This is a genomic window from Microvirga sp. M2, assembly GCF_047497095.1.
GTDB lineage: Bacteria > Pseudomonadota > Alphaproteobacteria > Rhizobiales > Beijerinckiaceae > Microvirga.
The window spans coordinates 1,687,985-1,745,225 of sequence record NZ_CP134064.1 but is presented as its reverse complement, the minus strand read 5'-3'; the positions used below and the strand labels follow the sequence as shown (position 1 = coordinate 1,745,225).

Sequence of the window (57,241 nt, the reverse complement as noted above, 5' to 3'; positions counted from 1 at the left end):
TCCATCATCCGCCGCGAAGCCGTCGACGAGGATCGCATCGTCGACATCATCACCCTTGATCACGGCGACCGCCACCGGCGGCGTATCGTGCTCCATGCCGATGGCGGTACCGCGTTCCTGCTCGATCTCGGCAAGGCCGATGTCCTGGAAGACGGCGATGCGATCCGGCTCGACAGCGGCTGGCTCGTACGGGTCCGGGCCGCGCCTGAGAGACTGATCGCGGTCAGGACTGACGATCCCCTCGATCTGCCGACTCTCGCCTGGCACATCGGCAACCGCCACGTGCCCGCCGAGATCGCGCGCGACGCGATCTACATCGCCTATGACCACGTTCTGCTTGACATGCTGCAGGGACTGGGGGCGACGACCGAAATCGTAGAGCGTCCATTCCGTCCCGTGCGAGGGGCCTATCACCATCATGAGCATGGCAGGGACCCGCACCATCATTCCCATGGAGACGGCCATGGATGAGGCTCGCAGGGGGGCGATTTCGGCGGGAGAGGAGCAGGCTATCCTGCCCCTCTTCGCCTGGCTGTCACCGTCCTATCCGGTCGGCTGCTATGCCTATTCACACACGCTTGAATGGGCTGTCGAGGCCGGGGATGTGACGGATGAGAAGACCCTCGTCGCCTGGCTGACCGAGATGCTGACGCTCGGTTTCGGCCGCAACGACGTGATCCTGCTGAGCCATGCCCACAGGACGGCCGAACGGGGGGATGCCCAGGCTCTCGGGGCCGTCAACCAGCTGGCGCTGGCGCTCTCCCCGTCCGCCGAGCTGTATCTCGAGACGAGCCAGCAGGGACGAAGCTTTCTGGACGCGACTCTCGCCGCATGGCCCTCGCCGCGATTGATAACTCTCGAAGGCGCGGTGGCTTATCCGGTCGCCATCGGCATGACGGCGGCGGCACACGGCGTCCCTTCGGCGATGACGTCGGACGCCTATCTCTTCGGGCTTGTCCAGACGCTCGTCTCCGCCGCCATTCGGCTGGCTCCGATCGGTCAGACCGCAGGCATTCGCGTCTGTGCGGCCTTGGCGGCGACCGTACGGGCCGTTGTCCAGGAAGCCATCGGCCTGTCGCTCGACGATGTCGGCGGCTCGACCTTCCGGGCGGATCTGGGCTCCTTCCATCACGAAAACCAATACACGAGGCTTTTCCGCTCATGACATCCCATACTGGACCTCTTCGCGTCGGCATCGGCGGACCGGTCGGCTCCGGCAAGACGGCACTGATGGAAGCGCTCTGCAAGATCTTCCGCGAACGCTACGACATCTGCGCGATCACAAACGACATCTACACGAAGGAGGATGCGCGCCTCCTGACGGTGGCGGGCGCGCTTCCGGTGGAGCGCATCATGGGCGTCGAGACGGGCGGATGCCCGCACACGGCAATCCGTGAGGATGCGTCCATCAATCTGGCGGCAATCGCTACCATGCGCAGCCGGTTTCCCCACCTCGACATCGTGCTGGTGGAATCGGGCGGCGACAATCTGTCCGCGACGTTCTCACCGGAGCTTGCCGATCTGACGATCTATGTCATCGACGTGGCGGGCGGCGAGAAGATCCCACGCAAAGGCGGCCCCGGTATTACCCGATCGGATCTCCTGGTGATCAATAAAATCGACCTCGCGCCTCATGTGGGCGCGGATCTCGGCATCATGGAAGAGGACACGAAGCGCATGCGCGGCCGGCGTCCCTACGTCTTCAGCAACATTCGCGGCGGCATCGGCGTGGATGCGATCGCAACATTCATCGAACAGGCCGGCGGCTTGACCGCGGCCGCGTGACAGGAGCAGTCCCCATGACATTGAAACGCTCTCTTCCGGCCCTTCCTTTGATGCTGGCCGGCATGCCTGCCGCGGCACACACGGGGCTCAACGAGGCTCCAGGGTTCGGCGCCGGCTTCCTGCACCCTCTCGGCGGGCTCGATCACGTCTTGGCCATGCTGGCCGTCGGCCTCTTCGCCGCTCTGCTCGGTGGGCGCGCTCTCTGGGCTGTTCCGGCGAGTTTCATCTCCATGATGCTCGTTGGCGGAGCCATGGGCCTTATGGGGACGCAAATCCCTCCCGCCGAGGTTGGCGTGGCCGCTTCGGTCGTTGTGCTCGGTGCAATGCTGGCCGTGGGCAACCGCTGCCTCATCTCCGTCGCGATGATATTGACCGGAATGTTTGCCGTTTTCCACGGCTACGTCCATGGAGTGGAAATGCCGACGGGAGCCGCAGCAGCCTTGTACTGCCTTGGCTTTGCCTCTGCGTCGGCCCTCCTGCACGGAGCGGGCCTCGCAACAGGCCTCGTTCTCGGCCATCGCCAGATGATCCGCGTGGCGGGCGCGCTGATGAGCGTTGCAGGTTTTATTCTCGCGCTCAGCTAAGGATGCTGAGATCGCGGGCACGAGCCATTTCGTGCCCGGTCCTTACAATCGACGTGCTTGGTCCCGGAAGCCCCGATGCGGAGGATCTACCCTATGGAGGAGGGTCTGCTTTCGGCACGGGCTGCCGTTAGCCCAAATTCCGCGCTGGCGCCGTGAGCCGACCTTCATGGACCAGGACTCAATGGCTCAGGTTACCCCGTTCTGCTCCTTGCGCAGAACATTGATAATCTTCCGACGCATCTTGCATTCCGCATTCAGCTTCGTCGTTTCATGAGCACTGTTCAGGTTCTTCAAGTTATCATGTATCAGGCAGAGGCGATGCTGGGACCTTCGCCAGCTATATGACGAGCAGATGCCTGCTGCTTGGGTCTTTCGGCTTGCATGACCCTCAACGGCGAGGCGGAACATTTCATCATAGAGCCGACGAGGTATTGAAATCTGTCGTGGCTGTCCAAGCTCAAGCCGAAGATCAATGGGAAATGGGCAGGATGCCGATACGGATCAACGGAACCGAGGCTGATCTTCCGGCCGACGCGCGCGTGTCGCTGCTCGACCTGCTGCGCGAGACGCTCAATCTTCACGGCACCAAGAAAGGGTGCAACCAGGGGGCATGCGGCGCCTGCACCGTTCTCGTCGATGGCGAGCGTATCGTCTCCTGCTTGGCGCTCGCGATACAGTATGACGGACGGGACGTCACCACGATCGAAGGCCTCGCGGACGAACACGGCTTACACCCCTTACAGCAGGCTTTCATCGATCATGACGGGTTCCAGTGCGGTTACTGCACGCCAGGTCAGATCTGCTCCGCGATCGGCATGGCATCGGAGCTGAAACGTGGAGTGCCGAGCTACGTCACGGGCGACCTGACGACCGGGCAGATCGCGCTCACACGCGAGGAGTTGGCCGAGCGGATGAGCGGTAATCTGTGTCGCTGCGGCGCGCATAACGGCATCGTCGATGCGATCGCCGAAGTGTATGCAGAGGATCTTGCATGATTCCGGTCACCTATTTCCGAGCGGCCGACGCGGCCGATGCCTTGCGCCAAGGGGCAGCGACGGGCGCCAAATATCTGGGCGGCGGCACCAATCTCGTCGACCTGATGCGTGAGACGGTGGAGCAGCCGGCGGCGCTGGTGGATGTGACAGGCTTATCCAGCGCCATAGAAAGACGCGATGATGGCCGCCTGCTGATCGGCGCTGAGGCCCGTAACACGGCCGTTGCCGAACACCGCCTCGTTCGCGAGGGTTATCCCGTGCTCGCCCGTGCCATCCTTGCGGGAGCCTCGGCTCAGATCCGCAATATGGCGACCGTAGGCGGCAATATCCTTCAGCGCACCCGCTGCATCTATTTCTATGACAGTAATGGGTCGCGCTGCAACAAGCGTTCTCCCGGCCAGGGCTGTGACGCCATCGATGGCTTCAACCGGATGCACGCGATCCTGGGCGCCTCGCCCGCCTGTGTTGCCACGCATCCGTCGGACATGTGCGTGGCTCTGGCCGCGCTCGACGCCGTGGTGCACCTCAAGAGCCCGGAAGGCGAGCGGACACTGTCTCTGACCGATCTGCACCGCCTGCCCGAAGGAAGACCGGATATCGAGACGAACCTTAACCCGGGCGAGCTGATCACCGCCATTGAGCTACCAGCCCTGCAGCCGGCTATGCGCTCTACGTACCGAAAGGTTCGCGATCGAGCGTCATATGCCTTCGCTGTGATCTCGGTGGCGGCCGCACTCGGGGTGGAGGATAATACGATCAGGCACGTGCGCCTTGCGCTGGGTGGCGTCGCGCACAAGCCGTGGCGCGCACGGAAGGCGGAAGCCGTGCTCCAGGGCCAGCCGGCGAATGAGCAGAGCTTTCGCGCGGCCGCAGAGGCGGAGCTGGCCGATGCCGTCCCCCTTCGCGACAACGGGTTCAAGATCGAACTCGCAAGGCGCACCATGATCGCCGTTCTTGGCGAACTGGCGGGAGACGCTGCATGAACATCGTAGACAGCGCCAAGCAGGCCGCGCAGGCGGCCGTCCAAACAGTCATGAAGAAGGCCGTCGAACTGGCGCCGGGCGGTTGGATCCCAGGCGGCAGGCCCGACCCGCTGATCAATCACCGGCATGGCCATGTCGGCAAGCCCGTTTCGCGTATTGATGGCCCATTGAAGGTGCAGGGAAAGGCGACCTTCGCGGCCGAGTTCACCTTTGAGGGAATGGTCTACGCGGCGGTTGCCTTCAGTACGGTGCCGAAGGGCCGGATCGCGACACTCGATACCGCGGTCGCGGAAGCCGCGCCGGGCGTTGTCCTCGTGATGACGTACAGGAATGCGCCTCGCATTCAGCCGATGCCGCTTTTTCTAACAGGTGAAAAAGCCGCTGGCGGCGACAGCCTTCCGATCATGCAGGATGACCGGATCCACTGGAATGGCCAGCCGATCGCGGTGATTCTTGCTGAGACGCAGGAGCAGGCGGATTATGCCAACTCGCTGATCCACGTAACGTACGATGCAGAGCCTGCCATAATCTCCTTCGCCGAAGCCAAGGCACAGGGAACCGAGCCCGGCTTGTTCATGGGCCATCCGCTCAAGGTCGAGATCGGCGACGCAGAAGCGGCGCTGGCGAGGGCCGAGGTCAAAGTCGACGCCACCTATTGCACGCCGCGCCACAACCACAATGCCATCGAGCCGCATGCCGCGACCTTGGCTTGGGACGGCGACAGGCTGGTGGTCCACGATGCCTCGCAGGCGGTTGGCCATACTGCTTGGTCTCTCGCCAAAGTATTCGGCATTGACGAACGCCAAGTCCACGTGACCTCGCCCTATGTGGGTGGAGGCTTCGGCTCCAAGACCCTATGGCAGCATCAGGTGCTGGCTGCGGCGGCATCGAAGCTCGCCGGTCGACCAGTTCGTATCGCGCTCTCGCGCGAGGGCGTGTACCGGATGGTGGGCGGGCGCACGATTACCGAGCAGCGGGTCGCGATCGGCGCCAAGGCTGACGGCCGCTTCGACGCGATCGTCCACACCGGCACGGTGGCGATGACGCGTCACAACGCCCTGCCGGAACCCTTCATCCTGCCAGCCCGCAGCGCCTACGCGGCCGATAACTTCAAGCTCGATGTCGAAGTGGCGTATCTCGACATGCTGGCGAACACGTTCATGCGGGCACCGGGAGAGGCGGTCGGCACCTTCAGCCTCGAATGCGCGGTGGATGAGATGGCTGTGGCATTGGGCATGGATCCGGTCGAACTCAGGATCCTGAACGAGCCCGACAAGGATCCGACAGAGGGCACGCCCTTTTCGGCCCGCCATATCGTCGAGGCATGGCGTGCCGGTGCCGAACGGTTCGGCTGGGCAAACCGCAAAGCCACGCCGGGAACTGCGCGGGAGGGTGAGTGGTTGGTTGGCATGGGCTGCGCCACTGCGACCTATCCCTATTATCGGATGCCAGGGGGCGCGGCACGGATCGCACTTACTCAGGACGGCAGGGCACGCGTGGAGATTGCGGCCCACGAGATGGGCATGGGGACTGCCACGGCTCAGACACAGGTCACGGCGGAGCGGCTGGGACTGGAACTGGACCAAGTAACCTTCGCATATGGAGATTCATGGCAGCCCGGCGTCGTGCTCGCGGGCGGTTCGCAGCAGACCGCAGCGATCGGGGCCGCCGTGATCGCAGCCCAGCATGCGCTCGTAACGGAATTGCTCAAGCTTGCCGGCAATGACTCTCCGCTCGCGGGCCTGAAGGCAGACGAGGTCGGCGGCTTCGCGGGCGGCTTGGCCAAGCTCGACGACCTCTCCCGGCATGAAAGTTATGCTTCTATCCTGGCGCGTGCCCAGCGGCACGAGGTTGTCGTGGAAGCGAACGCACCGCCACCTCTGGAGACGTTGCACTGGTCGATGCACTCCTATGGCGCGATGTTCTGCGAGGTGCGGGTCAATACGGTCACCGGCGAGACGCGCGTCAGCCGCTTTCTCGGCTCGTTCGACTGCGGGCGTATTCTTAACGCCAAAACGGCCGCCAGCCAACTCCGCGGTGGCATCATCATGGGGCTCGGTCTGGCCCTGATGGAGGAAACTCGATTCGACGAGCGCAAGGGCCGGGTCATGAATCCCAGTCTCGCCGAATATCACGTGCCCGTGCATCTGGACGTGCCCGCCATCGAAGTGATCTGGACTGACATAGCCGATCCGCACACACCTATGGGCGCACGGGGAATCGGCGAGATCGGCATCACCGGAACGGGAGCGGCGGTTGCAAATGCAATCTACAATGCGACCGGTAAGCGCATCCGTGATCTGCCGATAACGCTCGACAAGCTGATGTGACCAGTTCCCTAGCGCGTCGGGTGAAAAAATGGCCCCGGCTTTTCGCGAGAACGATGCGCTGTTCCATCGTGGGGGCATCGGATTCGATCCCAAAAGTGCAGATCCACTTGTCACGTCCGATGCTCGAGGGCAGTCGTCTACGGCCAGCGCGGCAAGGAGCCTGCTCATGGCGCTGCGTCCGCCCGTGTGCGGCCGATGCTCGGCTTCAAGCCCGTTATCTCTGCCCGAGTGATCCGGGGTCGAGTGATCCTGGACGACATTGAATTGATCCATATGATGCGGAAGGAACAGGCGAAGTATTCCTACCATCCATAGCCTTGATCGGCAGAGCGGTTCGAGTTGCTCGCTGGCTGAAGTCGTAACGGAACCCCGGCAATCGTCGTATCCCGGCTCCAAATTTGCTCCGCATCCCCGTCAACGTGCTCCTCGGGCCGTAACGTCAGTATTGCGCCCCTTCACGCAGGATTTGACAGCGATCCATTGTGCGAGCAGTAACCAAACCGAGCCCGGCGAACCTTAGATATTGTCTCAGCCGCCTGGGTGCCGTGCATCCAGCGAACCTTGTATCGACCTGATAGCCGCGTATCGATGAGGGACTTGAATGCGAATTCTGCTCGTTGAGGACACCGAGGACGTCGGCGAGGGGATCGCCGCCCGGCTCGAACGGATCGGTCATAAGGTCGACTGGGAGAAGGATGGTGGCGTTGCCGATGAAGTCCTGAAGGTTGAGGACTATGATCTCCTGATCCTCGACGTGAACCTGCCGGCGCTCGACGGCTTCTCGATCCTGAAACGCCTCAGACAGCGCAAGTCGAAGATGCCGGTCCTCGTCCTCACGGCTCGCTCCCAGATCGACGATCGGGTCGATGCGCTGGACCTCGGGGCGGACGATTATCTGGTCAAGCCCTTCGATTACCGTGAGCTGGAGGCCCGCGCCCGTGCCTTGCTCCGGCGCAGTGCCGGCGAGACGACCAATCAACTCGTGTGCGGGCAGGTGACCATCGACCGAGGCTCGCGCGCCGTGTTGATCAATGGTACACCCGTCGACCTGACCCGCCGCGAATTGACCCTCCTCGAGATCCTGGCGGCAAGGCCGGGCCGGATATTCGGGAAGGACGAACTCATGGATCAGTTGTTCGGTTTTGATGACGAAGCCAGCCCGAACGCCGTGGAACAGTATGTCGCCCGCCTGCGGAAGAAACTGGCCGGATCCGGCGCGGAGATCCGGACCCTGCGAGGACTTGGCTATCAGATCACCTGCCGATGATAAGGCCCGGTCACTCCCTCTACTCACGCATCATCCTGGTCATTGCCATTACCTTCGGCGCCGGGTTCGTCGTGCTGGGGGCGGCCGCATGGTTCTATGCCCGCATTGCGGCTGACGATGCCTATGACCGCCTGCTCGTCGGAGCGGCGCTCCAGATCGCCGAGAGCGTCCACGCGGAGGATGAGACGATCTCCGTCGATCCGCCCGTCTCCGCATTTGAGACCCTCTCGCTGTCTGCCAACGACCGCATCTTCTACAAGGTCCTCGACCCGCGCGGGGGCGTTCTCACAGGGTACGATGACCTTTTCGTCGCAGCGTCCCCTTCCGGGACGAGCGTGCCCTCGGTGTCGGATGGTTACTATCGCAACTTTCCCGTACGGGTGGCCGTCGTCAACCGGCTGCTCTCAGACACGCCGGCGCCTGGATGGGTTCAGGTCGTGGTCGCCCAGACACGGGAGGCCCGTACCAGCCTTGCCCGCGACCTGACGCTCAAGGGACTGATGCTGATGGGCGCCATGATGGGCCTTGCCTTCATGAGTGTCCTGTTTGCCGTACGGCGTGCCCTGCAACCCCTGACCCGCGTGGAACAGGAACTGCGGTACCGGGATCCCAAGGACCTGACCCCGCTCAGCCTGGCGATCCCTCGCGAGATCGAGACACTCGTCGTCACCATCAATCGCTTCATGGACCGGCTCTCCGGCCGCATTGCGCTGATGCAGCGGTTCATCGCCGACGCGGCACATCAGATCCGCACGCCCTTGGCCGGGCTTGCCTCCCAGGTGGACCTCCTCACCGAGGAGACCCGACCGGAACGCCGCGAACAACAGCTTCTCCGTATCAAGGAGCGTGCGGCCGAGCTTGGCCGACTGACGAACCAGCTCCTGAATCATGCCATGATAATCCATCGCGCCGAGGTCGCTGAGTTCGACGCTGTCGATCTCGGTGCACTTGCGCGGCAGGTCCTGATCAATGCCGTGCCTCGCTCGTATGACCGCGAGGTGGACATCGCTTTCGACGAGCCCCGGGAGCCGGTCATGATGCTAGGCGACTCTGTCAGCCTGCGCGAGGCACTCTCGAACCTGATTGACAATGCGCTGAAGCACGGTGCCGAAACGCGCCTCGAGGTTCGTGTCTCCGCCAAGGGCGATGCGGCCGTCGTCGAGATTGTCGACGACGGCCCCGGGATTCCTGTCTCAGCCTGGCAGCGGGTTCAGGAGCCGTTCCACACGAAGAGCGCAACCGGCTCGGGTCTGGGCCTATCCATTGCAAGAGACGTTGTTCGGGCGCATGGCGGCGAGTTCCGTTTCCGCGAGCGCACAGAGGATGGCTTCGCGGTTATCCTGCGGTTCGAGAGACTGCACGAGAGGCCCGGCCAAAGCGAAGGCGGAGAAGCATCTTGAGGCGGATCATCAAGGCAACCTTGGCTGCGATCGGCTGCCTGGCAGGATTGATCGGCCCCGCGGTGGAGGCGGCCGAAAAGACGGTCTTCCGCGCGCCCGGCAGCCAGCAGGCGCTCCTGTCGATCCATGGCGCGACGGATCTGACGGCCATGGAACCGCTGATCCAGGACTTCCAGACGATCTGGCCGAACGTGACCATCGAATATAGCGAGTACCTGACCAACGAACTGTTCAGTCGTGTATCAGGGGATTGTCATTCGAACGAGGGGACGATGGATCTGGTTCTATCATCGTCCGTCGATCAACTCGTCAAGCTCGTCAACGATGGCTGCGCAATGAGCTATCGGTCGCCTATGACCGTGCGGCTGCCGTCCTGGACCCGATGGCGCGACGAGGTGTTCGGCTTCACGTTTGAGCCCGCCGTCATCGTTTTCAACCGCGATCTCGTTCCTCCGGAAGACGTTCCAAGGACTCGTGTGGAACTCATCGATCTCCTGCGGTCGAAGCCTGAGAAATACAATGGAAAGATCGGCTCCTATGACATCGGTCGATCCGGCGTCGGCTATCTCTTCTCATCCTACGATGCCCGAGGCATCACGATCTTCGGGCGTCTTCTCGAGGCGTTCGGCAGGGCGAACCTGGTCGCGAACTGCTGCACGACGGATCTCCTGACCGAGCTCTCATCCGGGCGCCTTGCCATCGGCTACAACCTCATCGGATCCTATGCCGTCGGTGCAAGACGGCGCGGAGCGCATCTCGGGATCGTCATCCCGCGCGACTATACCGTCGTGCTCAGTCGCGCGGCCTTTATCCCGCGCTCGTCGACGAACAAGGTCAGCGCCTTCCATTTCCTGGACTACCTGCTCTCCGAGCGAGGTCAGAAGAAGAGCCGCGATGAATCGTTCTTCTTCAGCTTCGATGGGGCCATTCCGGCGGATGTGGATGGGCCCATTTGGCTAGCCTCGTCCGGGCTCCTGCGACCCATCACCATCGGGCCGGAGCTGTTGGCGGTTCAGGATCGGGCCAAGCGCGAGCGCTTCCTGAGCGAGTGGCGCCGTTCGACGCAACTTGAAACGAACGCCCCGTAAGTACGCCCTACGGCATCGGCCGTGACATCGAACGCACATCCGATGCTCTCCTCTTGGAAAGAGCGCAATTGTGCGCCGGCGAAGCGGAGCCGCCTCGCCGGCGAAATGCTCTCAATCCTCGACGGCCTTGAAGCGGCCCATGCCCTTCATGACGAAGGGGAGGATGAGGGCGATCAGGGCGATGGTGAGAAGCGTGGCCGAGATCGGGCTCTGCAGCAGGACCAGCGGATCGCCGAGGCTGATCGACAGGGCGCGCCGCAGCTGGCTTTCGGCGACGGGTCCCAGGATGAGGCCCACGACGACCGGCGCGATCGGGAAGTCGAAGCGGCGCATCAGGAAGCCGACCACGCCGAACACGGCCAGCATGATGAGCTCGACGGGCGACGGGTTGGCGGCGATCGTGCCCATGGTGGCGAAGACCAGGATGCCGGCATAGAGCCAGGGCTGCGGGATCGCGAGCAGGCGCACCCACACGCCGACCAGCGGCAGGTTCAGCACCAGCAGCATGCCGTTGGCGATGAACAGGCTCGCGATCAGGCCCCACACCAGGTCGGGCTTTTCGGCAAAGAGCAGCGGGCCGGGGTTGAGGCCGTATTGCTGGAAGCCCGCCAGCATCATGGCGGCCGTGGCGGAGGTCGGAAGGCCCAGGGTCAGGAGCGGCACCAGGGTGCCGGCCGCCGAGGCGTTGTTGGCGGCCTCGGGGCCGGCGACGCCCTCGATGGCGCCCTTGCCGAACTCCTCCGGATGCTTGGTGAGCCGCTTCTCGGTCGCATAGGACAGGAAGGTCGGGATCTCGGCGCCGCCCGCCGGCAGGGCCCCGATCGGGAAGCCGAAGAGCGTCCCGCGCAGCCAGGGCTTCCAGGAGCGCTTCCAGTCGTCCTTGGTCATCCAGAGCGAGCCGCGCACGGCTTCGAGCTTCTCCTCGTGCACGTGGCGGCGCGAGGCGACGTAGAGGGCCTCGCCGACGGCGAAGAGGCCGACCGCGAGGGTCGTCACTTCGATGTTGTCGTAGAGCTCCGGCACGCCGAAGCTGAGGCGGGCCTGCCCGGACAGGATGTCGATGCCCACGAGGCCGAGGACCAGGCCGAGGAACAGGCTGGTGAGGCCGCGGACCGGGGAATCCCCGAAGGTGGCCGAGACGGTCACGAAGGCCACGCACATCAGGGCGAAGTAGTCTTCGGGGCCGAAGCGCACGGCGATGTCGACGAGATAGGGCGCGAGCAGCGCCAGCCCCAGGGTCGCGAAGGTGCCGGCCACGAACGAGCCGATGGCCGAGGTCGCGAGCGCGGGCCCGGCGCGTCCGGCTTTCGCCATCAGGTTGCCTTCGAGGGCGGTCGCCATCGAGGCGCTTTCGCCCGGGGTGTTGATCAGGATCGCGGTGGTCGAGCCGCCATACATGCCGCCGTAATAGATGCCCGCGAACATGATGATGGAGCCGGCCGGGTCGAGCCTGAAGGTGACCGGCAGCAGGAGCGCCACGGTGAGCGCCGGGCCGATGCCGGGCAGAACGCCGACGGCCGTGCCGAGCAGAACGCCGATGAGTGCGAACAGCAGGTTCATCGGCTCGATCGCCACGGTCAGGCCGTGGGCCAGGGAGACAAAGGCTTCCATGGGGGCCTCAGAGAAGGTGCTCGAGCGGCCCTGCCGGCAGGGACAGGGTCAGGAGCTTGGCAAAGAGCAGATAGACGACGAGCGCGATCACGATGCCGAGCAGGAGGTCCGTCACGAAGGCGCGGCGTCCGAAGGCCGCGGAGGTCGTGGCGAACAGGATGGCCGTGCCGATCATGAAGCCGCCGCCGATGGCGATGAGGGTGATCAGGACGGCGAGGCCGCCGACGATCAGGATGATCGGCTTCCAATCGAGGCTTTCGCGCTCGGGCAGGTCGCCGCGCAGGGCGCCGATCCCGTTGCCGACGGCAAGCAGGGCGAGGCCGATGGCCACGATGACGGGCATGGCCTTCGGGCCGACGTCGTAGGGGGAGAGAAGCTGCAGCTTGGTCATGTCCCACCCGACCAGGCCGGCCAGGGCGAGGAGGAGGAGAGCGATGACGAAGCCCGCTGTGTCGATGCGCCGATGCTGAGATGACATGAGAAAGATCCTGAAAGCAAAAGCGCCGCGCTCGGGGAACGCGGCGCCTGGTTCGTCAGCGGCGGCTTACGACTTCACCAGTCCCACCGCGGTCAGGACGTCCTTCGTGCGGAGCACTTCCTCGCCCAGGAGCTTGGTGAACGCGTCGCCGGACAGGTAGGCGTCATCCCAGCCCTTGGCCTTCAGGATCTCCTGCCATTCCTTGGCCTTCGCCAGCTTGTCCATGGTGTCGGTCAGGGCCTTCTTCTGGTCGGCGGAGATGCCGGGAGGCGCCACGACGGCGCGCCAGTTGGCGATCTCGAGGTCGACGCCCTCGGCCTTGATCGAGGGCTGCTCGGCCGTGGCCTTGTCGGCCGGGGAGCTCAGGCCGAGAAGGCGCAGCTTGCCGGCCTTGATCTGGCTTTCGAACTCGCCGTAGCCGGAGATGCCGGCCGTCACCTTGCCGCCGAGGATCGCCGCGAGGGCCTCGCCGCCGCCCGAGAACGGGATGTAGTTGATCTTGGTCGGGTCGGCGCCGGCCGCCTTGGCGAAGAGCGCCGCCGCGATGTGATCGACGCCGCCGGCCGAGCCGCCCGCCCACGTCACCTTCGCCGGATCCGCCTTGATGGCCGCGGCCAGGTCCTTCACGGACTTGATCGGGGACTCGGCCGGAACCACGATCGCCTCGTATTCCGCCGTCAGGCGGGCGATGGGGGTCGTCTGGTCGAGCGTGACCGGCGACTTGTTGGTCAGGAGCGCGCCCACCATCACGTAGCCCATGACCATGAGCTGGCTGCCGTCGCCCTTCGCGTTGTTCACGAGCTGGGCGATGCCGATGGAACCGCCCGCGCCGGGAACGTTGGTGACCTGCACGCCCTTGGCAAGCCCGGCCTGCATCAGAGCCTGCTGCATCGACCGCGCCGTCTGGTCCCAGCCGCCGCCAGGCGCCGCAGGAGCCATGATCTTCAATTCGGTCTGGGCAAAGGCCGAGGTAGCGAACAAGGCGGTCGCAGCCGCGATCAGTGTCCGTGACAGGCGCGAGCGTAATTGGATCATTGGCATCCTCCCAGGATGGCTGAAGTTACTTCCGCATGCTTGGTGCAGGCGGGAGAGCCGTCCTAGAGGATGAACCTGACAGCAAGCTGACTAACTTGCGGAATTAACCCGGGCGAGGAGCGCAAGGGTTAGCCCCGAAGTATCCGCCTCAGCCATCGGCCAAGCCTGGACGACGTTTGACGAAACCATTGCCCAGCATGGCTACCGAAAGGAAAGCCATGGATCTCTGTCAGGGTTTCCGAGGGGGTGGACGGCCCCCAACGGCCCCGGGGTGCCAAAGTGGAGGTATTGAGCACCGCTTCAGGGAGGCGTCCATGGACGGGATGAGACGGTCGCTTTCCTGGCGAGCCAGAAGGTCGATCCGGCTGAGTTCCCGTTTGCTCATCAGCGCCGCACCCATCAGAACTGCTGCTTCCGTGCCTTGATCCCGAAGGGCAGCGGACTGACGTTTTGACTTTGCTGGGTGCCGACAATTCAACTCTGCGCCTACAAATCAATTTCGCAGAGCAAACCTTATGGAACCAGTCTCGAGCGGCAAACGGGGCGGACCGTAAATTCGCTGGCCCTGAATCCATCACAGGAACAAAGGTCTTCCTGAAAACATTTGCTCAAGCAACAGCACGCATGGATGGTCCTCCCTGACCGCCAGCTCCCTCCATCATCCGGTGGAGGGAGCTTTTTCACGGGCAGACCTGCCCACACGTCCCTCGGCGCACCTCCGGCGCTTCGTGACGAACGCGCCAGTCTCGGGCCTGCTTGGTCCGCTCCGGGCGCAGCTGCCGCCTGACGGGCTGAACAGCTCTCGCGGGAGGGTAAGCCTCTCCTTTCACAAAGCGGCCGGTCCGTGGGGCGCCGGCGACAGTCTCAGCCGGATAGGGACGGGGTTCGATCAATTTCGACTAAGACCGCCCATGGAATTGGAGCACACGCAGCCGGGGATCGCCACAGGCACAATCCAGCCGACCCTCAGGTTTCGAACGTCAGGCCCTCTCGGGCGAGCTCCTCGTCGCGCTGAACGAGGAAAATCAATACAGCGAGAATGGTGATGAAGAATCGGAACGCATCCGGGACGCCATTCCACTGTTTCGACATCCACATGCCGAACCACTCGCCTCCGACAGACATGAAGCCAACCTGCCAGACAAGGAAACCAAGCGTCAGGCCAGCAATCGCGAAGCCCTTTCCCCGATTGAAGCCGACCGCATCACGGCGCAGTCGGCGCAGCAGCATAAAAGCGCCGATCCAGCATAGAACTGCAGTCAGCGTCTCGGCGGCGATGATCATGATATAGGCCGCATTATGGAGCGCCGGGTTGGTAATCGCCCGATACTTGATCGTGGCATCCGGGAAGATCGTATCCATGAGAAAGACGTGCTGCACAAAAGCGAAGTTCGTAGCGTAATCAGTGATGTTGCCGAACGCCACTAAGCTCGTGAAGAATGCAATCGCCGCAACCATGGCCGCTTTCGAGACACGAACGATAAGCATATTTAAGTTCTCCCCTATCATGGGGGCGGATACCGGAGCGGAGCATAAACTGAACGCCACCGCAGATAGGATCGGCGCGCGTGTCATAGGACTTCAGGATACGATAGCCTTGCCCTGGCTGAAAGACTTTCCAGCTCCCGCGAAATCTCCTTTTGCCGCCAATGACAACTGAGCAGAGTTAGTGCAGGATCTGAAGAAGTACAGGTCTCGTCATGCATGAAATTCGCCTGACGACTGAACAACGGGCTGAAATAAATCGGCGTGCAGACACTGTGATTTTCTTTTCCATGCATCTCCTGCATCGCTCGCACGAGAGGGATGATTTTCAGGAATATTGAGATGCGGTGTTCAGGCTGCTAAGAAAATGCTCTTGGTAATTCTGAGAGCCGCTGATGAAGATATTGCGATTTCTGGCAGGTGTCGTTGCCGTGGGGCTGATCGCCATCACGAGCTTCGTGGCGTTCGCGTGGAATTCCGAAATTGCCGCTGTCGACCGTCCTGCCGGGCCTTTCGACCAGGCTGCTGTGAAGCGCGGCGGTGAGCTGGCCGCGATAGGAAACTGCAATGTCTGCCACACGGCTCCCGGCGGCAAGATGTTTGCCGGTGGTCTGGCCATTCCGACGCCCTTCGGGACCATCTACTCCACCAACATCACGCCCGATCCCGAGACCGGCATCGGGCGTTGGTCCGAGGCCGCATTCATACGGTCCATGCGCGAAGGGGTGAACCGCAAAGGACAGCATCTCTATCCGGCCTTTCCGTACGATCACTTCACGAAGGTCTCGGATGCCGACAATCAGGCGCTTTACGCATTCCTCATGACCCGGGAAGCCGTGCGGGCCGAGGCGCCGGCCAACGAGCTTCCATTTCCTCTTAATATCCGGCTGATGCTTGCCGGCTGGAAGGCGATGTTCCTCCGGAAGGGGCCCTATCAACCGGATCCTGCCCACGACGCTGTATGGAATCGCGGCGCCTATCTGGCCGAAGGGCTCGGGCATTGCGGGGCGTGCCACACGCCCCGCAACCGCCTCGGCGCGGAGAAAACAGGCGAGCATTTCGCGGGCAGCGCGGTTGAAGGGTGGACTGCCTATGCCATCAACGGCAGTTCGCCGAGTCCGATTCCCTGGACGGCCGATGCTCTCGCCCACTACCTGAAACACGGTTGGCAGGAGCATCACGGTGTCTCCCGCGGTCCGATGGCTCCTGTCACGGCCAATATGGGATCGGTTCCCGATTCTGATGTGCGAGCCATCGCCGCCTATGTCGCGTCTGTAATGGGTGAGCCGTCGCCGGAGCGTCGCGCCCGTGGAGAGAAAATCCTGTCGCAGACGGTGGCGCACGGACCGGGCGCAATGGCCCAGACGGCCGGAACTCAGACGCTCCCGATCAGTGTCGATAAGAACGATCTCGGTGCCGTCATCTACGCGGGCGCGTGCTCCAGCTGTCACGATGCCGGTCGGCCGCTTCCCTTCGGGGGCATAAGACTCGCCTTTAGCACGGCTCTGTATGGACCGGACCCGACCAACCCGATCAACGTTATCCTTTATGGGCTTCCTGCTCCGGAAGGGGAGCGCGGACCGATCATGCCGGGCTTCGCGGGCGTTCTCAACAACCAGCAGATGACGGCCCTCCTCACCTACCTGCGGGCTAAGTTCAGCGATAAGCCCGCATGGTCCGGCGTGGAGAGCCTCGTCGCCAAGATCCGCGACGGCGGAGAGCGGACACACGCGCGGGCTGCGGATGGCGCGTCCTCGGCTCCCGATAATTCAACAAGGCGGAACACGTCATGGTGACTCTCAAGGTCAACGGTCAGTCGCACCAGATCGACGCCGATCCCGATACACCGCTGCTTTATGTCCTCCGAGACGACCTGAGGCTGAATGCCGCCAAATACGGCTGCGGCCTGGGCCAGTGCGGGGCCTGTACCGTCATGGTGGATGGCGAGGCGGTCTTCTCATGCGTCACGCCGGTGATGCTGCTGGAAGGCCGCGAGATCACCACCGTGGAGGGGCTCGGAACCGTCGACCGGCCCGGCCCCATGCAGCAGGCCTTCATCGAGGAACAGGCAGCGCAGTGCGGCTACTGCATTGCCGGCATGATGATGAGGGCTCAGGCACTGCTGCAGAAAAACCCGGCCGCCACCGACGAGGAGATCCAGGCCCATATGGAGCCGAATCTCTGCCGGTGCGGGACGCATATGCGGATCATGAAAGCGATTAGGCGCGCAGCTAACCTGATGCAGGCCGCAGCGCAGACGAGCGGGGCGGGGAGGACAGGCTGATGGAACAGCTCGATCGTAAAGGACTGTCACGGCGTGCCGTGCTGGCGGGTACGGGCTCCCTTGTGTTGTCCTTCTCCATAGGCCCGGCCCTGGCCCAGACCGTCTCGTCGCCGCAGGCCGAGCCGCAGAATGCGGGCCGCCAGCCCGAACCGGCCCGCGGGCTTCCCGGCAGTCTGAAGACGTCGCCGAAGCTCGACGCCTGGATCCGAGTCGATGCCGACGGCACCGTGACCGTATTCACCGGCAAGGCCGAACTCGGGCAGGGCATCAGAACGGCGCTACTGCAGATCGCCGCGGAGGAACTGGAGATTCCGTTCGAGAGCCTGAAGCTCGTCACGCCCGACACCGCCCGCACACCGAACGAAGGGTTCACGGCGGGCAGCCACTCGGTGCAGGACAGCGGCACTGCTATCCGCAACGCCGCCGCGCAGGTCCGCGATATTCTGATCGGTCAGGCCGCAAGCCGGCTGGGCGTGACGGCCGACCGGCTGCACGCCGAGAACGGAGCGGTTGTTGCGCCCAATGGACAGCGGATCGGCTATGGCGAACTCGTGTCATCGGAGATTCTCAACGTCGACGCCGAGCCCGTTTCCAGGCTGAAGCCGACGGACCAGTTCATGGAGATGGGCAAGCCGCGCCAGCGGGTCGACATTCCGGGCAAGGTGACGGGCGGGGCCGCCTATGTGCAGGACATGCGTCTCGACGGGATGCTTCATGGTCGCGTGGTGCGCCCGCCGAGCCCCGGAGCGAGCCTCAGGGACCTCGATGCCAGCGCCGTCGAAAAGATGCCCGGCGTGGTGAAGGTCGTCCGGGACGGCAGTTTCCTGGCTGTTCTGGCTGAGCGCGAGTATCAGGCCATCAAGGCCATGCGGGCGCTCTCGGCGCTGGCACAGTGGGACGAGCAGTCCCGATTGCCCGACGTGAACGACCTGCCGGCCGTGCTCACTGCGATGCCGTCGGAGAAAGGTGTCGTCAAGGACGCCCGCAAGGTGGTCTCTGGAGTGAGGACCCTCGAGGCGACATTCACCCGGCCGTACCAGATTCATGGCTCGATCGGACCATCCTGTGCGGTCGCTCACCTGCAGGACGGGGTCACAACCGTTTGGACGCACACCCAGGGGGTCTATCCGGACCAGAAAGCCATCGCGCAGATGCTCGGCATACCGCTCGAGAAGGTCCGTTGCATCCATATCGAAGGTTCGGGCTGCTATGGGCACAATGCAGCCGATGATGCGGCCGGTGATGCCGCCCTTCTGGCACAAGCCGTGCCGGGACGGCCCGTGCGGGTTCAATGGATGCGCGAGCAGGAACATGCCTGGGAGCCCTTCTCGCCCGGCATGGTCACGAAGGTGCGCGCTCAGCTGGATGCCCAGGGCAGCATCCTCGACTGGGATTACCAGGTGTGGAGCAACAGCCATAACTCACGGCCCGGATCGGCCGGGGCTCTGCTTTCAGCTCAGTATCTTGCCAAGTCCTTTCCACCCGACAAACAGGAACTGAAAATCACGCCGGAAGGCAATGGCGACCGCAATTCAATCCCGCTCTATTCCTTCCCGAGCACCCACGTGATCTGGAATTTCATCACTGAGGTGCCGCTTCGCGTCTCTGCGATGCGAGGTCTCGGGGCCTATATGAACGTTCTGTCGATCGAGAGCTTCATGGACGAGCTGGCTGGCGCCGCCGGTGTCGACCCCGTCGATTACCGGCTGCGGCACCTGCAGGATAAGCGAGCTCGCGATGTCGTCCAACTGGCGGCAGAGCGTTTCGGCTGGAAAGCCGGCCAGACGGCGCCTGCGAACCACGGATACGGGTTCAGCTTTGCGCGGTACAAGAACCTGGCGGCCTATTGCGCCGTCGCGATGGAGGTTCAGGTCGACCGCGAAACCGGACGCGTACGGATCGTCCGGGCGACGTCTGCCGTGGACGCAGGCGAGATCGTAAACCCTGACGGTATCCGCAACCAAGTGGAGGGCGGTATTCTCCAGGCGGCCAGCTGGGCGCTTTATGAAGGTGTCACCTTCGACCGGACGCGGGTTACCAGCGTCGACTGGTCAACCTATCCGATCCTCCGGTTTGATGCCGTACCCCAGCACCTCGATGTTCATCTGATCGAACGTCCCGGAGAGCCATTCCTCGGAGCAGGTGAATGCGGGCAAGGACCCGGCGGTGCTGCCGTCAGCAATGCGATCGCCAACGCAATCGGGCGCCGCCTCTACGACCTCCCGTTCTCGCGCGACCGGATCAAGCAGGCAATCGGGACCTGAGCCAAAGGACCTCGTCAACCGGCGTCGCACGCCTATCGGGGACTGTTGCGTTCACGGATCTCAGGACCCAGGAAGCTCCATGAGCGGCGAGGGGGCCACCGCAAGAGAACATCGGACGCGGGAAGTGGATTTGCACTTTTGGGACAGATCCGATGCTCCCAGGAAGGAACAGCGCATCGCCCTTGCGAAAGCCGGGTCCACTTTTTCGCGCGATGCGCTAGATCCTGCAGATGCCAGTCAGAAGGGCAGCCGTCATGTGCCGAGTACTGGCACATGAGACCACAGCAACCCGGTTCGGAACACGAATCGGGCCAAGGGACAGCGGCAATCGTTCTTGATGTGAGAGCAAGGCACCTCAGCGGCCAGCGGCGACGACCTTACCGATTGTCGAGGCCAGGATCTGGGCACGCTGGAGGAGTGTCGGCAACTCTATATACTCCTCAGTCGTATGCGCTTTGCCACCAACTGGTCCTACGCCACAGATCGTCGGCGCCCCGACGCTCGCGGCAAAGCCGGAGTCAGCGCATCCGCCTGTAAATTCACCCTTTACGGAGACGCCATGCTCTTCGGCGGTTCCAAGATACCGAGATGCCAGCATTTCACTTTCCGCGGTTGGCACGAGCGCGAGAAAGTTGCTTTTGCCAATCAAGGTTGATGTCGTGCCTGGGACGACCGACCGCGCTACCAGAGCCTCAACGGCCTTGCTGACGGTGTCGCGCTGCTCATTTGTTACGAACCGTACTTCAAACTCGGCACTCGCATGAGGGGCAGTCGTGTTCACCGACTGACCGCCCGACACGAGCCCGACATTGACCGTGATGCCATCCTCGACCCGAGTCAGATCATGTAGAGCAACGATCTTGTGTCCAAGTTCTGCAATGGCATTCACGCCCTCAGTGAAGTTCACCCCGGAATGAGCGGCCTTTCCAGTGATGTCCAGACGAGAGTAAAGCATGCCCTTGCGGCTGGTCACGATGTTGCCCGACGCGCGCCCCGGCTCCGCATTGAACACGGCAACCGCACTCCTTGCCTCCGCCATGATGGCGTCACGCGATGTATTGGAGCCGATCTCCTCATCGCCCGTCATCAGCATGACAAGCGGCGTTTCAGGAGAAAAGCGCTTGAACGCGGCCAGCACAAAGGCATTCATCACGAGCCCTGCCTTCATGTCCGCCACACCGGGGCCGTATGCCCTGCCATTCTCGATCTTGAACGGCCGGCGTGAGACCTCGCCCTTCGGGAAAACCGTGTCACGATGTCCCAACAAGAGGATGTTGTGGCGCTGCCCATTACGACGCACGCCCCCGAGGTCCGCCCGGAGGATGTCGCCGAAGTCAGCATTCGGCGTCACCGATGTCTCGATGCCGTGTTCGGAGAGGAATCCTGTAAGGCGGGCCCCGACATCGTCCACTCCGGCCTTGTCATAGGAACCGGAGTCGATGTTGACCAAGTCGGATAGAAGCCGGACCATGGCCTCCTGCTGCTCTTGAAGCCAGCGGGAAATCGGATCCGAATTATGCATATGCATGGCAGTCTGCGCCTTCCAGTCTTAGTTATCCGTCCGTTGTGATCGCTTCAGGAGAGTGCCGCCTATTCGGAGGCGTTCTCCTTCACGAAGGCGGCAATCTCGGCATGAGTGGCAAACCACACATCGCCTTTGGCCTTTGCGTGCCTGATGACCTCCTCGAGGATCCAGATACGCGAGCGGGGCGTGATGATGTGCGGGTGCATCGTCAACTGGAACAAGCCGCCAGCGTCATAGGCGGCGTCGAGTTCTCGCAAGAAGATGTCGAGCACATCCTTCGGCGGCGTATAGGGCCTCAATGACTGGAACCGGTGCATCATGAAGTAGACAGCATCGTCCCGGATCCATTCGACCGGCAGTTCGACGATGCCGGTGGGCTCTCCATCAAGGAGTAGTTCATAGCAGTCTTCGTCGGCCATCAACGACGAGTCATAGAGAAGCCCGAGTTCCGCCTCGATGCGCAACGTGTTGGGGCTGAAATCCCACGACGGCGTGCGAAGTCCAACCGGTCGGATGCCGGTAATTTTCTCCAGCGTGTCAGCCGAGCGGAACATCAAATCGCGCTCTACCTCGTAGGGAAGCACAGAATTCAACTCATGGATCCAGCCGTGGATGCCGATCTCGTGTCCTTCGGACACGACTTGCCGCTGCTCATCCTGGTGCAGCAGGGCGGCCACGGCTGGAACGTAAAAGCTCGCCTTGATGTCGTGACGGCGGAGAATATCCAGGATGCGGGGCATGCCGACCCGGTTTCCATATTGCCCCCAGGCCATGCGGCCGATCGATTTCCCGCCTTCGCGGAGTTCATTCGTTTCGTGATCCGAGTCAAACGACAGTGCCACCGCCCACCTGGCACCATTCTTCCACTTCGCCGGCGCAAGCCGCCGTCCGGCCCGCACCTGATTGACCAGCCCGCGCCAGTGCTTCTCTTCCCACTGCCACGGCTCTTGCGCTTGATTGGTCGTCATCGATGGTCTCCGCTTTTCCAGCTCAGTCAGGTTTACCGCCCGCCGTCGACAGACAAGATCTGACCATTGACGAAGCTCGCCAGGTCAGACGCAAGGAACATAGTTACGTTCGCGATTTCCTCGGGAGTGCCGAGGCGCTTGAGCGCAACACCGTCGACGATCTGGCGTTGCTTCTCAGGACTGTATGAAGCCCATTGCCGCGCGGTCGCCGGATTGGTACGGACAAAACCCGGGGCCACGCTGTTGACCCGGATTCCGTGCGGGCCAAGCTCGTGCGCCAACTGTCTGGTCAGGCCGAGCACAGCGTGTTTGGCCGAGCAATAGGCCTGCACACCCGTGAGAGACGCCTGCAGGGCCGCGCCCGAGGAGATCGTCACGATGGCACCCTTGGCGGCGCGCTTCATGGCAGGAGCCGCCGCTCTGCACAGGGCGAAGGTCGAACCGAGATTGATCTCGATCACCCGGTTCCAGTCTTCGTCTCCCACCTCCTCGAGCGGGCGATGCGCCTGGCCGGCGACTCCGCCCGCGTTGCAAACAAGAATGTCGATGGGGCCGCCGGTTTCGGCCTCGATCGATGCGATCCACTGCGCGCCAGCCTGCCGGTTCAGCAGATCGACCTTCGCCATGGTGATGGGAGCGCCATCGTCCGGGGCATCGAGGATGTCGCAACCGTATACGCGAGCGCCTGCAGCCGCAAAGCTCGCACCGATCGCCCGACCGAATCCGAGGGCGGCGCCACTGACGGCGACTGTCTTGCCCGTAAAATTCAAGGTCATTGCTTCAGAAGCTCCGTAAGATTGTTGTCGGAGAGGTCGCGCCGGTTCTGCTCAATCTCGTGGATCATCGCAATCAGGCGTTCCAATGTCGGGCATGAGAGCCCATGTTTGCGGCCGACCCCGACGATGGGAAGCAACTGCATGTCGACCTCGGTCCGACGCTTGCGGATCGCGAGGTCGCGCCAAACACCGGAATGGGTCTTTGCGTTGGGGCGGTTGAACGCCACCATTGCGGCGACGCTCGCCTTGGCTGCCTCCTCAGTGCCGCCCTTCCCAAAGGCATTGGGATCGAAGCCATTGAAGCCGCGAGGCTCGACTCCTTCAGCCCGGGCAACAGTGACGATCTCGCCCGCCAACTCGCGCCAGAGGGGCAGCAGTTCCGGCCGTTCCAGGCAGTCAGCAATCCCGAGGTTCCCGACCGCCTGCGCAAACAGCAGCGACCCATAGGCAAGCTTACCCCACAGATACGACCAGATGTCGTCGGTTTGAATGGCATCCGGCTCGAAGGTGCGCAGATCCTCAAGAACGTCATTCAGGCGCGGTGTCATCCGGCCATCGATCTCTCCCGTGACGACTGCGGCTCTGTTCCCAAAGTGGACCTCGCCTGGACCGATCCAATCCGCTCCGAAATTGATGAATGCGCCGATGGTACGGTCGGGCCCGACGATCTCGGCGATCGTCTTCTCGCATAGGCCGTTTTGCAATGAGACCACGAACCCGTCCTCTGCCAGATGCGGCAGCAGAGCACGGCAGGCCTGCTCCGTGTGCTGGGCTTTGACAGCGAGATAGATCCGCTTCCAAGTCCCCTTGAGCCCCTCCGGAAGGAATGCGGGAGCCTTTACCACCATCGGATCGACTGGTCCGGTGATCCGAAGCCCACGCTCCGGATCACGAATAGCCTCCACATGTTCCGGCACCACATCGACGAACGTAACGTCCCGGCCGGCACGGACGAGGGCCGCGCCGAAGGTGCCGCCGATCGCGCCGGCACCCCAGACCAGAATCGATTCTGACATGATCAAATCCTCAAAAATTCGCGATTAGCGCAGTTTCTCGTGTGCGGTTTCACGGAAATTCCAGATCACCAAGCCCGACACGATGCCGGCGATGATCAGGTAATAGGTCGGCGAGATCGGAGAGTTCGTCGCGCTGATCAGCCAGGTCGAGATGAACGGCGCAAATCCGCCGAAGATCGCAGTCGAAAGACTGTATCCGGTCGACATCAGAGTTGTTCTCGAATGGGTCGGGAACAGCTCAGAGAGGGCGGACGGACCCGCGCCCGAGAAGGCCGCAATGAAGAGGTTGAACAAGATCTGGATCGAAACGATTGTCGCAAGAGACGCGTTCGCCAGGATTACGGAGAAGAGCGGGTAGGGCAGGACAATGAATGCTGCGCAGCAAGCCAGCAGAAGAGGCTTACGGCCGATCCTATCCGACAGGTGTCCAAAGAAGGGAGTGGCAATGACGAGAATCGTCAGAGCGATCGCATTTCCCCACAATGCTTGCGTCTGCGTAATTCCAGCATGCTTGGTCAGGAAGGTCGGCATATAGCTCAGCATGATGTAATACGACACTGTCCAGATGATGGTGAAGCCGAACGCTTTTGCCATCATGCCGACGGCAGAGCCGTGTTCGGCAGACGTCTCCTTAGGCTTCTTTTGAGCAGCCTCGTACGCTGGCGTCTCCTCAAGGTTCCTCCGCATATAGAAGCCGATGGGAAGAAGAACGCCACCCAGCAGGAACGGCACACGCCATGCCCATTCGTTCATCTGCTCGGTTGTAAATGCCGCCGTCACGAGGGCGACGACGATGCTGCCCAAAAGGTTCGAAGCGGCAATGGAAGCCTGTCCAATTCCGCCGAACAGACCACGTCGTCCCTCAGGAGCGGATTCCACAATGAACGCGGTTGCGCCGCCCCATTCGCCACCTGCAGCAAGGCCCTGGATGAGGCGCATGCCGACAAGGAGAATGGGAGCCAAGACACCGATCGCTTCGAACGTCGGCAGAAGGCCAATGCCGACCGTTCCCAACGCCATCCCAAAGATCGTGATCAGGAGAGCGACCTTACGACCCTTCATGTCGCCGATGCGGCCGATAATGGCGCCACCCAGCGGGCGCGCAAGGAACCCGACGCCAAAGGCGGCAAACGATGCGAGAAGGGCTGCAACCTCACTCTCGTTAGGGAAAAATTTCGTTGCGATCGTCCCAGCAAGGAACGCGTAAACAACAAAGTCGTAGTATTCCAGGACGTTGCCGATTGAGGCCGCCATCAACTGACGACGGCGTGTCGCAGATGACATTTGCGGAACAGCGTCCGCTGCCCCGATAGTGGCTTGATTTAACACTCTTTCTCTCCCCACGGGAAATGCTAGGTTGTGGATTTGTGATTGATCGCATTCGTCATCTGTTCAGCAGACCGACACAGATGCCGAATGACCATGTCGCGTTTGTCATGGAACCGACTGGTGACGGCGCCGACATCGAGCATTGCCAGGATCTGCCGGTTCTGATCGAAGATGGGTGCGGCTATTCCGGTACCGCCGGAGGCAAATTCCTCTTCGACGATCGCATACCCCTGGTCACGGGTCCGCCTGATGATTTGCCGCAGCTCATCGATGTCCGTGACGGTCTTCGGAGTGCGCTTGACGAGCGGCCATGCGGACAGCATGGAATCGACCTGCTGCACCGGTGAGTAGGCCATCAGGACACGGCCCATGGCCGTGCAGTAGGGCGCTATTTCTACCGATATATCATGGTCGTAGTGAACGATCTGATCTGACACGACCTTGGCGATCGTCTTGATGCCCGTAGCCCCACTGACCCCAAGCAGGACAGTCTCTCCGACGGCTCGGCATAGATCGTCCATGATCGGTTCGGCGATTGCCATCAGCCTTGTCAGACGGTGGCCGCCCCATCCGAAGCCGTACTTGGCGAACGCATTGTTCAAACGATAGCGATCGTCGCTATCCTTGATCGCGTAGCCACGGCTCGCGACAGTGCGCAACAGCATGAGCGTGCTGCTCTTGGGCATACCGAGCGAACTGACACATTCGCTCAATGTGGCTCCGTCAGGCGCCCCCGCGAGATATTCGAGAATGTCGAGGACGCGAGACGCGGACCGGACAGTATCGGACATATATATGAACCTCGGTCATAATTCTGAACAACCTGCTCCGATATGCCGCCCTGGCCAATTCGACTTTAGTCGGTCCCTCGATCGATCGAATTGCACAGCGTGAGGTTCTACGGGGCAACAATGTCGCCTTTGCAGGCGATCTCACGGCGGGCGGTCTCACGCCGTTCAGCCAGGCTCAGAAGGATGGAGGGGAGGGTCGCCAGTTCAGGATCGGTGCAACTCCGCCATGATTTGAAGAGTGCCGACGCAGCGTACGCGCACCGGGTTAGGCGAGGCTATAATGGTCGAAGGCGATGGCCGCGAGACGGATGATCCTGTCTCAATGGGCCCAATCGCGCCGCCGAGATCCTAGAACACAAGACTAGGCCCAATGTCCGTTTTGAGATCGATAGTGTTGAAAACGTCCAGCTCTGCAGCCGATGTCGATGTGTCCATCGATCAGCGTTCAGGGCTATGACATTTGTTTTTTAGATAGGGCCGCTTAATTTATCAGAATTGACCCGAGCTATTCTATGGCGAAGATCGTCCTTGTAGCTGTGGGAGTTAGCCTTACGCCAACAACGTTATTGGCCCTGGGCTATGTCCTTCTGAAAAACAAATCTGGTCTATCCGCGGGATCGTCGGGGAGGAAAACATGAGTCGGGTGTTCGGAAATATTCAACAGGCGGGGTATGTCGTTCGCGATATCGACAGTCGCATGAAATTTCTGTCGGAAAAGGTCGGCATAGGTCCATGGTTCGTGGCGCGGAATGTCCGCCTTCCGGTCTGTATCTACCGTGGCGAACCCATCGAACTGGAAATGCATGCGGCGCTCGCCAATAGCGGAACGCTGCAGATCGAACTCATCCAGCAGATCAGCCCGGCGCCGAGCATCTACACGGAATGGTTCGACCGTTACGAAGATGGCAGTCCGCTCCAGCATGTCTCGTCCTGGGAAGAGGATTTCGATGGCGCGGTTGCGCGCGCACGTGAGCAGGGCTGGATCATGATTCAGGAAGGCCGCTCGGCTTACGGGCCCTTCGCCTATATGGAGCATCCCGAAGATCCGAAGCTGGTTTTCGAGATCACGAGGAAAGGCCCGGAGCGCCGTTCGGTGTTCGAGCAGATTGCCCGGGCGGCGGTCGGCTGGGACGGCTCGAATCCGATCCGGGAAGGTTGGCCTGCGATCCAAGCCTGATCGCCGGGGATCGGCGTGAGCCGCCGCCGAGGCATCTGAAAAACAGATAGCTCCTCTTAAATTATTAAAATTGACCATGCTCCCGTAGTGGCGAAGATTGGACGAATTCCAAGCTACGGGAGGAGCCATGGACGAACATCACCCGCTGCAGCGGGCGCGGAATGCCGTCTTCGATACGTCCGGCGCCGTCTCCCGCGATCGAAGTCTTCACCATATTGACCAGCACGATCTTGCGCGTCGCCGAAGGGCTGTTTCATGAACGAACGCGTCGTTACGGACTATCACGAAATCACCCGCGTCCTGGCGGATCGCTCAATGCGGCAGGCTCTCTATGATGAGGGCGGCGTCGTGATGGATAATGTTCTGCTCACGTTGCACGGGCCGGAGCATCATAAGCGCCGGGTGCTCGAATTCTCGATCCTGCGCAAAGACTACTTCGCCTATTACGAGGCCGACGTTTTTCCGCCAGCATTGGCGCAGGTCCTCAAAACATCCATCATGCAAGGCCGGATGGATCTCGTGGAGTTCGGCTACCGGGTGACGATGAACCTGACGGCCGATTTCGCCGGGATCGACCGGCCCGAGAAATCGGGTGAGGAAACCGAGCGTCTGCTGCGATTGGTCAAGACCTTCTCGGAAGGCGCGACCCTGGTGCATTCGACCCGCGACAAGGAAGAAGTGCGCAAGGAAGTCCGCGCCGGACTGGAAGAGCTGCGGACGAGTTTTCTCATTCCCTCGATCGAGCGGCGCCTGAAGGCATTGGCCGAGGGTGGCGATGCGCTGCCGCGGGATATCCTGACCCTGCTGCTGCGCGACCGGGAGAAGCTGGGGCTCTCGGACGAAGTGATCCTGCGCGAGATGGCCTTCTTCCTTCAGGCAGGTTCGCATTCGACGGCGAACTCCATGGTCCATGCCATGCACGAAATTTTCCAGCGCTGGCCTGATCTCTCTGACCGGCAGAGACTGCGCGAGGATCCGCTTTATCTTCAACGCTGCGTGCATGAAAGCTTCCGCCTGCATCCGGCCAGCCCCGTCGCCTGGCGTCGGCCCGAAGGCTCGTGCCCGGTCTCGGGCGAGGGCAGGGTCGTGCTGGACTTCGCCGCCGCCAACCGCCAGCGTGATCTCTTCGGTGAAACCGCAGACGAGTTCGATCCCGATCGGTCGCGAGCCCACGGGGTTCCGTCCTGGGGGCTAACCTTCGGTTACGGCATGCACATGTGTCTTGGCCGGGATCTCGATGGTGGTGTCCTGCCAGGGCCGGAGACCGATCCGGCAACTCACCAATATGGCATCGTCACACAACTGGTGCGGGCGCTTCTTGCTCGCGACGTGCGCCCCGATCCGGAACGCGAAGCGGTCCAGGATATGAACACATCCCGCAAGAATTTCTCCTCCTATCCGGTTCTGCTGAACCATGAGACAGGGACGAAGCTATGAGATCCGTCATCGTAACCGGCGGCGCCGTCGGCCTGGGGAAGGGCATCGCTCAAAAATTCGATGCCGAGGGTTTCCGAGTCGGCGTGCTGGATCTGGATCCGGTCAAGACCGAGGCTGCAGCGGCAGAACTGTCGAACGGCATCGCCCTGGTGGCCGATGTCACCGATCAGGCGGCGGTCGAGGCAGCTTTCGCCAAGTTCGGCGCCGCACCTGATGTGCTGGTGAATAATGCCGGAATCGTCTCGTTCGGCCCGCTGCTGGAGCAAAGTCCGGCCCAGTTCGGCAAAGTGCTGGATGTTCACGTTCTGGGCACGTTCACCTGCGCCTGGGTAGCGGCAAAGGCGATGGCGGATCGCGGCGGTGCGATCATCAATCTCACATCGATCAATGCCATCACGCCCGGTCCAGGCGCCGGCGCTTATCCTGCCGCCAAGGCGGCAGTAGCCAAGCTCACTGAACATATGGCCATCGAATGGGGACCGCTCGGCATCCGGGTCAATTGTGTGGCGCCCGGCTTCATCGATGGTGGCATGTCGGCTCCGATCTATGCCGATCCCAAGGTGCGTGCCGCCCGGGGAGGGGCAGTGCCGAATGGCGGCCTGGGCACCGTCGAGGATATTGCAGAAGCGGTCTGGTATCTCGCTTCCGAAAAGGCCCGCTATGTGAACGGGCATCAGCTGGTGGTGGACGGCGGCGTATGTCACAGCCTGCTGCGTGCGTTGCCCAGGAGTTGAGCCGGCATGCGGGCAATCATCTTTACCAGCGGGATCTACCACGATTTCGACAGGATGTCGGCAGCGACGGCCGGAATTCTGGCCGTCACGGGCATGGCTGTGGAGATCGTCAGCCAGCCGGACGAGCTGGTTGCTGCGCTGAGCCAGCCCGCTGACCTCCTGGTGATCCAGGCCTTGCGCTGGAGAATGCTCGGAAACGACAAGTATGAGCCCTTCCGCGCCGAATGGGCCTATGAAACCGGGGACGATCTGAAAGCTGCGTTGACCAATCATGTGGCAGGCGGCGGCGGCGTCATCTCGCTTCACACCGGATGCATCTGTTTCGACGATTGGTCGGGCTGGCACGACATTCTTGGCGGAGGATGGGTCTGGGGCGAGAGCTTCCATGCACCTGGACTGGAGCCGGTGCGCGTCACCCCGGTCGGTGATCATCCGGTAATCAGGGGCGTCACGCCGTTCACCGTTTCCGACGAACATTACCGCAATCTGTCGCTGCATCCCGGTTCGGTCATCCTGGCCGAAGGCGTTGCTGCGGCCGGCGCAATCCATCCCGTGGCATGGGCGCGGGCGGATGGAGAGTTTGCCGGCAGGGCTGTGACCCTGACGACCGGCCATGACCTCGCCTCCCTGACAGAGCCCGGTCAGGCACGGCTCATTCAACAGGCGGCACTTTGGGCCGCTCGGCAGAACGGAGAACGCTTGTCATGAAACCGATGAACGAGATGTCGGTATTGATCACCGGGGGCGGATCGGGCATCGGCGAGGGTACCGCTCGATACTTCGCCCGGCATGGGGCGAAGGTGACGATCTGCGGCCGCCGCGAGGAGAAGCTTCGCGCGGTTGCCGAGAGCATCGGGTCGAACTGCCGCTACGAAGTGGCCGACATCACGGATGACAACGACTGTGCCCGGGCCGTCGAAGCCGCAGTCCGGCATGGCGGCGGGCTGGATGCGTTGATCAACAACGCCGGCAACATGCTGCGTGGTCCGATCACCGAGATGAAGCGCAGCGATCTTCTCGATGTGTTCGACAGCAACGTGGTCTCCGGAATGATCCTCACCGCACTGTCGGTTCCGCATCTCGAGGCGCGGCGCGGTGCCGTGATTTTCATCGGTTCGGTCCATACCCGCAGGTCCTATCCGGGAGCCTCGCCCTATGCCGCGACAAAGGGTGCTGTCGAGGTTCTTGCGAAGGTGCTGGCTGCTGAACTCGGCCCGAAGGGCATCCGCGTGAACTGCGTGATCCCCGGCGCCGTCTCGACGGAACTGAACATCCGGGCCGGCATCGTCAGCCCTGAGGAGCAAACCGTCAGGATGCGGGCTCTTGAAGCCTCGCACGCTCTGGGTCGTATCGGCACGGAGGAAGAGCTCGCGGAGGCCATCGCTCATATGAGCTGCGCCGAATGGACGACTGGATCATCCCTGGTGGTGGATGGGGGCCTGGCGCTGGGGATATCGAACTTCTGAAGAAAACGAAAACACAAAAAATCAATGCCCGGGAGGGGCGCAAGGGAGGATAGCATCCATGCAGCATCACGTGAACGAGTTCGCGCAGGTAGAGCCCGTCCTGCGCATTCCTGACCTGAAGCAGGCGCTTTACGACGCTGATCCGATCTTCCTCACCACTGCGGTCGTGGCTCTTCACGGGGAAGAACACAAGGAGAAGCGCCGGGTCGTCCAGAGCCTCTTCACCCGTGAGTTCTTTCGCCAGTACCAGAACCGCGTGTTCCCCAAGGCCCTTGAGGAAACGCTCGCGCCGGTGGTCAAGGCGGGCGGCGGTGACATGACCGAATTCGCCTATCGGGTGCTGGTTAACCTCGTCGCCGATGTGGCCGGTCTCGATCGCGACAGGACCGAAGAGCAGACGGACCGCATCCAGATGATCATCGGCAAGCTCGGCAAGGCCCCCACCATAGGCCAGATGCTGAGCGGAAGCCGCGAGGACGCTCTCAATGAGATCCGCGAGGCGCTCGAGATCTTCAAGGTCGAGTTCTACGCCCATTCCGCGGCCCGCCGGCGCGAGTTGCTCGCCCGCAAGGCCGAGGATCCTTCCGTCGAGCTTCCCCGCGATATGCTGACCTCCATGCTGCGGGCTTACGATGGGCGCGTGGAAGAGGACCAGCTGGTCCGCGACACCGCCTTCTTCATTCTGGCCGGGGCTTTCACCACCGCCAATGCATTGCAGAACACCCTTTGGGAAATCCTGACCTGGTGCCGGAAGCATCCCGAGACCCGGAACGAGCTTCTGAACAGTCCCGAGCTGCTGCAGAAGTTCATCTGGGAATCGTTGCGCCTGCATCCGGCAAGTCCCGTGGCGCGCCGTAAGGCTCTTTGCCCGGTGCATCTGCCCGATCAAACCGAAGTCGCGGAAAGCGACCAGGTCGATATCAACATTGCAATCGCCAACCGCGACCCCTCCGTCTTCGGCCCCGACGCTGCCGAGTTCAATCCCCATCGTGAATTGCCGCGGCGCGTGCAGCTGCATGGAATGAGCTTCGGCGCAGGCATGCACGCTTGCGTCGGCAGAATCCTCGCCGCCGGCATGCCGATCACGGCCGAAGGGACGGGTGAGGAAGAAACCGAGTACGGCACTCTCTACATGGTGATCCACGCTCTGTTGCGGGAGGGAGTCGACTTCCACCCGGCTGAGGTGCCCACCATCGACGAGAGCACCACGCGCAAGCATTTCCACACCTTCCCATTCGTCGTTAACGGGGGCCGGGCGGCATGAGTTCGTCAAGTCGCATGGCCTTCGATCGAAGCGCCGATATTGTCGTCGTCGGTTTCGGCTGTGCCGGGCTTTCGGCAGCCATCACGGCCTGGCGTGCCGGCGCTGAAACGCTGGTGCTGGAGAAGCAGTCGCCTGACGCTCATACTCCCAGCACCCGCATGTCGGGCGGCATGATGATGGCCACGACCGATGTGGAGAAGGCAACCCGCTATCTCGATCACTGCGCTGGCGGCATGGTGCCCCGGGATGTCAGCGAGGCCTGGGCGAAGCGCGCTTTGGGCCTCATCGATTGGCTCCATGAGATCGCTCCGGAGCTGGACCTGCGCCGGGTCGGTGGCGCCGAACATCCCGACTTCGAAGGCTCGGATGCCTTCGGCGTCTTTCAGCCTGGTGGTGCGAAGACGCGCCTGGACCTGAATGGAAAGGCCGGCCCCTTCCTGTGGGAAAAGCTTGCCGCCAATTTCCATGCCAAGACGGATGTGCCGGTGCTGTGGAATTCGCCCGCTGACCGTCTCTTGCGCGATGAAGAGGGGCGCATCGTTGGAGTCGAAACCACGGACGGCCGTCGCATCGAGGCACGCAAGGGCGTCATCCTCACCTGCGGCGGCTATCTGCACAACGCTCGGATGAAGCGCGATTACCTGAGGGCCTGGCCGGTCTATTTCTATGGTAATCCAGGCAATACCGGCGACGGTGTGCGTATGGCCCAGGAGGTGGGTGCTGATCTCTGGCACATGAACCAGATGATCGGCCGCGCCATCGGCAACTTCGAGTTGGAGGACGGCAAGGACCTTTCGGTCATGCTGTTCCTCAATCCGCCGGGCTACGTGATCACCGATCGCTATGGCCGCCGGTTCGCCGACGAGAGCGCGCAGGCAAATCTGCTGCACGGCTTTTACTATCACCTCTTGGCGTACAATCCGGAGACAGGCGAGACCCCGCGCAACCCCTGCTACTGGTTCTTCGACGAGAAGCGCCGGAAGGCCGGAATGCTGACGTTGCCGTCGGTGGGGGTGCATGCCGTGGGCATCTACCGCTGGAGTGAAGACAACAAAGCCGAGATTGCCAGAGGCTGGATCGCTTCGGGCGCCACCATTGCGGACGCCGCGGCGGCAGCCGGCGTGGCGGATCCCAAAGCCGCGGAGGCCTCAGTCGAAGCGTATAACGATGCCTGCCGGACAGGCGCACCGGATCCCTTCGGACGACCGGCAGAGACAATGGTGCCGGTGGACGAAGGCCCGTTCTACTGCGTGCGGCTCTATCCAGGCGGGTCGAATACCACCGGTGGCCCGCGCCGTAACGCTCGTGCTCAAATCCTCGACACTCGCGGCCAGCCGATTCCGGGCCTCTACGCAGCGGGAGAGCTGGGGCAGGGCACGGGCATGCTCTATCCCTCGGATGGCTCGAATCTGTCGGAGGGCTTCTGCTTCGGGCAGATCGCTGCGGAATCCGCGCTGGCCGATGCTGGAGCGCGTGCATGAGCGGCGGACTTGGCAAAACATCGGTTGACCTGACGGGAAGAGTGGCGCTGGTGACCGGTGCCGCCTCGGGCATGGGCAGGCGCGAAGCCGAGTTGCTGGCCCAGTCTGGCGCACATGTGATCCTGGCCGACATTCTGGATGAGGAAGGGCAAGGCGTGGCCGCGGCCCTGAAGGCCGACGGCCTCTCGGCCCGCTACCGTCACCTCGATGTGTCGAGCGCGGAGGAATGGGCTGATCTGGGCGCAGATCTCTCGGCGACTGAGGGTAAAATCGACATTTTGGTCTGCAACGCCGGTGCCAATGGCTCGGCCGCGCCGGACGTGCTGTCCTCCGATCTGATGGAGCGCCTGATCGCGATCAACCTTCGCGGCACTTTCCTGGGAGTGCAAACCATCGTGCCGCTGATGGGACCGGGCGGCTCCATCGTCACCATCGGCTCGATCTGCGCCCGGGTCGGCACCCCGGGTGTGCATCTGGCCTATCACGCCACGAAAGGGGCGGTGCTCGCCTTCACGCGCGGCGCAGCCGCCGAACTGGGGCCGAAAGGCATTCGGGTGAACTGCGTGCATCCCGGTGTCATGCCGCCGATGCGTGATCGCCGGGGCGCCAGCCATGCCACGCGCGACAAGCTGATCGAGCGTATCCCGCTTCGCCGCACAGGCGAGTGGGACGATGTGGCGAAAGTCGTCGTCTTTCTCGCCTCGGATGCGGCGGCCTATGTCAGCGGCGCTGACATTCCCGTCGATGGGGGCTTTCTGGCAACGTGAGACGGAACCGCTCTGATATGCACATGAACCATGCCCTGTTTGGAAGCGTTGCTGCCTTGGCTCAGCCCTTGACGTTGGCTGGTCTGGCGCTGCGCAACCGGATCGCCATGGCGCCGATGACCCGCGAGCGGGCGCCGGAGGGCGTGCCGACGAACGAGATGGCCGACTATTATGCCCGCCGCGCCGAGGGTGGCGTGGCGTTGATCGTAACGGAAGGTGCGGCGCCCAATGAAGAGGGCCGGTTCGGCCGTAACGTGCCACGTCTCTACGGCGCCGATGCGCTCGCCGGCTGGGGGCGGGTGGTGCGCCGGGTTCATGAAGGCGGCGCGAAGATCTTCGCACAGATCTGGCATGTGGGTGCCTTCACGCCCTCGATGGTCGGCATGGAGGACACCCTTGCCTTTGAGCGGCTGAGCCCTTCCGGGCTGGCAGCCCCCGGGCGAGCCTATGGCCGCGGAATGACCGCATCGGAGATTGCGCGCACCATCGACGATTATGCGCGGGCAGCACGGGCCGCCCGTGATGTCGGCTTCGACGGAATCGAAATCCATGCCGCGCACGGCTATCTGCCCGACCAGTTCTTCTGGGCCGAGACCAACCATCGTCAGGACGGTTACGGCGGCGACCTCCCTCAGCGCAGCCGCTTCGCGGTCGAGATCGCGACTGCATGCAAGGCGATGGCAGGAGATGATTTCCCTGTGATGTTTCGGCTTTCACAGTGGAAGCAGCACGACTATTCTGCGCGGGTTGCCGATAGCCCTGAGCAGTTGGCGGACTGGCTGACACCGCTGGTTCGAGCCGGTGTCGATGGCTTCCATGTCTCGACCCGCCGCTTCTGGGAGCCGGCTTTTCCAGGATATGAACTATCGCCAGCCGCTTGGGTGCGGCGATTGACCGGAAAGCCCGTAATTGCAGTCGGTTCGGTCATGCTGAATACCGACTTCAAGGCCCATGACGGCAAGCTGCACGGCACGCTGATCCCTGAAAGTCTTCAGCGTGTCAGCGACGGAATAGAGCAGGGCGAGTTCGACATGATCGCGCTCGGCCGAGCATTGTTGGCCAATCCCAACCTCGCGCATTGTGTGCTGTCCGGAGATGTGGCGGGTTTGAGGGATTATGATCGAAGTTTTTTGGACAGCCTGATTTGAGGGACGTGCACGACAATGATCGTCGAGGAACGCATTTACACATTCCATCCGGGCAAGGTCCCCTTGTTCATGGCAGCTTATGATTCACGCGGCCGCGAGCTTCAGTGCAGAATTCTTGGGCGGTTGCTCGGGTATTTCACGTCGGAGTTCGGCGAGCAGAACCAGACTGTTCACCTATGGGCCTATGACAGCCTGGCCGATCGAACCGAGCGCCGTGCCCGCCTGGTGGCGGAGCCGGAATGGCGAAACTTCCTGGCGGAGGTTCTTCCGATGATTATTCGTCAGGAAAGCCGCATCCTCACACCAACCCATTTCTCGCCAATTGGACTTAGAGCCTACGACGGAGAATCCGTCTAAGAGATCATCCGGACGGGAAAGATCCGGAGAGGGAGGAAATTGAATGCTGATCCAGCAATTGCTGAACGGCTTAGTTGTCGGGGGGGTCTACGCCTTGTTTGCCGTAGGCTTCAACCTTGTCTTCGGCGTCCAGCGTCTCCTGAATCTGGCGCATGGCGCGGTGTTCATGACCGGCGCGTTTCTCGCATATTACACGGTTAAAGCTGGCGGATCGCTGATACTGGGTTTCCTTGCAGCCGTCATCGGCTCGGGAATCCTCTCAGTGATCATCGAGATCATCTGCTTTCGGCGTCTGCGGAAGACAGGCGAGGCCGAATTCGGCGCCATTATTTCGTCGATGGGCGCCAGCCTGATCATCATGACCGTCTGGCAATGGATCTCGCAGACGCAGGTGCTTCGCTTCCCGTTCGATACCGTGCCTGTCGTCATCTTCCGTTTCTGGGGACTGCGGGTGTCGGCTCTGCAGCTGATCATGATGGCTACTGCGATCATCATCGTGATGTTGATGGCATGGTTCGTCTACCGCACTTCCTTCGGACGGCGCGTCCGGGCGGTCACAGGCAATGAAAGGGCCGCCATGCTGGTCGGCGTCAACCCGAACCGCATCTATAACCTGACCTATTTCATCTCCGGCGCGCTGGCAGGTGCCGCTGGCGTGTTGGTGGGTCTCGCCTTCAACAACATCAACTTCACGATGGGCGAGCCTTACCTGCTGTTCGGCTTCGTCATCATCATTCTGGGTGGGTTGGGAAGCATTCCCGGCGCTCTGCTGGCCAGCCTGATCTTCGGCATGGTCCAGACGCTGGCTATCGCATACCTGCCGTCGGGGCTGACCAATGCCTTCATCTTTTTCACAATGTTCCTCATCCTTCTCGTCATGCCGAACGGCCTGATGGGGCGCGAGGAGGCCGGTAGCCTGCGTGGTCGGAGGTAATCTGATGGCTAATTACATTCTAGGCTATCAGCCGCTTCTCGATGTGTTCCTGCTGCATTTAGGGTTGGCCTTCAGCCAGTGGTTGGTGCTAAGGGCAGGTGTCTTCTCGCTGGCCACGGTCGGTCTGGCTGCGATCGGTGCGTACACGGGTGGAATTCTCGCCGTCACCTATGGCTGGCCGGCGCCTCTCGCGATCCTGGCTGCCGCGACCAGCGGCGGGCTGACGGCGCTGCTGTTGTCGATCCCGCTGGCCCGATTGCGCAGTGTCTATCAAGCCATCGCCACGGTCGCCTTCATCCAGATCGTTCTGGCGCTGAACGTCTATGCCGACAGGGTCACCGGCGGCGCTCAAGGCTTCAACGGCATTCCCAAGGAGGTCGGCACGTTCACTCTGCTGATCGCCGTGGGCATCACCGTGTATGTCATGATCACGATCATGCGCAGCCGACTGGGGCGGGCCTTCGACGCAATCCGCCAGAACGAGGCCGTGGCGGCCTCACTGGGTGTCTCGATCATGCGCCATCAGGCGCTGGCCTTCGTCATCTCCGGTGCTCTGGCAGGGACCTATGGCGCATTGGAAGCTTTCCATTCCTATGCATTGGCGCCTTCGCAGTTCGGATTCCCGTTCCTGATCGCGATCCTGTCGTACGTCGTCTTCGGCGGTCGCAACACGATCATCGGTCCGATTGTCGGGACTGCGCTGCTGGTGCTGCTGCCGGAGTTCGTCCGTCCGCTGGCCGACGCGCGAATGCTGGTCTATGGGCTCCTCCTGATCCTGACCATCAACTTCCTTCCACGGGGAATCGCGGATACGCTGATCGAGCGGGCCCGCGCTCGCCGCCTCGGCAGCAAGTCCGGTCAGACGGTCGCCGTCGCTGCGACGAGGAGCTGAGCCATGGCGTTGCAACTCATCGATGTCAGCAAGAACTTCGGTGGCGTGATCGCCTCCAGCGGCGTGAACATCACGGTGCCCAAAGGCAAGATCACCGGGTTGATCGGCCCCAACGGCGCAGGCAAGACGACCATCGTCAACATGATCACCGGCATGCTGTCCGTCAGTGCCGGACGCATCATCGTGGGCGACCGGGACATCACGCATAGTCCGGCTGACCAGATTTGCCGGACAGGCCTGGCGCGAACCTTTCAGAATATCCGTATCCTGCACGAAAACTCGGTTCTGGAGAACATTCTCATCGGGTTTCACCGACACGAGCGGTGCTCCACCTTCGCCGCGCTGCTGGGCTTGCCCTCCTCGCGGAACGAGACCGCGGAGATCCGCAAGAGGGCCTACGATCTGCTCACTCAATTCGGGATGAGCGATCTTGCCGAGCATCCGGCAGGATCGCTTTCCTATGGCCATCAGCGCAAAGTCGAGATGATGCGGGCGCTGGCCTCGGAGCCCGATTACATTCTGCTCGATGAGCCGATCGCCGGAATGAACAATGTCGAATCCGACGTCCTGGCCGACCTGTTCCTTGGTCTAGCCCGGAGCGGCAAGGGCATCCTCCTGATCGAGCACAACATCCGCTTCGTCTCGAAGCTCTGCGAGCAGATCTACGTTCTGGATGGCGGACGCCTGATTGCCGAGGGCCCGCCTGCGGACGTTCTGCGCGATCCTGCGGTGATCACCGCCTATATCGGAGGCGAACATGCTTGATATACGGGACCTTCAGGTTCGCTACAGTGGCATTCAGGCCCTGCGCGGCGTGTCTCTGACGGTCAACGACGGTGAGGTGATTGCATTGATCGGCCCGAACGGAGCGGGCAAGTCCACGCTGGTCAACGCAGTTTCCGGCATCGTGCCTGCAGCATCGGGAAGTATTCTTCTGGACGGCGTAGAGCTCACGGCCATGAAGCCATGGGACATTTCGGGGCTCGGCGTGCTGCAGGTCCCTGAAGGCCGGCAGGTGTTCCCCGAACTCACCGTCCTCGAGAACCTGCAGTTGGGGCTCACAGCCCTGCGCGGCCGTCCCTCCGAGATGAAGCTCGAGGATGTCTATGACCTGTTCCCGATCCTCAAGGAGCGGTCGGCTCAGTTTGCCGGATCTCTGTCGGGAGGTCAGCAGCAGATGCTGGCGATCGGGCGTGCGCTGATGGGAATGCCCAAGGTGCTGCTTCTGGACGAGCCGAGCCTTGGCCTTGCGCCGGTGATCATCAGCCAGGTCTTCGCCGCCCTGCGCACCCTGAAGTCGCGGGGCATGACGATTCTACTCATTGAACAGAATGCACATCTCGCACTCGAACTGTCCGACCGTGCCTACATTCTCGATCAAGGCCGTATCGTGCAGTCGGGTGCCAGTAGAGCACTCGCCCAGGATGATGCTGTGGTGTCGCATTACCTCGGCGTGATGGCCGATGCCTGACGGCGGACGTCCAATAGACACTGGGAGGAGACGATAATGAAGATAAGCAGACTGCTCTGTTCGACTGTCCTGGCAGGTATGATGCTGGGAGGTGCGGCAAAGGCCGATGAGGTCAAGATCGCGGCGATCCTGTCCACCACCGGTACCTACGCCTTCGTCGGTGTGCCGCTCGTCAACGGTATCAAGATGGCCGATGAGGAACTGAAGGCCGCGGGCGCCTACGGGCCGCATACGGTTACGGTCACCTATGACGACAATCGCTCCGATCGTCAGGAGGCCATTTCCCTTCTGACCCGGCGCACCAACACGGATCAAGTGGACCTGATCCTCGGACCGATCTCCTCGGCGGAGAGCATGGCAACGGGTCCCGTTGCGGTGCAGCTCGGCGTGCCTATGTTCACCGTGGCGATGACCAGCGAGGTCTTGCCGCTGGGCCAGTGGATCTTCAAGTCCACGGAAACCGCCAGCACCTATATGCGCCCTCTGGCGGAATACATCGGCGGCAAGCTGAAGCCGGCCAACTGCTATCTGGTGTCGATCCTCGACAATCCGGGCTACATCATCCAGAAGGATGTTTTCCGGGATACGCTGAAGGAGAAGGGTGTCCAGATTCTGGCGGACGAGAAGATCCTCGCGACGGATACCGACTTCACCGCGCTGGCGACCAAGATCGTCGATGCCGATCCCCAGTGCCTTTTCGTGACCACTCCACCGGAGCAGGCCGCCAACATCATCCTGCAAACGAAGCAGGCCGGGCTGGATCCCAAAACCATCCTGTCGGGTGATACGGGCCTGGGCTCGACGCAGTACATCAACGCTGCGGGCGCGGCTGGAGACGGAACGCTGTTCCCATCGATCTTCGTTTCCGGTTATTCGGACGCTACCCGTGACTTCGCCAAGCGCTATCAGGCGAAGTACGGCATTCCGCCGGATCATTGGGCGGCGACCGGCCACTCGATGATGTCGATCATCGCCGCTGCCGTCAAAAACATCAAAGGTGACGTCACGCGTGAAGCGCTGCGCGCAAGCCTGACGGAAACCAAGGATGTTCCGGTGCTGATGGGCAACGGTAAGATGACGTTCGGCGAAGGTCGAGTTCCACAACACGGCAGCATCGTGATGCGCGTCAACAAGGGCGGATGGGAAGTGGCCGAGTAAGACCATGACATCGCCATTCACCAACACACAGGCATCGGACGTTTCGTCCGATGCCGACTTTGTTTGCGATGTCCTGGTCGTCGGGACAGGTCCTGGAGGAATGGCCGCGACTGCCGCCGCCGCCGCTTCCGGTGCCGAGGTCCATGCCGTCGAGGCGTTGGACGATATTGGCGGGAATTCCGTGTGGTCCACGGGCTATATGGCCTTCGTGAACTCGCGCGCGCAGGCCGAGGCAGGCATTTCCGACAGTGTCGATGCCTTCATCGCGGATGCCGAGCACAGCATGGATCTGCTGCGGGACCGCTATCCCCTGATCCATGATCCGGTCCTGCTGCGCATGTTCGCGGAGCTCAGTGCCGAAACCTACGAAATTCTGCTGGCCCGTGGGGTCCGATTCTCACGGTTCATTCCGCGCCCCCTCCAGCACCGGACAGACCGGATGTTGGCGGTCGAAGACATGATGGCATTCCGCCGGGCGTTTGCACCAGACTTTGCCCTTCCGAATGTCCGGCTGTTCACGCGAACCTCCGCACGTCGGCTGATCTCTGAGAACGGCCGGGTGACGGGCCTGCTGGCGCAGGATGCGGAAGGGCGCCGGCTCCGCTGGAGAGTGCGGCAGGGCGTCGTTATGGCCGCGGGCGGCTACCAGGCGAACCCCGAACTCCGGGCGCGCCATGTGCCGGGTTTCCTGGCGCGGGCGCCGTATCTGGGTGTCGATACCTGCCGCGGCGACGGACATCTGATGGCCGGGGCTATTGGTGCCGATCTCATCAATATGGGGCAGGTATTGCCGCTGGTGATCGTCTCCTCATCCTTCGTCGAGGACTGCATCGCGGTGAACCGCAACGGGGTACGCTTCCATGATGAGGCAGGTCCCTACGAGCGGCGCGTCGAGGCTCTTCAGCATCAGCCGGGCAAAACCGCGCATTACATCTTCGACAATGTCACTTTCACGCGCAAGGCCGCGCTGCTGGCGCAGATGCCCGAGACCGCAGTCTCCGCTCCGACTTTGAGCGAACTCGCGGCGCGAGCGTGTATCGATCCGCAGGCGCTTGCCGCCTCGGTCGCCGAATGGAACGCCTTTTTGACGACCGACGAGCAGAAGGACAATCGATTCGGCCGGGTCATCCTGCCGGAAGGTCGGCGGTCCATTTCCGAGGGACCATTCCATGCGGTGCCGATGGTGGTCGGCTCGAACTTCGTCAGCGGCGGCATGCGGGTGAATTCCGCAATGCAGGTCGTGGATGTCTTCGGTGAGGCAATCCCAGGTCTCTACGCGGCGGGAGATTCTGTCGGAGGGCTGAACCCGACAGCCGAGTTGGGTGGTATGCGCCTCTGCGGCGGTTTCACGCTGGGTCGTGTCGCGGGCCGTGCGGTTGCCGAGGGACGGACAGGCCAAATTTCGGGGCCTGCCCTGCAAGGGGCATTCCTGCCGAGCATGCTCAGCAGCCGCATCGCGCTGGTGAACATGCGCGAATAGAGAATTTCGTCCACGGCACATGAAAAAGGGCGGCTCAAGAGCCGCCCTTTCGTAAGAGCCCCCCTTTCGTATTGCCATGTCCCAGCTCTCAGTGCAGCTCCTCGGGATTGAAGGGCTCGTTCGGATCCGGCCTGACCACTTCGATATAGTCCCGGGTCAGCTTCTTACCCATGCTGGCAAGACGCCAGCCGGTGATCGGCTTGCGATCGGGGAGGGGGGCAATGTTCTTCTCGACGCCGCCGATCATCACCCGGGTGATGTTGTCGGTGTCGCCAAGGATGGTGACATCTTCCTCAACGCGGCCGTTCACGAAGATGATGTCAGCCTCATAGCCTTCAAGGATAGCGCCGACGCGGCCCTGCATCCTGAGCGCGAAGCCGCCCTCGAACGTCGCCGAGCGGATCGCCTCGAGCGGCGAGAAGCCGAAGTACTTCACCAGTACTTCCATTTCGCGATAGTGCCAGTCTCCGTAGGGCACCAGGGAGAAGCCGGACTCGGAGCCGCAAAGGATCGGCACGCCGGCCTTATGCGCCTCGGTGAGGGTTTCGATGCTTTCGGTGATCTCGCGCTCGAAGAGGCGGATCAGGTTGTCCGAGGTGCCGAGCCTCGGTCCGAAATCGACCATGTTCGCCTGGAAGGTCAGGGCAGGGGCGATGGGGATCCTGCGATCGATCACCTCGCGGAGCGCCGCCTCGTCCATGGCGGTAGCGTGGAAGATCAAGTCGAAGCCTGCGACCGCAGCGCGGCGCGTGGCTTCCGCACCCCGGCAATGGCCCATGACCGGAGTGTGCAGCTCATGAGCCGTGTCGCAGATGAGTTTCAGTTCATCCTCGGTCCAGACGCAGACCTCACCCAGATGGGCCATGCGCGGGACGACGCCGGTCACGTGGACCTTGATCCAGTCCGCGCCGTGCTTGATCTGGCGACGGATCTCGGCGACGATTTCGTCGCGGCCCGAAACGGCTTTGTAGTATCCGGTGACGCCTTTGTCGTTGATCAGCGTACCGGCGGTTCCGCCGAGGTTGTTGATCAGCGCATAGGCACCGCAAGACATCCGCGGACCTTCGACGATGTTGGCGTCGATCGCGTCGCGAAGGTCCTTCATGTTCTCGAAGGTGCTGTCCGGGTCGAGGACCCCGGTCACGCCGGCTCGCAGCAGCTTGCGTGCGTTATAGGAAGCCACGAGAGCTGAAAGCGCATCGCGGCGCTGATGAAAGATCTCGGCATTCGAGGCCGCATCGTCAAAGGCGAGATGGCAATGAGCGTCGATGAGACCGGGCATGACGGTCTGGCCGGATGCGTCGATGACCCTGGCGCCCTCCGCCTGCGCCTCCGCCATACTGCCGAGGGCCGCGATTTTCCCGTCCTTGATGAGGATCGAGGTGGCGGTCGGCGCGGCACCCGTGCCGTCGATCACTCTGCCATTCTTGACAATGATGGTCTTCTGCATGGCGAAACCTCGCTTTAATTATTGGTCCAATCTCAGCAATCGGCGGGCATTCTCAGCCAGCTTCGGCGCGGGCTCATGGCCGTCGCCGACATCCGGTGCGTCCCAGCCGGCGAAATTCGTGCCGTAAACCAGCCGATCGGTTCCGATAAGTGACGTCAGCAGGTCCAGCGAAGGGTCGTGGTTCAGGTGGTTGTCGTACCAGATGCGCTGCAGCCGCTCCTCCAGCGCACCTTCCGGCTTCAGGGCCTCCGGCACCCAGGGGCGCTTCTTCACGGCCCGCTTCATGCGGCCGAAGAGATAGCCCATCGCGCCGCCGCCATGGCTGAGGCAAAGATCCAGCTGTCGATGCCGATCCAGCACGCCGCCATAAACGAGGGTGCAGATCGCCAGAACCTCCTGCGCGGCAAAGCCGACTACGACATCGAGGTCGAACTGCTTGAGCGAAGGATCGCCCGGCGGCCCGTCGATGCCTGCGGGTCCCGGATGGATGAACAACGGCACATTCAGCGCCACACAGGTCTCGTAGAGCGCATCCATCTTCGGATCGTCCAGGCGATGCGGCATGTCCGTGCCGATCTGCGCGCCGAGCATTCCCAATTCGGTCACAGCCCGCCGTAATTCCTCGCAGGCTGCGGCGACATCCTGCATGGGGAGAGCGGCCAGCGCTCCAAGCCGTCCTGCTCTCGGAGCCACGACCTGGGCCAGAGCGTCGTTATGCGTCCGGCAATAGCGAATGGCGTCGACAGACGGGATGAAGTGGAAGTAGGTGAGAGGATTGGGCGACAGGACCTGGTAGTCGATCCCGGCCTCATCCATGCGTTTGAGGCGCAATTCAGGATCCATGAACGGGCTGCCGACATAGCGCACCCCATCCAATCGATAGCTGCCGACCCGAAACCAGGGCTGGCCTTGAGGCGTGCCCCCGATCTCCGGACCATACTCTCCGGCGGCCCCCATGGTCTCGATCAGGACGGCATGGGCGTGCACGTCGATGACGCGGGCGGTCTTGGGCGAATTCCTGGGCGAATTCCTGGGCGAATGGTTCATGAGGGCCGTCCCGAATGGGAAAAATCAATATTCATGAGAGATTACCAGTCTCGGCGTTTTCGACCGCGAGCAGCAGGGCATGAAAGTGTCGTTGCGCGAACGCTCGGCGGCAGTCAGGAACTGGTCGCGATGGTCGGGAATTCCCTCGATGACTTGCGTCATGCACATGCCGCAAACGCCCTCGGTACACGAATTCGGTACGTCCAGCCCGGCATTCAGCAACGCATCCAGCGCGGTCTGTCCCTTGGCGACGGGAACGACCCGACCGCTTCCTTCGATCTCGATTTCGAAATCCGAATCGGTCTCAAGCTGTTCGACGGTGCCCGAGAAATGTTCGGTATGGATTGCATCCTCGGGCCATCCCGCAGCGAGGGCCGAGGATTTCACGTATTCGATGAAGCCCGTCGGTCCGCAGATATAGAGATGATCCTGCGGATCACGCCCGGCCAGGAGCGGACCAAGTGTCAGCTTCTGCTCTGCCGGCCCATCGTCCAGGCGCAGATGCACCCGGCCATGAAACCTCTCGGCGGACAGGATCTCTGTGAACGCCAAACGGTCGCGGCTGCGAGCGCAGTAATGCATCTCGAAGCTGGCGCCTCTCGCGGCCAGGGACTCAGCCATCGCCAGCAGGGGCGTTACGCCGATGCCGCCGGCCAGCAACAGCGTGTGTCTCGCCGCCCGCTCCAGCGCGAAGTGGTTTTTCGGTGCGCTGATGAGCAGCGTGTCTCCGATTGAGATTCTCTCGTGAATGTGACGTGAGACCCCGCGCGACTCTGCTTCCTTCAGCACCGCGACGACGTAGCGGTGCGTTTCCCAAGGTGGATTGCACAAGGAATACTGGCGCATGGGCAGACCCGGCAGCATGACGTCAACATGGGCACCAGCCTCGAATGCGGGCAGCGCCTGGCCATTTTCCGGGACCAGTTCGAGCGAAGCGATATCGGTCGCTTCCTTGCGGATCGCTGCAACGCGAACCTGCAACGAGTTCATCGGTCACCTCCCATGAACGATGAGGGCATTTCGCCTAACGTTGCCAACTTGCTATGCGTGGTGATATAGTCAATTTAAATATTGTTATTCCAAATATCTGAAAAACAGATTCACCCAGGGCGAGCGATTCAGCGTGGCTCCTTATTCCGGAAAAGCGATGAAGATACCGGAATTTACTCTGCGGCAGCTTACCTATTTCGTGGCCGCTGCCGAAGCCAAGAAAATTGCCAATGCTGCAGTCGAGATCGGGGTATCGCAATCGGCGGTTACGACGGCGATCCTTGAGTTGGAACGCACGCTGGGGATGCCGCTTCTGGATCGGCATGCAAGTGGCGTAACACTGACACACCGTGGGCACCTCTTCTACCAGCATGCGTTGAATATCCTCGGAGCTGTCGAGGAGGCCCGCCGGTGGCCGTTCCAGGCATCGCTGAATCTGTCCGGGCACTTGCGTCTGGTCGCGACCCACGTGGTGATCGGCTATTTCCTGCTCCCCTATCTCGGAAAGTTCCGGAGTGCCCATCCCAATATCGAGGTGACGCTGAGCGAGTTGACACGCCCCGAATGCGAAGAGGCGTTGATCACGGGGCGGGCGGATATAGGAATCGTCCTGACATCGAATCTGAGCCGCCCCAACGAGTTGGAGAGCCGAATACTGGCGCGCTCGCAACGTCGGCTATGGGTATCCGGAAGCTCACCGCTGCTGGCGGAGAAGTCAGTATCCTTCGCCCAGGTCTCGGAGCTGCCTTACGTCTTCCTGATGGTCGACGAAGGTGAGCGAGTGATGCGCAATTTCGGCCGCCCATTGGGCTTCGAGCCGAATGTCGTGCTGCGCACTACTTCGATGGAGGCAATGCGCGAATGGATTGGGCTTGGCTTGGGGGTGACCATCGTCGCCGATACGGTCTATCGCCCTTGGTCGCTTGAGGGACGTAAGATCGAACGTCTCTCTTTAGCTGAACCGATCCCGCCGCTGGAAATCGGCCTGGCATGGAAACAGGAGGGCGAACTCAGCGACACGGCACAGGCTTTCGCGGCCTACCTGTTGCAAAGCGTGCCGCGGAGCGAAGGCCTCTCCTGAACTTGGGGAGCAAGACCTAAGATTGGGGAGGAGCAACAATGGATTTCGAGATAAGGGACAAATTGGTCTTGAACTGCGTGGCGAGTGCATCGGATTCGAGAAGAGCGCGTCGTCCTTGCGCAGAACCGGGTCCACTTTTTCGCACGATGCGCTGGCAAAGGGCTCAGTGAGCTGTATCGGCCTGAAGAGCCTCGGCCCGGATCTCCTCCGTGAGAAGCGCCTTCAGGCGCGAGAATTCGGGACTGGTCTTCATGGTGTAGTGGCGGGGGTGCGGAAGATCGACGGCGATGTCCGCCTTGATGCGGCCGGGACGGGCCGACATCACGATCACGCGGGAGGCGAGAAAGATGGCCTCCTCGATATCGTGGGTGACGAAGAGAACCGTCTTACGTTCCCGCTCCCAGATGCCGAGCAGCAATTCCTGCATGAGACCCCGGGTTTGGTTGTCGAGCGCTCCGAAAGGTTCGTCGAGGAGGAGGATGGCAGGGTCGTTCGCGAGCGCACGGGCGATGGCGGTGCGCTGCTGCATGCCGCCCGAGAGCTGCTTCGGATAGTGGTTCTCGAAGCCGAGTAGGCCGACCTTCTCGGTGTAGGACGTCACGATGTTCTGGCGCTGCGATTTCGGTATGCCCTTCTCACGCAGACCATAGGCGATGTTTTCGGCAATCGTCAGCCACGGGAACAGCGTGTAGGACTGAAACACCATGCCCCGGTCGGCGCCCGGGCCTTTGATCTCGCGACCGTTGAGCAGCACGCGCCCGGCGCTGGGGCGATCAAGGCCCGCCACGATGCGCAGCAGCGTGGACTTGCCGCAGCCAGAGGGGCCGAGAATCGTGATGAAGTCGTTCTGCGCCACCTGCAAATTCGTCGGTTCCAGCGCACGCACGGGAGCCCCGCCGCGCACGCCCGGAAACACCCGCGAGACATTATCGATCTGGAGGATCGTGGCGGTCATGCGAGCCTCCAGGGAAAGAGCAGGCGGTTCAGAGCCTTGAACAGGAAATCCGAAATCAGGCCGATGATGCCGATGACGATGATCCCGAAGATCATCTGGCCGGTCGCCAGAAGCGCCTGGCTGTCGATGATCATGTGGCCGATGCCGGAGGAGGAGCCGATCAGTTCGGCCACGATGACATAGGTCCAGGCCCAGCCAAGGACGAGGCGAAGGATCTCAGCGATCTCCGGTGCATTTGCCGGAATGAGCACGCGTTTTACGACGCCCTGGTCGCTGGAGCCCAATGTGTAGGCCGCTTCAACCAGATCCCGGCGCGTATTGCCGACCGAAACCGCCACCATCAGGATGATCTGGAAGACAGAGCCGATGAAAATGACGAGCAGCTTCTGCATCTCGCCGATGCCGGCCCAGAGAATGAGAAGAGGAACGAAGGCGGAGGCCGGAAGGTAACGTGCGAAGGATACGAAAGGCTCGATGAATGCTTCGAAGGATTTGTAGGCGCCCATCATGATCCCGAGCGGTACGGCGACGATGGCAGCCAGGATGAACCCGCCTACGACACGCCAGACGGTCACCGCGATATCGCTCATGAAGCCGAAGCGTGTGAGAAGCAGCCAGCCATCCTGCACCATCGTGATCGGATCGGCCAGAAAGGTGCGCGAGACGAAGCCGCCGAGGGTCGCAACGGCCCAGGACGCGAAGAAGAGAACAAAAAATGAGATACCAAGGACAACGCGCGTGCCTTGGCTGACAGGTTCGAGAGGACGAGGCATGGGAGAACTGTTCTGTCACCCAGAAGGGATAGCCACGGGATCGGGAAGATAATGAGGATGGCTAGTCTCGGCGATGGTCCGCATGATCCGAACCATCGCCGTGGGTGGAATCCCGTTACTGAATGAAGCTCGTATCCACGAGAGCATCCATGTCCGGCTTCTGCTTGATGATGCCGGTTTCGAGCAGCAGGTCCGCGGCCTCCGCCGAGAAGGTCTTGAACTCGCTGTCGAAGAACTTCCTGTTCGCCTCGCGGTCCTGCCAGCGCAGGAACTTGGCGGAGGCGCCGAAGGCTTCACCGGTCTGCTTCACGTCCGCACCCATGATCTCATAAGACTTCGCCGGATCCTTGGCGATCAGGTCGAGAGCCTCGAAATAGCTGTCGGCCAGCGCCTTCGCAGCCTTGGGATTCTCGCTCAGGAATTTCGGCGTGCAGCCGAACGTGTCCATCACCATCGGGTAGTCCAGGGTCGTGGCGATGATCTTCCCTGCCTGGGGTGCGGCACGCACCGAGGAGAGATAGGGCTCATAGGTCATGGCGGCGTCGTTCTGCCCGGCGATGAAGGCCTGAGCGGCCGGTCCGGGTTCCATATTGACGACCGTGACGTCCTTCACGGACAGGCCGTTCTTCTTGAGCATCCAGGCCAGGGCGAAGTAGGGCGATGTGCCTGGTGCGGAGGCGGCCACGGTCCTGCCCTTGATGTCCTTGATCGCCTCGACGCCGTTGCGCACCACCATGCCGTCCGCGCCGTAGCTCTTATCGAGCTGGAAGATCTGCTTGGTGGGGACGCCGTTCGCATTCCACACAATCCAAGTCTCGACGGTCGTGGCTGCGCATTGCACATCGCCTGACTGAATCGCGAGATGCCGGCTGGCTTGCGGAATCTTCGTGATCGACACGTCGAGGCCGTTCTTCTTGAAGATACCGGCCTCCTTTGCGAGCGTCAGGGGTGCGAAGCCCGTCCAACCCGAGATTCCGATAGCGACCTTGGTCTCTTGCGCCGACGCGGAGCCGAATGCCAGCGCCAATACGGCCAACCCACCTAAAACCGATTTCATGGTTACCTCCGTGCTTCCCGTTCCCTTGCCCGTTCTATTCCGCAGTCCTTGTCAGGAGTGCCGGCGGAGCGTTTTTTGCAAGCAGACGAATGCCACCATGCCGAAGCGCCAATGTCAAACGTATGGACATTTAGACATGCCTCTGTTCCGAGCGACCCGGCACTAAGATTATATTCACAAATCGCGTTGGGGCGCGATCGCGGTGAGGAGCACTTGTCCTGTCCCGGAGAGCCGAAGCAGTTCTTTGGTTGCTAGGAGCGTGGGGGTGCCGAGACGCTCGAGCGAATGGATCGTCGAGCCGGGGGATTTTGGATGGGTTCGGGGGAGCAGCCGATTCATCGCGTCGGCCGTATTCAGCGCTGCCAGAGCAGCTGACTGTCGCCTGGTCGGGGCGCAACCTGTATGACTTGGAATCAGGTGAACGGCGTACGGGGCCTTCCGATCGGCGGATGAAGAGCCGCCGTTTCAACCTCGAAACGTTGACTCGACGGCGCCGTCCGAACAGCCTGCGCACCATTATCGGTGCTCATTTCATATGAGTTCCGACGCCGTCCCTAACAGCCTTCTGGCCATCTCCTCGTCGGTGATGATGCCATTGACGATGCGCCCGCGCAGTGCCGCTTGCAGAGGTGTCAGCTTGCGAGCTCCCGATGCCACGCAGATGCGAGGGCGTGAAACGCCGATTTGAGGCGCGACGCTGGTGACCCGAGAATTCGTGCTCCCGTCAACGATTCTGCCGTCGGCGTCAAATGCCCACCCTCCGATCTCGCCAATGGCTCCAAGCCGGTTGAGTTCGAACAACTCATCTCGACTAAGAAAGCCTTCTTTTGCAAGGGGCGAGTCCGAGGCCAGATCGCTGATGCCAGTGAGCCACAGATCAGCATTGGCTGCCAGTTGATGAATCCGCTGCATCGTTGCGATCGATAATAGCTTGTCTCTCTCTTCGGGCGAGGACAAGTAGAGCGGTAAGAGCAGCGGGAAATGCTGAGCGCCAACAGTTTCGGAAAGTTTAATCAGCGCATCGAAGGGGCTTGCCGAACCATCGGGGCCAATGTGTCCGACAAGCGCAACCAATCGATGGATGGATCCGTTCAAAGGTGACACGCGTTGGACGCTGGCCCGCATGGTCCGTCCGGTTCCTATCGCCAGCACAGTGGCCACTCGCAAACGCAAATGCCGTTCGATCAACATCGCGGCGGCTTCAGGAACTGTGCTCGAGACGTCGGGCCATGCCCCCTCAGACGGCACCACGTCGCAATACACGAGCTCAAATTCTTCAGTGAGCCTCTTTGCGAGCTCCATGCATTCGGCGATTGGATGGTTCATCCGAAATGTGATCAGCCCCTCGGAACGGCACAATGATACCAGCCGTTGGGCCGTAGGGCGTGATACCCCAAGTTTCTGTGCGATTTCGTCCTGTGTCTTGCCCGCGATGTAGTATAGCCATCCGGCCCTGGCGGCGTCATCCAGCTTAGGGTTGTCATAATCAGCCATCGGCGGAAGGAGCTTTCAGCAGGAGCGGCAATTCGGCGGCATTCGATATGATATAATCTGCCCCCGCCCGGCGCAATGAGGCTGTGTTATCCAGAACCAGATAGTGGCTTCCGCCCGTGAACCCGACGGCCGTCATTCCTGCAGCTTTTGCTGCTCGGATCCCGCTTTCACTATCCTCGACCACCAGGCAGCGTGATGGATCAACCCCCATCCTGTCGGCTGCGAAAAGGAACAGATCCGGCGCCGGCTTGCCATGTTTGACCATGGTCGTGCTGAAGATGTTTCCCGCGAATTGGTCCCGGAGACCAGTCTTGGTCAGGGACACGCCCAGACGTTCTTCATCGCTTGAAGAGGCGACGCAGCGGGGCAGTTCAATGGCCTCCAGGGCAGCCCGGATTCCCTTGATCGCCTGTAGCTCCTTCTCAAAGCGCGAAAAAAGATGTGATCGCCAGCCGGATATGAAATCCTCGGGAACCGGCGCATTCGCGCGCTTGGTATAATATTCGATCACCGCCGACGCGGGCCGGCCGAGGAAGTTACGCAGAACGGATTCAATGTCGGTTGGCACCCCATGGCGGGTCAGAACATCCGCAACCGCCGCGCAGCTGATGACTTCGCTGTCGACCAAAACCCCATCACAGTCAAAAATGACCAAGCCATATAGCCCATCGCCGAGCGGACCCTGCAATGTATCCATGTTACGTACCTTTATGAGAACATGCTCAGGCCTAGATCGGTTACTCTCTGCTTGTCAAACAGCTTTCATACGGGAGCATTATCGCACCTGTTGCGCCGGGCAACGTTTTTCCGCGGCGACACGAGAAGGGTTCGAGCAAGTGTGATGATAAATATCGCACTGGACAATAAAGATCGAGAGCGTATGCTCAGTATAAAAGCAGATGATCAAAAATGGGAGGACGACTATGAAGCGCTTCGTTTACTCTGCTGTGCTGCTTGGCGGCTCTATGCTCATGGGGACCGCTGCCATGGCCAAGACACAGATCGAATTCTGGCATGCGATGGGTGGCGTGCTGAACGAGCGCGTCGACGAACTCGTCAAGAAATTCAACGAGTCGCAGGACCAGTACACCGTCGTTCCGGTGAACAAGGGGAAATACGAAGAGCTCATCAACGCGATGATCGCCGCTTATCGGGCCAAAAGCGCTCCGACGATCGCGCAGACGAACGAGCGTGCCTTCCTCACGATGGTGAATTCCTCGGCAGTCCTTCCTGTGGCGGACCTGATGAGCAAGGAAGGCTACAAAGTCGATTGGAGTACGGTCATTGCGCCGGTTGCTTCCTATTATACCGACAAGGGCAAGCTGCAGGCGATGCCGTTCAACTCGTCAACGCCGATCCTCTGGTACAATGAACAGCATTTCAAAGCCGCAGGTTTCGAAAAGCCTGCCGCGACTTGGGGGGAATTCGAGGCGCAGCTGAAAGCCATCCACGATAAGGGCGTTTCCAAGTGCGGAATGGTCCTGCCCGGCGACTTCGAATGGAGCTTCCTCGAGAATTACTCGGCGATCAACGATTTCCCCTACGGCACGAAGCGCAACGGCATCGATGGGTTGGATACGGAGTTCGTGTTCAACAAATACCTGAAGCCCCAGGTCGAGCGGATGCATAACCTTGTCTCCGACGGGATCATGGAGATTGCAGGGCAGGGGATTCAGCCCGTCCAATTGTTCACCTCCGGGACGTGCTCGGCAATCATTGCATCGACGGCCTCACATGCATCCGTTGAAGCGTCCGCTCAGTTCAAATGGAATGCGACCTATCTGCCTTATGAGCAGGGGCGCACGCCGCACAACAGCGTAATCGGCGGAGGCGCTCTGTGGGTGCTCAAAGGGCACACGGACGACAAGTACAAGGGCGCTGCAGCCTTTTTCGACTATCTGTCGAAACCGGAAACCCAGGCCTGGTGGAGCAAGGGCACCGGTTACGTGCCCGTCACAACGACAGCTTACGATCTGCTGAAGAAGGAAGGTTATTTCGAGCAGAAGCCGACCCGTGCCATCGCGATCGAGCAGCTGATGCGCAAACCGAACTCGGACAATTCGCTGGGCTTCCGGTTCGGAAACTCCAACCAGGCAAACGTGTCCATCATGGAAGAGGTCATGGCGGCCACATTGGGGCAGAAGCCGGTCCAGGAGGCCCTGGACGCAGCGGTCGCGCGCGGAAACGAGGTGCTCCGCCGCTATCAGCAGCTTAACGCCGGGAAGTGATCGAGCGATGACCACTGCAAGCGGAGGTGTCGTGCACCTCCGCTCCGCGGCGGCGGAGCGGAGGCCGAGCGGACTCATGCGCGCTCTTTTCCGGGAGCGGAGCCAGAACGGGTTGAAGCGTGCTCATTTCCGAGAATGGCGGATCCCGGCGCTCCTTCTGGCGCCCCAGCTCATGGTCTTGTTGCTCTTCTTCTTCATCCCATCGTTTCGGGCCCTTATTCAAGCCTTTCAGCTTAATGATCCCTTCGGTGGAAATGTTCAGTGGGTGGGTCTTCTGAACTTCACGAACCTGCTCGCCAGCCCTGCGTACTGGGCGTCGGTCAAGGTGACTATCTGGTTCACTTTGGCTCAGAACGCCGTCACGCTCTCAGTTGCGCTTCTGCTCGCGTTCGCGACGAACCATGTCGTCCGCGGGCGCTCCGCGTATCGGTCGATACTCCTGCTGCCATACGCCATCGCCCCGGCCGTCGCCGGCATCATGCTGGCGTTTATGTTCAACACCCGCGTCGGGCCCGTCTCCCAGGTGTTGCACGCGATGGGCATCGGCTGGGATCCGACCCGAAACGCAAGCGATGCGCTCATCCTCCTTGTCATCGCCGCTTCGTGGAAGCACATCTGCTACAACTACATATTCCTCATTGCAGCTCTCCTGGCGGTTCCGCGTTCGATCCTGGAATCGGCGGCCATTGATGGCGCGGGCCCCATCCGGCGATTCCAGCGGATTTCGCTGCCGATGATCGCGCCGACGCTCTTCTTCCTCATCGTCATCAATTTCGTCTACGGTTTGTTCGACACTTTTGCCATCGTCGATGCGGCCACGCGCGGCGAACCTGCTGGATCAACCTCGATCCTCGTCTACAAGGTCTATCAAGACGGTTTCGTCAGCCTGGATATGGGCGCCTCGGCGGCCCAGTCGGTCATCCTCATGATCCTTGCGCTTGCCTTGACCTTCGCCCAGTTCAGGCTGGTCGAACGGCGTGTCAATTATGCGGTCTGAGCCATGAACGAGCGTACACCCGTCCTCGACTTCGTTTGCCACGCAATTCTGATTGCCGGTATCGTCCTGGTCTGCCTGCCGCTTTATTTCGTGTTCGTCACGAGTTCTCTGAGCCAGCAGGATGTCCTCCAGGTTCCGATGAGATGGCTGCCGAGTGACCAGTTCTTCGTCAACACGGTTAAAGTCCTTGAAACCGTCAATTTCGGACAGCTGCTGATCAATACGGCCATCGTGGCGCTTGGGATCACGATCGGAAAGCTGGTGCTGTCGCTGCTCGCGGCTTTTGCGGTGACCTACTTCCGCTTTCCATTCCGCGGCACCGCCTTCTGGTTGATCTTCGTTTCGATGATGTTGCCGATCGAGGTCCGCATCGTGCCGACGTATGAATCGGCTGCGAATATGGCGTTGCCGCTGAACATTGTCTCTGAGTGGCTCGGCGTAGGCGTCGATCTGAATTGGAATATGGTGAATACCTATTCCGGATTGATCCTGCCAATCATCGCGTCCGCGACGGCCACATTCCTGTTCCGGCAATTCTTTCTGACCGTTCCGGACGAACTCTGCGAAGCGGCGCGCATCGATGGCGCTCGCCCAATTCAGTTTTTCCTTCGCATCCTGCTGCCGCTGTCGCGATCCAATATCGTGGCCTTGTCCATCATTCTGTTTCTCATGGGATGGAATCAATATCTGTGGCCGTTGGTCATGACCACTGACCCAAACATGACCACTGCAGTGGTCGGGCTGAAGAAGGTGATGCCGCAGGCTGATGGGCTGCCGACCTGGCACCTCCTCATGAACGCCTCGCTTCTGACGATGCTTCCGCCTGTCCTTGTCATCATCGTCCTGCAGCGCTGGTTCGTAAAAGGTCTTGTCGACAGCGGTAAATGACAAATCGGAGATTTATCGGATGATGAAGATTATTGGTCATCGTGGCGGTCGCAACCTCTGGCCCGAGAATAGCCTCGGCGGGTTCCGCAATGTGCTGACATTGGGTGTGGACGCGGTTGAACTCGATGTTCACCTCAGTTCCGACGGTGTTCCGGTGGTCATTCACGATCCCCTTCTCGACCGCACCACGAACGGCCGCGGCCCGGTGCAGGCTCAAAGCGCCGAGGCTCTGGGGAAAATCGTGTTGAAAGACAGCAGAGGCGAGACAGTGCCGACATTGGCGGCGGTCTTGGATATATTCGCGGCCACCAGCCTTGAGCTCGAATTGGAGATCAAGACCGACGAGCGCGGCTTTCCCTATCCCGATATGCCTGAGAAGATCATTGCTCTGGTGCAAGAGCGCGGCATGCTCGATCGGGTTTTCCTCACCTGTTTCGTCCCGGAGATCCTGGAGGACGTTCGGCGCAAGCTCCCTGCGCAGCGGCTGCTGATGCCGATCGACCGTCGTTCCGCGGAGTTCTTCGGTGGGTTCAACAAGGTCCTTCGGCGGGGTATCGACGTCGCGAATGTGGTGGCCATCGAGAAGAGCCTGCTCGAAGAGGTGATCGATCAATGTGTCGCGGAGGCCGGCACCTCACGCGTGGGGTGTTGGGTGCCGAATACCGAAACGGAGCTCGAGTACTGGATGTCCAAACCGATCGGCCAACTGACGACGGACCGACCCGATCTCGCCCTCCTCGTGGCTGGTCGGCAGAGCCCCGTTGCAATGCAGCAGAAAGGTTGAATTGATGGCGTCGGTCGAACTCCGTGCAATCCGCAAATGCTACGGCGCTGCCGAAATTGTCCCCAGTATCGATCTGGCGGTCGCCGATGCGGAATTCGTGGCCCTTGTCGGTCCCTCGGGATGCGGCAAGTCAACGCTGCTCCGGATGATCGCGGGCCTTGAGGAGATCACCTCAGGCGATCTCTTCATTGGTGGAGAAAAGGTCAACCGGCTGAATCCGAACGAACGCGATATTGCGATGGTGTTCCAAAACTATGCGCTTTACCCACATATGTCCGTGTTCGACAACATCGCCTTCAATCTTCAACTTGCCGGCCGCCCTAAGGCGGAGATCAAAGAGCGGGTGGGCGAAGCCGCACGGATGCTGGATCTGACGACCCTGCTCGATCGCAGGCCGCATCAACTGTCGGGGGGACAGCGCCAGCGCGTGGCGATGGGGCGCGCCATTGTTCGAAAGCCCGCGGTCTTTCTCTTCGACGAACCGCTGTCGAATCTCGATGCGAAGCTCCGAGTGCAGATGCGCGCGGAGATCAAAGAGTTGCATCAGAAGGTGCGCACCACCTCGATTTACGTCACGCATGATCAGATAGAGGCGATGACCCTCGCAGATCGGGTGGTGGTTCTGAACAAGGGAAAGATCGAGCAGCAGGGCACGCCTCTGGAGCTTTACACGCGGCCCGGGAACACCTTCGTGGCGGGCTTCATCGGCTCACCCGCAATGAATTTCCTTGACGCGGAGATCGCCAACAGCGACTCCGGTCCTGTTGTCCGGCTGCAGGGCGGGGCGGCGTTACCCTTGCCCTTGCCGGGTGCGGGCAATCTCCGTCCCGGGAGCAGGATCATCCTGGGACTGCGTCCCGAACATCTGGAAACGGGCGCGGAAGGCCGTGTTCCTGGCAGAGTTAGGCTGGTCGAGCCGACGGGGGCCCAGACGCATGTGGTGCTCGATCTCGGCGGCTCCACAGTGATGGCCATCGTGGACGGCGAGCGACGCATCGCGGCAGGGGACAGGGTATCCCTGTCCATCACGCCGGAGCGGATGCATATTTTTGAACGTTCCAGCGGCATCAGGCTCAATTGAGACTTACGACCGTACCCTTCCATCGCCATAGAGCATCCGGCGAGCTTCTCTTCGCGGGAGACCAGCCTGTCCCAAGGCTGTGAATTCCGAGCGCCCAGGCACGGCGGATGGCGCGGCTCCGGCCCTCACGACCTTCAAACGAAAGGTACCCTGATGAGCGTAAAGCTCTCCCTCTCAAATCTGGAGAGACTACCGCCGGAGATGACCCGACCTGCCTATGCCAGATCCGGCCTCAAGGCAGGGATCGTGCATTTCGGGCTTGGGAACTTCCACCGGGCGCATCAGGCCGTCTATCTCGACGATCTCTTTAATTCCGGCAGCGACCGTGAATGGGCGATTGTCGGCGCGGGCGTCTTGGATGCCGAGAAGCCTGGCAGACAGCGCCTCAGAGAGCAGGACTGGTTGACCACTGTGGTTGAGCAGGACGCCGGGCATTCGCAGGCGCGGGTCATCGGCTCAATGGTCGATTTCATTGAACCGGGCGATGCGGAGGCCGTGATTGCGAAACTTGCAGACCCGGCCATCCGTATCGTCTCGACGACCATCACCGAAGGTGGCTATTTCATCGATCCCGCAACGCAAAATTTCGATGCCGGCCATCCTGACATCATCGCCGACGCGGCCTGCCCCGATCAACCGAAAACCGTGTTTGGCCT

General features: G+C 61.5%; 54 protein-coding genes and 1 pseudogene (2 of these 55 cut by a window edge). 37 read left to right on the top strand and 18 right to left on the bottom strand.

What is annotated here, in order from left to right:
* From RE429_RS27705 to RE429_RS27655, 11 genes and pseudogenes are all read left to right on the top strand, one after another.
* Positions 1–471, top strand: partial view of an urease accessory protein UreE gene (locus tag RE429_RS27705; protein ID WP_414474928.1) — the 3' portion only. Its footprint begins 15 nt before the window's first position; 471 of the gene's 486 nt are visible here — the last part of the coding sequence; the start codon falls outside the window, past its left edge; it ends in the stop codon at positions 469–471.
* Complete coding sequence (locus RE429_RS27700; RefSeq protein ID WP_414474927.1) at positions 464–1,165, top strand: urease accessory protein UreF; 702 nt, start codon at positions 464–466, stop codon at positions 1,163–1,165. The genes RE429_RS27705 and RE429_RS27700 overlap by 8 nt, the downstream gene beginning before the upstream one ends.
* Positions 1,162–1,785 carry an urease accessory protein UreG gene (gene ureG, locus RE429_RS27695; RefSeq protein ID WP_414474926.1) on the top strand — a complete coding sequence of 208 codons (624 nt, stop codon included), beginning with the start codon at positions 1,162–1,164 and terminating at the stop codon, positions 1,783–1,785. The genes RE429_RS27700 and ureG overlap by 4 nt, the downstream gene beginning before the upstream one ends.
* 14 nt (positions 1,786–1,799) lie before the next feature.
* Complete coding sequence (locus RE429_RS27690) at positions 1,800–2,369, top strand: HupE/UreJ family protein (protein WP_414474925.1); 570 nt, start codon at positions 1,800–1,802, stop codon at positions 2,367–2,369.
* A gap of 488 nt (positions 2,370–2,857) precedes the next feature.
* On the top strand, positions 2,858–3,364 hold the full coding sequence (locus RE429_RS27685) for a 2Fe-2S iron-sulfur cluster-binding protein (RefSeq protein ID WP_414474924.1): 507 nt from the start codon (positions 2,858–2,860) through the stop codon (positions 3,362–3,364).
* Entirely contained in the window at positions 3,361–4,347 is a 987-nt protein-coding gene (locus tag RE429_RS27680) for an FAD binding domain-containing protein (protein WP_414474923.1), read from the top strand. The genes RE429_RS27685 and RE429_RS27680 overlap by 4 nt, the downstream gene beginning before the upstream one ends.
* Complete coding sequence (locus tag RE429_RS27675; protein ID WP_414474922.1) at positions 4,344–6,677, top strand: xanthine dehydrogenase family protein molybdopterin-binding subunit; 2,334 nt, start codon at positions 4,344–4,346, stop codon at positions 6,675–6,677. The genes RE429_RS27680 and RE429_RS27675 overlap by 4 nt, the downstream gene beginning before the upstream one ends.
* 156 nt (positions 6,678–6,833) lie before the next feature.
* Positions 6,834–6,992, top strand: a pseudogene (locus RE429_RS27670) (IS6 family transposase); the annotation flags it as partial.
* 286 nt (positions 6,993–7,278) lie between these two features.
* Positions 7,279–7,944: a response regulator gene (locus RE429_RS27665; RefSeq protein WP_414474921.1), complete on the top strand. Its 666-nt coding sequence runs from the start codon at positions 7,279–7,281 to the stop codon at positions 7,942–7,944.
* Positions 7,941–9,344, top strand: a complete 1,404-nt coding sequence (locus RE429_RS27660; protein ID WP_414474920.1) for a sensor histidine kinase — start codon at positions 7,941–7,943, stop codon at positions 9,342–9,344. Before RE429_RS27665 ends, RE429_RS27660 begins: the two co-directional genes overlap by 4 nt.
* Positions 9,341–10,432, top strand: a complete 1,092-nt coding sequence (locus tag RE429_RS27655) for an ABC transporter substrate-binding protein (RefSeq protein ID WP_414474919.1) — start codon at positions 9,341–9,343, stop codon at positions 10,430–10,432. The genes RE429_RS27660 and RE429_RS27655 overlap by 4 nt, the downstream gene beginning before the upstream one ends.
* 111 nt (positions 10,433–10,543) lie before the next feature.
* Here RE429_RS27655 and RE429_RS27650 read toward each other — a convergent pair whose 3' ends face one another.
* The 4 genes from RE429_RS27650 to RE429_RS27635 form a co-directional block, all read right to left on the bottom strand.
* Positions 10,544–12,043 (bottom strand): tripartite tricarboxylate transporter permease, encoded by a 1,500-nt coding sequence (locus tag RE429_RS27650; RefSeq protein WP_414474918.1) that lies wholly within the window; start codon positions 12,041–12,043, stop codon positions 10,544–10,546.
* 7 nt (positions 12,044–12,050) lie between these two features.
* Complete coding sequence (locus tag RE429_RS27645; protein WP_414471647.1) at positions 12,051–12,521, bottom strand: tripartite tricarboxylate transporter TctB family protein; 471 nt, start codon at positions 12,519–12,521, stop codon at positions 12,051–12,053.
* Between the two features lie 66 nt (positions 12,522–12,587).
* Positions 12,588–13,556, bottom strand: a complete 969-nt coding sequence (locus tag RE429_RS27640; RefSeq protein ID WP_414474917.1) for a Bug family tripartite tricarboxylate transporter substrate binding protein — start codon at positions 13,554–13,556, stop codon at positions 12,588–12,590.
* Positions 13,557–14,522: 966 nt separating this feature from the next.
* Positions 14,523–15,044 (bottom strand): DUF2165 family protein, encoded by a 522-nt coding sequence (locus RE429_RS27635; protein ID WP_414474916.1) that lies wholly within the window; start codon positions 15,042–15,044, stop codon positions 14,523–14,525.
* 392 nt (positions 15,045–15,436) lie between these two features.
* Here RE429_RS27635 and RE429_RS27630 point away from each other — a divergent pair, with 392 nt between their 5' ends.
* From RE429_RS27630 to RE429_RS27620, 3 genes are read left to right on the top strand one after another with little or no spacing between them, the layout of a single operon-like run.
* Positions 15,437–16,837: a c-type cytochrome gene (locus RE429_RS27630; RefSeq protein ID WP_414474915.1), complete on the top strand. Its 1,401-nt coding sequence runs from the start codon at positions 15,437–15,439 to the stop codon at positions 16,835–16,837.
* A complete protein-coding gene (locus RE429_RS27625; protein WP_414474914.1) occupies positions 16,831–17,325 on the top strand; it encodes a (2Fe-2S)-binding protein in 495 nt (164 codons plus the stop codon). Before RE429_RS27630 ends, RE429_RS27625 begins: the two co-directional genes overlap by 7 nt.
* A complete protein-coding gene (locus tag RE429_RS27620; RefSeq protein ID WP_414474913.1) occupies positions 17,325–19,589 on the top strand; it encodes a molybdopterin cofactor-binding domain-containing protein in 2,265 nt (754 codons plus the stop codon). The genes RE429_RS27625 and RE429_RS27620 overlap by 1 nt, the downstream gene beginning before the upstream one ends.
* 355 nt (positions 19,590–19,944) lie before the next feature.
* Here RE429_RS27620 and RE429_RS27615 read toward each other — a convergent pair whose 3' ends face one another.
* The 6 genes from RE429_RS27615 to RE429_RS27590 form a co-directional block, all read right to left on the bottom strand.
* Positions 19,945–21,117, bottom strand: coding sequence for a M20 family metallopeptidase (locus tag RE429_RS27615; RefSeq protein ID WP_414474912.1), 1,173 nt, complete (start codon positions 21,115–21,117; stop codon positions 19,945–19,947).
* Between the two features lie 62 nt (positions 21,118–21,179).
* Positions 21,180–22,082: a polysaccharide deacetylase family protein gene (locus RE429_RS27610; RefSeq protein WP_414474911.1), complete on the bottom strand. Its 903-nt coding sequence runs from the start codon at positions 22,080–22,082 to the stop codon at positions 21,180–21,182.
* Between the two features lie 32 nt (positions 22,083–22,114).
* Entirely contained in the window at positions 22,115–22,858 is a 744-nt protein-coding gene (locus RE429_RS27605) for an SDR family NAD(P)-dependent oxidoreductase (RefSeq protein WP_414474910.1), read from the bottom strand.
* Positions 22,855–23,874, bottom strand: coding sequence for a ketopantoate reductase family protein (locus RE429_RS27600; RefSeq protein WP_414474909.1), 1,020 nt, complete (start codon positions 23,872–23,874; stop codon positions 22,855–22,857). Before RE429_RS27600 ends, RE429_RS27605 begins: the two co-directional genes overlap by 4 nt.
* Positions 23,875–23,898: 24 nt before the next feature.
* The gene (locus RE429_RS27595) at positions 23,899–25,203 is read right to left on the bottom strand and encodes an MFS transporter (protein ID WP_414474908.1); all 1,305 of its coding nucleotides are present in this window, start codon (positions 25,201–25,203) and stop codon (positions 23,899–23,901) included.
* A 23-nt stretch (positions 25,204–25,226) separates the two neighbouring features.
* Positions 25,227–25,994 (bottom strand): IclR family transcriptional regulator, encoded by a 768-nt coding sequence (locus RE429_RS27590; RefSeq protein WP_414474907.1) that lies wholly within the window; start codon positions 25,992–25,994, stop codon positions 25,227–25,229.
* Between the two features lie 634 nt (positions 25,995–26,628).
* Here RE429_RS27590 and RE429_RS27585 point away from each other — a divergent pair.
* The 16 genes from RE429_RS27585 to RE429_RS27510 all read left to right on the top strand — a co-directional run bounded on the left by RE429_RS27585 (position 26,629) and on the right by RE429_RS27510 (position 41,760).
* Positions 26,629–27,171 carry a VOC family protein gene (locus tag RE429_RS27585; protein ID WP_414474906.1) on the top strand — a complete coding sequence of 181 codons (543 nt, stop codon included), beginning with the start codon at positions 26,629–26,631 and terminating at the stop codon, positions 27,169–27,171.
* 255 nt (positions 27,172–27,426) lie between these two features.
* The gene (locus RE429_RS27580) at positions 27,427–28,608 is read left to right on the top strand and encodes a cytochrome P450 (RefSeq protein ID WP_414474905.1); all 1,182 of its coding nucleotides are present in this window, start codon (positions 27,427–27,429) and stop codon (positions 28,606–28,608) included.
* Positions 28,605–29,342, top strand: coding sequence for an SDR family NAD(P)-dependent oxidoreductase (locus RE429_RS27575; RefSeq protein WP_414474904.1), 738 nt, complete (start codon positions 28,605–28,607; stop codon positions 29,340–29,342). Before RE429_RS27580 ends, RE429_RS27575 begins: the two co-directional genes overlap by 4 nt.
* Positions 29,343–29,348: 6 nt before the next feature.
* Positions 29,349–30,050 (top strand): ThuA domain-containing protein, encoded by a 702-nt coding sequence (locus tag RE429_RS27570; RefSeq protein WP_414474903.1) that lies wholly within the window; start codon positions 29,349–29,351, stop codon positions 30,048–30,050.
* Positions 30,047–30,808, top strand: a complete 762-nt coding sequence (locus tag RE429_RS27565; protein ID WP_414474902.1) for an SDR family NAD(P)-dependent oxidoreductase — start codon at positions 30,047–30,049, stop codon at positions 30,806–30,808. The genes RE429_RS27570 and RE429_RS27565 overlap by 4 nt, the downstream gene beginning before the upstream one ends.
* 58 nt (positions 30,809–30,866) lie before the next feature.
* Positions 30,867–32,072 (top strand): cytochrome P450, encoded by a 1,206-nt coding sequence (locus tag RE429_RS27560; RefSeq protein WP_414474901.1) that lies wholly within the window; start codon positions 30,867–30,869, stop codon positions 32,070–32,072.
* Between the two features lie 14 nt (positions 32,073–32,086).
* The gene (locus RE429_RS27555; protein ID WP_414474900.1) at positions 32,087–33,553 is read left to right on the top strand and encodes an FAD-dependent oxidoreductase; all 1,467 of its coding nucleotides are present in this window, start codon (positions 32,087–32,089) and stop codon (positions 33,551–33,553) included.
* Positions 33,550–34,320 carry an SDR family NAD(P)-dependent oxidoreductase gene (locus RE429_RS27550; RefSeq protein WP_414474899.1) on the top strand — a complete coding sequence of 257 codons (771 nt, stop codon included), beginning with the start codon at positions 33,550–33,552 and terminating at the stop codon, positions 34,318–34,320. The genes RE429_RS27555 and RE429_RS27550 overlap by 4 nt, the downstream gene beginning before the upstream one ends.
* Positions 34,321–34,343: 23 nt before the next feature.
* The gene (locus tag RE429_RS27545) at positions 34,344–35,468 is read left to right on the top strand and encodes a 12-oxophytodienoate reductase (RefSeq protein WP_414474898.1); all 1,125 of its coding nucleotides are present in this window, start codon (positions 34,344–34,346) and stop codon (positions 35,466–35,468) included.
* Positions 35,469–35,483: 15 nt separating this feature from the next.
* Positions 35,484–35,825 (top strand): NIPSNAP family protein, encoded by a 342-nt coding sequence (locus tag RE429_RS27540; RefSeq protein ID WP_414474897.1) that lies wholly within the window; start codon positions 35,484–35,486, stop codon positions 35,823–35,825.
* A 43-nt stretch (positions 35,826–35,868) separates the two neighbouring features.
* The gene (locus RE429_RS27535; RefSeq protein ID WP_414474896.1) at positions 35,869–36,759 is read left to right on the top strand and encodes a branched-chain amino acid ABC transporter permease; all 891 of its coding nucleotides are present in this window, start codon (positions 35,869–35,871) and stop codon (positions 36,757–36,759) included.
* Positions 36,760–36,763: 4 nt separating this feature from the next.
* Entirely contained in the window at positions 36,764–37,651 is an 888-nt protein-coding gene (locus tag RE429_RS27530) for a branched-chain amino acid ABC transporter permease (protein WP_414474895.1), read from the top strand.
* A gap of 3 nt (positions 37,652–37,654) precedes the next feature.
* A complete protein-coding gene (locus RE429_RS27525; RefSeq protein ID WP_414474894.1) occupies positions 37,655–38,416 on the top strand; it encodes an ABC transporter ATP-binding protein in 762 nt (253 codons plus the stop codon).
* Positions 38,409–39,122, top strand: coding sequence for an ABC transporter ATP-binding protein (locus RE429_RS27520; RefSeq protein WP_414474893.1), 714 nt, complete (start codon positions 38,409–38,411; stop codon positions 39,120–39,122). The genes RE429_RS27525 and RE429_RS27520 overlap by 8 nt, the downstream gene beginning before the upstream one ends.
* A 78-nt stretch (positions 39,123–39,200) precedes the next feature.
* Positions 39,201–40,280 (top strand): ABC transporter substrate-binding protein, encoded by a 1,080-nt coding sequence (locus tag RE429_RS27515; RefSeq protein ID WP_414474892.1) that lies wholly within the window; start codon positions 39,201–39,203, stop codon positions 40,278–40,280.
* A gap of 100 nt (positions 40,281–40,380) precedes the next feature.
* On the top strand, positions 40,381–41,760 hold the full coding sequence (locus tag RE429_RS27510) for an FAD-binding protein (RefSeq protein WP_414474891.1): 1,380 nt from the start codon (positions 40,381–40,383) through the stop codon (positions 41,758–41,760).
* Between the two features lie 88 nt (positions 41,761–41,848).
* Here the strand turns inward: RE429_RS27510 and RE429_RS27505 are convergent, their stop codons facing one another.
* Genes RE429_RS27505 through RE429_RS27495 form a run of 3 tightly spaced genes read right to left on the bottom strand, consistent with a single transcriptional unit; the run spans position 41,849 to position 45,247 of the window.
* On the bottom strand, positions 41,849–43,210 hold the full coding sequence (locus RE429_RS27505; RefSeq protein WP_414474890.1) for an amidohydrolase family protein: 1,362 nt from the start codon (positions 43,208–43,210) through the stop codon (positions 41,849–41,851).
* A gap of 18 nt (positions 43,211–43,228) precedes the next feature.
* Complete coding sequence (locus tag RE429_RS27500; protein WP_414474889.1) at positions 43,229–44,257, bottom strand: amidohydrolase family protein; 1,029 nt, start codon at positions 44,255–44,257, stop codon at positions 43,229–43,231.
* 24 nt (positions 44,258–44,281) lie between these two features.
* The gene (locus RE429_RS27495; protein ID WP_414474888.1) at positions 44,282–45,247 is read right to left on the bottom strand and encodes a PDR/VanB family oxidoreductase; all 966 of its coding nucleotides are present in this window, start codon (positions 45,245–45,247) and stop codon (positions 44,282–44,284) included.
* Positions 45,248–45,380: 133 nt separating this feature from the next.
* Here RE429_RS27495 and RE429_RS27490 point away from each other — a divergent pair, with 133 nt between their 5' ends.
* A complete protein-coding gene (locus RE429_RS27490; RefSeq protein ID WP_414474887.1) occupies positions 45,381–46,328 on the top strand; it encodes a LysR substrate-binding domain-containing protein in 948 nt (315 codons plus the stop codon).
* Positions 46,329–46,491: 163 nt separating this feature from the next.
* Here the strand turns inward: RE429_RS27490 and RE429_RS27485 are convergent, their stop codons facing one another.
* From RE429_RS27485 to RE429_RS27465, 5 genes are all read right to left on the bottom strand, one after another.
* Complete coding sequence (locus RE429_RS27485; protein ID WP_414474886.1) at positions 46,492–47,283, bottom strand: ABC transporter ATP-binding protein; 792 nt, start codon at positions 47,281–47,283, stop codon at positions 46,492–46,494.
* Positions 47,280–48,056 (bottom strand): ABC transporter permease, encoded by a 777-nt coding sequence (locus tag RE429_RS27480; RefSeq protein WP_414474885.1) that lies wholly within the window; start codon positions 48,054–48,056, stop codon positions 47,280–47,282. Before RE429_RS27480 ends, RE429_RS27485 begins: the two co-directional genes overlap by 4 nt.
* Before the next feature lie 115 nt (positions 48,057–48,171).
* The gene (locus tag RE429_RS27475) at positions 48,172–49,113 is read right to left on the bottom strand and encodes an ABC transporter substrate-binding protein (protein WP_414474884.1); all 942 of its coding nucleotides are present in this window, start codon (positions 49,111–49,113) and stop codon (positions 48,172–48,174) included.
* Positions 49,114–49,644: 531 nt separating this feature from the next.
* On the bottom strand, positions 49,645–50,607 hold the full coding sequence (locus RE429_RS27470) for a sugar-binding transcriptional regulator (RefSeq protein ID WP_414474883.1): 963 nt from the start codon (positions 50,605–50,607) through the stop codon (positions 49,645–49,647).
* Positions 50,600–51,304 (bottom strand): HAD family hydrolase, encoded by a 705-nt coding sequence (locus RE429_RS27465; RefSeq protein ID WP_414474882.1) that lies wholly within the window; start codon positions 51,302–51,304, stop codon positions 50,600–50,602. The genes RE429_RS27470 and RE429_RS27465 overlap by 8 nt, the downstream gene beginning before the upstream one ends.
* A 226-nt stretch (positions 51,305–51,530) precedes the next feature.
* On the opposite strand from RE429_RS27465, the gene RE429_RS27460 reads away from it, so the two are divergent.
* From RE429_RS27460 to RE429_RS27435, 6 genes are all read left to right on the top strand, one after another.
* Positions 51,531–52,835 (top strand): extracellular solute-binding protein, encoded by a 1,305-nt coding sequence (locus RE429_RS27460; protein WP_414474881.1) that lies wholly within the window; start codon positions 51,531–51,533, stop codon positions 52,833–52,835.
* A gap of 76 nt (positions 52,836–52,911) precedes the next feature.
* Positions 52,912–53,832 carry an ABC transporter permease subunit gene (locus RE429_RS27455; protein WP_414474880.1) on the top strand — a complete coding sequence of 307 codons (921 nt, stop codon included), beginning with the start codon at positions 52,912–52,914 and terminating at the stop codon, positions 53,830–53,832.
* A 3-nt stretch (positions 53,833–53,835) separates the two neighbouring features.
* Positions 53,836–54,720 (top strand): sn-glycerol-3-phosphate ABC transporter permease UgpE, encoded by an 885-nt coding sequence (gene ugpE, locus RE429_RS27450; RefSeq protein WP_414474879.1) that lies wholly within the window; start codon positions 53,836–53,838, stop codon positions 54,718–54,720.
* On the top strand, positions 54,701–55,504 hold the full coding sequence (locus RE429_RS27445) for a glycerophosphodiester phosphodiesterase family protein (protein ID WP_414474878.1): 804 nt from the start codon (positions 54,701–54,703) through the stop codon (positions 55,502–55,504). Before ugpE ends, RE429_RS27445 begins: the two co-directional genes overlap by 20 nt.
* 4 nt (positions 55,505–55,508) lie before the next feature.
* Entirely contained in the window at positions 55,509–56,585 is a 1,077-nt protein-coding gene (locus tag RE429_RS27440; protein ID WP_414474877.1) for an ABC transporter ATP-binding protein, read from the top strand.
* A 153-nt stretch (positions 56,586–56,738) separates the two neighbouring features.
* Positions 56,739–57,241: the start of a mannitol dehydrogenase family protein gene (locus RE429_RS27435; RefSeq protein ID WP_414474876.1), read on the top strand. It continues 973 nt past the right edge of the window; only the first 503 of its 1,476 coding nucleotides appear in the window; the start codon lies at positions 56,739–56,741; its stop codon lies off the right edge, out of view.

Bases quoted from the DNA above. Each gene is read 5' to 3' on its own strand.
- RE429_RS27575 (WP_414474904.1), top strand. From the start codon at position 28,605: ATGAGATCCGTCATCGTAACCGGCGGCGCCGTCGGCCTGGGGAAGGGC.
- RE429_RS27510 (WP_414474891.1), top strand. From the start codon at position 40,381: ATGGCCGCGACTGCCGCCGCCGCCGCTTCCGGTGCCGAGGTCCATGCC.
- RE429_RS27680 (WP_414474923.1), top strand. From the start codon at position 3,361: ATGATTCCGGTCACCTATTTCCGAGCGGCCGACGCGGCCGATGCCTTG.
- RE429_RS27585 (WP_414474906.1), top strand. From the start codon at position 26,629: ATGAGTCGGGTGTTCGGAAATATTCAACAGGCGGGGTATGTCGTTCGC.
- RE429_RS27500 (WP_414474889.1), bottom strand. From the start codon at position 44,257: ATGAACCATTCGCCCAGGAATTCGCCCAGGAATTCGCCCAAGACCGCC.
- RE429_RS27505 (WP_414474890.1), bottom strand. From the start codon at position 43,210: ATGCAGAAGACCATCATTGTCAAGAATGGCAGAGTGATCGACGGCACG.
- RE429_RS27515 (WP_414474892.1), top strand. From the start codon at position 39,201: ATGATGCTGGGAGGTGCGGCAAAGGCCGATGAGGTCAAGATCGCGGCG.
- RE429_RS27675 (WP_414474922.1), top strand. From the start codon at position 4,344: ATGAACATCGTAGACAGCGCCAAGCAGGCCGCGCAGGCGGCCGTCCAA.
- RE429_RS27605 (WP_414474910.1), bottom strand. From the start codon at position 22,858: ATGACCTTGAATTTTACGGGCAAGACAGTCGCCGTCAGTGGCGCCGCC.
- RE429_RS27475 (WP_414474884.1), bottom strand. From the start codon at position 49,113: ATGAAATCGGTTTTAGGTGGGTTGGCCGTATTGGCGCTGGCATTCGGC.
- RE429_RS27635 (WP_414474916.1), bottom strand. From the start codon at position 15,044: ATGCTTATCGTTCGTGTCTCGAAAGCGGCCATGGTTGCGGCGATTGCA.
- RE429_RS27590 (WP_414474907.1), bottom strand. From the start codon at position 25,994: ATGTCCGATACTGTCCGGTCCGCGTCTCGCGTCCTCGACATTCTCGAA.
- RE429_RS27555 (WP_414474900.1), top strand. From the start codon at position 32,087: ATGGCCTTCGATCGAAGCGCCGATATTGTCGTCGTCGGTTTCGGCTGT.
- RE429_RS27470 (WP_414474883.1), bottom strand. From the start codon at position 50,607: ATGGCTGATTATGACAACCCTAAGCTGGATGACGCCGCCAGGGCCGGA.
- RE429_RS27545 (WP_414474898.1), top strand. From the start codon at position 34,344: ATGAACCATGCCCTGTTTGGAAGCGTTGCTGCCTTGGCTCAGCCCTTG.
- RE429_RS27580 (WP_414474905.1), top strand. From the start codon at position 27,427: ATGAACGAACGCGTCGTTACGGACTATCACGAAATCACCCGCGTCCTG.
- RE429_RS27540 (WP_414474897.1), top strand. From the start codon at position 35,484: ATGATCGTCGAGGAACGCATTTACACATTCCATCCGGGCAAGGTCCCC.
- RE429_RS27495 (WP_414474888.1), bottom strand. From the start codon at position 45,247: ATGAACTCGTTGCAGGTTCGCGTTGCAGCGATCCGCAAGGAAGCGACC.
- RE429_RS27615 (WP_414474912.1), bottom strand. From the start codon at position 21,117: ATGCATATGCATAATTCGGATCCGATTTCCCGCTGGCTTCAAGAGCAG.
- RE429_RS27485 (WP_414474886.1), bottom strand. From the start codon at position 47,283: ATGACCGCCACGATCCTCCAGATCGATAATGTCTCGCGGGTGTTTCCG.
- RE429_RS27610 (WP_414474911.1), bottom strand. From the start codon at position 22,082: ATGACGACCAATCAAGCGCAAGAGCCGTGGCAGTGGGAAGAGAAGCAC.
- RE429_RS27625 (WP_414474914.1), top strand. From the start codon at position 16,831: ATGGTGACTCTCAAGGTCAACGGTCAGTCGCACCAGATCGACGCCGAT.
- RE429_RS27640 (WP_414474917.1), bottom strand. From the start codon at position 13,556: ATGATCCAATTACGCTCGCGCCTGTCACGGACACTGATCGCGGCTGCG.
- RE429_RS27570 (WP_414474903.1), top strand. From the start codon at position 29,349: ATGCGGGCAATCATCTTTACCAGCGGGATCTACCACGATTTCGACAGG.
- RE429_RS27530 (WP_414474895.1), top strand. From the start codon at position 36,764: ATGGCTAATTACATTCTAGGCTATCAGCCGCTTCTCGATGTGTTCCTG.
- RE429_RS27560 (WP_414474901.1), top strand. From the start codon at position 30,867: ATGCAGCATCACGTGAACGAGTTCGCGCAGGTAGAGCCCGTCCTGCGC.
- RE429_RS27480 (WP_414474885.1), bottom strand. From the start codon at position 48,056: ATGCCTCGTCCTCTCGAACCTGTCAGCCAAGGCACGCGCGTTGTCCTT.
- RE429_RS27525 (WP_414474894.1), top strand. From the start codon at position 37,655: ATGGCGTTGCAACTCATCGATGTCAGCAAGAACTTCGGTGGCGTGATC.
- RE429_RS27455 (WP_414474880.1), top strand. From the start codon at position 52,912: ATGCGCGCTCTTTTCCGGGAGCGGAGCCAGAACGGGTTGAAGCGTGCT.
- RE429_RS27700 (WP_414474927.1), top strand. From the start codon at position 464: ATGGATGAGGCTCGCAGGGGGGCGATTTCGGCGGGAGAGGAGCAGGCT.
- RE429_RS27465 (WP_414474882.1), bottom strand. From the start codon at position 51,304: ATGGATACATTGCAGGGTCCGCTCGGCGATGGGCTATATGGCTTGGTC.
- ureG (WP_414474926.1), top strand. From the start codon at position 1,162: ATGACATCCCATACTGGACCTCTTCGCGTCGGCATCGGCGGACCGGTC.
- RE429_RS27600 (WP_414474909.1), bottom strand. From the start codon at position 23,874: ATGTCAGAATCGATTCTGGTCTGGGGTGCCGGCGCGATCGGCGGCACC.
- RE429_RS27520 (WP_414474893.1), top strand. From the start codon at position 38,409: ATGCTTGATATACGGGACCTTCAGGTTCGCTACAGTGGCATTCAGGCC.
- RE429_RS27460 (WP_414474881.1), top strand. From the start codon at position 51,531: ATGAAGCGCTTCGTTTACTCTGCTGTGCTGCTTGGCGGCTCTATGCTC.
- RE429_RS27650 (WP_414474918.1), bottom strand. From the start codon at position 12,043: ATGGAAGCCTTTGTCTCCCTGGCCCACGGCCTGACCGTGGCGATCGAG.
- RE429_RS27665 (WP_414474921.1), top strand. From the start codon at position 7,279: ATGCGAATTCTGCTCGTTGAGGACACCGAGGACGTCGGCGAGGGGATC.
- RE429_RS27630 (WP_414474915.1), top strand. From the start codon at position 15,437: ATGAAGATATTGCGATTTCTGGCAGGTGTCGTTGCCGTGGGGCTGATC.
- RE429_RS27620 (WP_414474913.1), top strand. From the start codon at position 17,325: ATGGAACAGCTCGATCGTAAAGGACTGTCACGGCGTGCCGTGCTGGCG.
- RE429_RS27565 (WP_414474902.1), top strand. From the start codon at position 30,047: ATGAAACCGATGAACGAGATGTCGGTATTGATCACCGGGGGCGGATCG.
- RE429_RS27550 (WP_414474899.1), top strand. From the start codon at position 33,550: ATGAGCGGCGGACTTGGCAAAACATCGGTTGACCTGACGGGAAGAGTG.
- RE429_RS27685 (WP_414474924.1), top strand. From the start codon at position 2,858: ATGCCGATACGGATCAACGGAACCGAGGCTGATCTTCCGGCCGACGCG.
- RE429_RS27645 (WP_414471647.1), bottom strand. From the start codon at position 12,521: ATGTCATCTCAGCATCGGCGCATCGACACAGCGGGCTTCGTCATCGCT.
- RE429_RS27660 (WP_414474920.1), top strand. From the start codon at position 7,941: ATGATAAGGCCCGGTCACTCCCTCTACTCACGCATCATCCTGGTCATT.
- RE429_RS27690 (WP_414474925.1), top strand. From the start codon at position 1,800: ATGACATTGAAACGCTCTCTTCCGGCCCTTCCTTTGATGCTGGCCGGC.
- ugpE (WP_414474879.1), top strand. From the start codon at position 53,836: ATGAACGAGCGTACACCCGTCCTCGACTTCGTTTGCCACGCAATTCTG.
- RE429_RS27535 (WP_414474896.1), top strand. From the start codon at position 35,869: ATGCTGATCCAGCAATTGCTGAACGGCTTAGTTGTCGGGGGGGTCTAC.
- RE429_RS27440 (WP_414474877.1), top strand. From the start codon at position 55,509: ATGGCGTCGGTCGAACTCCGTGCAATCCGCAAATGCTACGGCGCTGCC.